At 71.8% G+C, this 53,698-nt stretch carries 60 protein-coding genes and 1 riboswitch (1 of these 61 only partly in view); of the genes, 32 read left to right on the top strand and 28 right to left on the bottom strand.

Features of this window, described 5'->3' with window-relative positions; all coding sequences use genetic code 11:
* Positions 1 to 857 precede the first annotated feature (857 nt).
* Together HNR73_RS19340 and HNR73_RS19345 are read right to left on the bottom strand one after the other, a co-directional pair.
* Positions 858 to 1,667, bottom strand: coding sequence for an ABC transporter permease (locus HNR73_RS19340; RefSeq protein ID WP_184788926.1), 810 nt, complete (start codon positions 1,665 to 1,667; stop codon positions 858 to 860).
* Positions 1,664 to 2,575: an ATP-binding cassette domain-containing protein gene (locus HNR73_RS19345; protein ID WP_184788927.1), complete on the bottom strand. Its 912-nt coding sequence runs from the start codon at positions 2,573 to 2,575 to the stop codon at positions 1,664 to 1,666. The genes HNR73_RS19340 and HNR73_RS19345 overlap by 4 nt, the downstream gene beginning before the upstream one ends.
* Before the next feature lie 132 nt (positions 2,576 to 2,707).
* Here HNR73_RS19345 and HNR73_RS19350 point away from each other — a divergent pair, with 132 nt between their 5' ends.
* The 3 genes from HNR73_RS19350 to HNR73_RS19360 are packed head-to-tail and all read left to right on the top strand — an operon-like array spanning position 2,708 to position 5,854.
* Complete coding sequence (locus HNR73_RS19350; RefSeq protein ID WP_184788928.1) at positions 2,708 to 3,853, top strand: sensor histidine kinase; 1,146 nt, start codon at positions 2,708 to 2,710, stop codon at positions 3,851 to 3,853.
* Positions 3,850 to 4,506, top strand: a complete 657-nt coding sequence (locus tag HNR73_RS19355) for a response regulator (RefSeq protein WP_184788929.1) — start codon at positions 3,850 to 3,852, stop codon at positions 4,504 to 4,506. Before HNR73_RS19350 ends, HNR73_RS19355 begins: the two co-directional genes overlap by 4 nt.
* A gap of 37 nt (positions 4,507 to 4,543) precedes the next feature.
* Positions 4,544 to 5,854, top strand: coding sequence for a caspase, EACC1-associated type (locus HNR73_RS19360; protein WP_184788930.1), 1,311 nt, complete (start codon positions 4,544 to 4,546; stop codon positions 5,852 to 5,854).
* On the opposite strand, the gene HNR73_RS19365 is transcribed toward HNR73_RS19360, so the two are convergent.
* Positions 5,785 to 6,489 (bottom strand): DUF2306 domain-containing protein, encoded by a 705-nt coding sequence (locus HNR73_RS19365; RefSeq protein WP_184788931.1) that lies wholly within the window; start codon positions 6,487 to 6,489, stop codon positions 5,785 to 5,787. The genes HNR73_RS19360 and HNR73_RS19365 overlap by 70 nt on opposite strands.
* A gap of 73 nt (positions 6,490 to 6,562) precedes the next feature.
* Between HNR73_RS19365 and HNR73_RS19370 the strand changes: the two genes are divergently transcribed.
* Positions 6,563 to 7,300, top strand: coding sequence for a TetR/AcrR family transcriptional regulator (locus tag HNR73_RS19370; RefSeq protein ID WP_184788932.1), 738 nt, complete (start codon positions 6,563 to 6,565; stop codon positions 7,298 to 7,300).
* On the opposite strand, the gene HNR73_RS19375 is transcribed toward HNR73_RS19370, so the two are convergent.
* The 5 genes from HNR73_RS19375 to HNR73_RS19395 form a co-directional block, all read right to left on the bottom strand.
* A complete protein-coding gene (locus HNR73_RS19375; protein ID WP_184788933.1) occupies positions 7,297 to 8,532 on the bottom strand; it encodes a YibE/F family protein in 1,236 nt (411 codons plus the stop codon). The genes HNR73_RS19370 and HNR73_RS19375 overlap by 4 nt on opposite strands.
* 55 nt (positions 8,533 to 8,587) lie before the next feature.
* Positions 8,588 to 10,063, bottom strand: coding sequence for a multicopper oxidase family protein (locus tag HNR73_RS19380; protein WP_184788934.1), 1,476 nt, complete (start codon positions 10,061 to 10,063; stop codon positions 8,588 to 8,590).
* Positions 10,064 to 10,165: 102 nt separating this feature from the next.
* Positions 10,166 to 11,140: a C40 family peptidase gene (locus tag HNR73_RS19385; protein ID WP_184788935.1), complete on the bottom strand. Its 975-nt coding sequence runs from the start codon at positions 11,138 to 11,140 to the stop codon at positions 10,166 to 10,168.
* A gap of 81 nt (positions 11,141 to 11,221) precedes the next feature.
* A complete protein-coding gene (locus tag HNR73_RS19390) occupies positions 11,222 to 11,740 on the bottom strand; it encodes a DinB family protein (protein ID WP_184788936.1) in 519 nt (172 codons plus the stop codon).
* Positions 11,737 to 12,369 carry a TetR/AcrR family transcriptional regulator gene (locus HNR73_RS19395; RefSeq protein ID WP_184788937.1) on the bottom strand — a complete coding sequence of 211 codons (633 nt, stop codon included), beginning with the start codon at positions 12,367 to 12,369 and terminating at the stop codon, positions 11,737 to 11,739. Before HNR73_RS19395 ends, HNR73_RS19390 begins: the two co-directional genes overlap by 4 nt.
* A gap of 60 nt (positions 12,370 to 12,429) precedes the next feature.
* Between HNR73_RS19395 and HNR73_RS19400 the strand changes: the two genes are divergently transcribed.
* The 5 genes from HNR73_RS19400 to HNR73_RS19420 are packed head-to-tail and all read left to right on the top strand — an operon-like array spanning position 12,430 to position 15,776.
* Positions 12,430 to 12,705: an antibiotic biosynthesis monooxygenase gene (locus HNR73_RS19400; protein WP_184788938.1), complete on the top strand. Its 276-nt coding sequence runs from the start codon at positions 12,430 to 12,432 to the stop codon at positions 12,703 to 12,705.
* A gap of 54 nt (positions 12,706 to 12,759) precedes the next feature.
* A complete protein-coding gene (locus HNR73_RS19405; protein WP_184788939.1) occupies positions 12,760 to 13,701 on the top strand; it encodes an ABC transporter ATP-binding protein in 942 nt (313 codons plus the stop codon).
* The gene (locus HNR73_RS19410) at positions 13,694 to 14,488 is read left to right on the top strand and encodes an ABC transporter permease (RefSeq protein WP_184788940.1); all 795 of its coding nucleotides are present in this window, start codon (positions 13,694 to 13,696) and stop codon (positions 14,486 to 14,488) included. The genes HNR73_RS19405 and HNR73_RS19410 overlap by 8 nt, the downstream gene beginning before the upstream one ends.
* 8 nt (positions 14,489 to 14,496) lie before the next feature.
* Positions 14,497 to 15,303: an ABC transporter permease gene (locus tag HNR73_RS19415; protein ID WP_184788941.1), complete on the top strand. Its 807-nt coding sequence runs from the start codon at positions 14,497 to 14,499 to the stop codon at positions 15,301 to 15,303.
* Positions 15,303 to 15,776, top strand: a complete 474-nt coding sequence (locus HNR73_RS19420) for an SAM-dependent methyltransferase (RefSeq protein WP_184788942.1) — start codon at positions 15,303 to 15,305, stop codon at positions 15,774 to 15,776. The genes HNR73_RS19415 and HNR73_RS19420 overlap by 1 nt, the downstream gene beginning before the upstream one ends.
* Here HNR73_RS19420 and HNR73_RS19425 read toward each other — a convergent pair.
* Positions 15,770 to 16,975, bottom strand: coding sequence for a glycosyltransferase (locus HNR73_RS19425; RefSeq protein WP_184788943.1), 1,206 nt, complete (start codon positions 16,973 to 16,975; stop codon positions 15,770 to 15,772). The two genes, HNR73_RS19420 and HNR73_RS19425, sit on opposite strands and share 7 nt — an antisense overlap.
* A 169-nt stretch (positions 16,976 to 17,144) precedes the next feature.
* Positions 17,145 to 17,513 (bottom strand): VOC family protein, encoded by a 369-nt coding sequence (locus HNR73_RS19430; protein ID WP_184788944.1) that lies wholly within the window; start codon positions 17,511 to 17,513, stop codon positions 17,145 to 17,147.
* Between the two features lie 63 nt (positions 17,514 to 17,576).
* On the opposite strand from HNR73_RS19430, the gene HNR73_RS19435 reads away from it, so the two are divergent.
* A complete protein-coding gene (locus HNR73_RS19435) occupies positions 17,577 to 18,032 on the top strand; it encodes a MarR family winged helix-turn-helix transcriptional regulator (RefSeq protein ID WP_184788945.1) in 456 nt (151 codons plus the stop codon).
* A 5-nt stretch (positions 18,033 to 18,037) separates the two neighbouring features.
* Here HNR73_RS19435 and HNR73_RS19440 read toward each other — a convergent pair whose 3' ends face one another.
* Positions 18,038 to 18,427, bottom strand: a complete 390-nt coding sequence (locus HNR73_RS19440; protein ID WP_184788946.1) for a DnaJ family domain-containing protein — start codon at positions 18,425 to 18,427, stop codon at positions 18,038 to 18,040.
* 120 nt (positions 18,428 to 18,547) lie between these two features.
* On the opposite strand from HNR73_RS19440, the gene HNR73_RS19445 reads away from it, so the two are divergent.
* Genes HNR73_RS19445 through HNR73_RS19455 form a run of 3 tightly spaced genes read left to right on the top strand, consistent with a single transcriptional unit; the run spans position 18,548 to position 21,149 of the window.
* The gene (locus tag HNR73_RS19445) at positions 18,548 to 19,534 is read left to right on the top strand and encodes an ABC transporter ATP-binding protein (RefSeq protein ID WP_184788947.1); all 987 of its coding nucleotides are present in this window, start codon (positions 18,548 to 18,550) and stop codon (positions 19,532 to 19,534) included.
* Positions 19,531 to 20,334, top strand: a complete 804-nt coding sequence (locus HNR73_RS19450) for an ABC transporter permease (protein WP_184788948.1) — start codon at positions 19,531 to 19,533, stop codon at positions 20,332 to 20,334. Before HNR73_RS19445 ends, HNR73_RS19450 begins: the two co-directional genes overlap by 4 nt.
* Positions 20,331 to 21,149 (top strand): ABC transporter permease, encoded by an 819-nt coding sequence (locus HNR73_RS19455; protein WP_184788949.1) that lies wholly within the window; start codon positions 20,331 to 20,333, stop codon positions 21,147 to 21,149. Before HNR73_RS19450 ends, HNR73_RS19455 begins: the two co-directional genes overlap by 4 nt.
* On the opposite strand, the gene HNR73_RS19460 is transcribed toward HNR73_RS19455, so the two are convergent.
* The 3 genes from HNR73_RS19460 to HNR73_RS19470 all read right to left on the bottom strand — a co-directional run bounded on the left by HNR73_RS19460 (position 21,146) and on the right by HNR73_RS19470 (position 23,739).
* On the bottom strand, positions 21,146 to 22,324 hold the full coding sequence (locus HNR73_RS19460) for an LOG family protein (protein WP_239122137.1): 1,179 nt from the start codon (positions 22,322 to 22,324) through the stop codon (positions 21,146 to 21,148). The genes HNR73_RS19455 and HNR73_RS19460 overlap by 4 nt on opposite strands.
* Positions 22,325 to 22,356: 32 nt before the next feature.
* On the bottom strand, positions 22,357 to 23,004 hold the full coding sequence (locus tag HNR73_RS19465; RefSeq protein WP_184788951.1) for an NADPH-dependent F420 reductase: 648 nt from the start codon (positions 23,002 to 23,004) through the stop codon (positions 22,357 to 22,359).
* 66 nt (positions 23,005 to 23,070) lie between these two features.
* Positions 23,071 to 23,739 (bottom strand): DUF998 domain-containing protein, encoded by a 669-nt coding sequence (locus tag HNR73_RS19470; RefSeq protein ID WP_184788952.1) that lies wholly within the window; start codon positions 23,737 to 23,739, stop codon positions 23,071 to 23,073.
* Positions 23,740 to 24,028: 289 nt separating this feature from the next.
* On the opposite strand from HNR73_RS19470, the gene HNR73_RS19475 reads away from it, so the two are divergent.
* Positions 24,029 to 25,210 carry a serine hydrolase domain-containing protein gene (locus HNR73_RS19475; RefSeq protein ID WP_184788953.1) on the top strand — a complete coding sequence of 394 codons (1,182 nt, stop codon included), beginning with the start codon at positions 24,029 to 24,031 and terminating at the stop codon, positions 25,208 to 25,210.
* Positions 25,211 to 25,277: 67 nt separating this feature from the next.
* On the opposite strand, the gene HNR73_RS19480 is transcribed toward HNR73_RS19475, so the two are convergent.
* Complete coding sequence (locus tag HNR73_RS19480) at positions 25,278 to 25,856, bottom strand: peptidoglycan-binding domain-containing protein (RefSeq protein WP_184788954.1); 579 nt, start codon at positions 25,854 to 25,856, stop codon at positions 25,278 to 25,280.
* A 148-nt stretch (positions 25,857 to 26,004) separates the two neighbouring features.
* Here HNR73_RS19480 and HNR73_RS39935 point away from each other — a divergent pair, with 148 nt between their 5' ends.
* Both HNR73_RS39935 and HNR73_RS39940 read left to right on the top strand, forming a co-directional pair.
* A complete protein-coding gene (locus HNR73_RS39935; protein WP_184788955.1) occupies positions 26,005 to 26,559 on the top strand; it encodes an alpha/beta hydrolase family protein in 555 nt (184 codons plus the stop codon).
* Positions 26,556 to 26,906, top strand: coding sequence for an alpha/beta hydrolase family protein (locus HNR73_RS39940; protein ID WP_184788956.1), 351 nt, complete (start codon positions 26,556 to 26,558; stop codon positions 26,904 to 26,906). The genes HNR73_RS39935 and HNR73_RS39940 overlap by 4 nt, the downstream gene beginning before the upstream one ends.
* A gap of 2 nt (positions 26,907 to 26,908) precedes the next feature.
* On the opposite strand, the gene HNR73_RS19495 is transcribed toward HNR73_RS39940, so the two are convergent.
* A complete protein-coding gene (locus HNR73_RS19495) occupies positions 26,909 to 28,276 on the bottom strand; it encodes an MFS transporter (RefSeq protein WP_203686248.1) in 1,368 nt (455 codons plus the stop codon).
* Positions 28,277 to 28,392: 116 nt separating this feature from the next.
* On the opposite strand from HNR73_RS19495, the gene HNR73_RS19500 reads away from it, so the two are divergent.
* The 5 genes from HNR73_RS19500 to HNR73_RS19520 all read left to right on the top strand — a co-directional run bounded on the left by HNR73_RS19500 (position 28,393) and on the right by HNR73_RS19520 (position 35,048).
* On the top strand, positions 28,393 to 29,217 hold the full coding sequence (locus HNR73_RS19500; protein ID WP_184788958.1) for a helix-turn-helix transcriptional regulator: 825 nt from the start codon (positions 28,393 to 28,395) through the stop codon (positions 29,215 to 29,217).
* A gap of 148 nt (positions 29,218 to 29,365) precedes the next feature.
* Positions 29,366 to 29,845, top strand: coding sequence for a F0F1 ATP synthase subunit B (gene atpF, locus HNR73_RS19505; RefSeq protein ID WP_184789208.1), 480 nt, complete (start codon positions 29,366 to 29,368; stop codon positions 29,843 to 29,845).
* Between the two features lie 119 nt (positions 29,846 to 29,964).
* On the top strand, positions 29,965 to 31,716 hold the full coding sequence (locus HNR73_RS19510) for a bifunctional metallophosphatase/5'-nucleotidase (RefSeq protein ID WP_184788959.1): 1,752 nt from the start codon (positions 29,965 to 29,967) through the stop codon (positions 31,714 to 31,716).
* Positions 31,717 to 31,767: 51 nt separating this feature from the next.
* Positions 31,768 to 34,263 carry an XRE family transcriptional regulator gene (locus tag HNR73_RS19515; RefSeq protein WP_184788960.1) on the top strand — a complete coding sequence of 832 codons (2,496 nt, stop codon included), beginning with the start codon at positions 31,768 to 31,770 and terminating at the stop codon, positions 34,261 to 34,263.
* A gap of 173 nt (positions 34,264 to 34,436) precedes the next feature.
* Complete coding sequence (locus HNR73_RS19520) at positions 34,437 to 35,048, top strand: CHAP domain-containing protein (RefSeq protein WP_184788961.1); 612 nt, start codon at positions 34,437 to 34,439, stop codon at positions 35,046 to 35,048.
* Between the two features lie 61 nt (positions 35,049 to 35,109).
* Here HNR73_RS19520 and eda read toward each other — a convergent pair whose 3' ends face one another.
* Positions 35,110 to 35,727, bottom strand: a complete 618-nt coding sequence (gene eda / locus HNR73_RS19525; RefSeq protein ID WP_221331019.1) for a bifunctional 4-hydroxy-2-oxoglutarate aldolase/2-dehydro-3-deoxy-phosphogluconate aldolase — start codon at positions 35,725 to 35,727, stop codon at positions 35,110 to 35,112.
* Positions 35,728 to 35,893: 166 nt separating this feature from the next.
* On the opposite strand from eda, the gene cspE reads away from it, so the two are divergent.
* The 3 genes from cspE to rocD all read left to right on the top strand — a co-directional run bounded on the left by cspE (position 35,894) and on the right by rocD (position 38,833).
* Positions 35,894 to 36,097 carry a transcription antiterminator/RNA stability regulator CspE gene (cspE, locus tag HNR73_RS19530; protein WP_184788963.1) on the top strand — a complete coding sequence of 68 codons (204 nt, stop codon included), beginning with the start codon at positions 35,894 to 35,896 and terminating at the stop codon, positions 36,095 to 36,097.
* A gap of 530 nt (positions 36,098 to 36,627) precedes the next feature.
* Positions 36,628 to 37,665, top strand: coding sequence for a tRNA (adenosine(37)-N6)-threonylcarbamoyltransferase complex transferase subunit TsaD (tsaD, locus tag HNR73_RS19535; RefSeq protein ID WP_184788964.1), 1,038 nt, complete (start codon positions 36,628 to 36,630; stop codon positions 37,663 to 37,665).
* Entirely contained in the window at positions 37,649 to 38,833 is a 1,185-nt protein-coding gene (gene rocD / locus HNR73_RS19540) for an ornithine--oxo-acid transaminase (protein WP_184788965.1), read from the top strand. The genes tsaD and rocD overlap by 17 nt, the downstream gene beginning before the upstream one ends.
* Here the strand turns inward: rocD and HNR73_RS19545 are convergent.
* The 3 genes from HNR73_RS19545 to HNR73_RS19555 form a co-directional block, all read right to left on the bottom strand.
* Positions 38,830 to 39,405, bottom strand: a complete 576-nt coding sequence (locus HNR73_RS19545) for a hypothetical protein (protein ID WP_184788966.1) — start codon at positions 39,403 to 39,405, stop codon at positions 38,830 to 38,832. The two genes, rocD and HNR73_RS19545, sit on opposite strands and share 4 nt — an antisense overlap.
* Before the next feature lie 10 nt (positions 39,406 to 39,415).
* Positions 39,416 to 40,282, bottom strand: a complete 867-nt coding sequence (locus HNR73_RS19550) for a hypothetical protein (RefSeq protein WP_184788967.1) — start codon at positions 40,280 to 40,282, stop codon at positions 39,416 to 39,418.
* 131 nt (positions 40,283 to 40,413) lie between these two features.
* Entirely contained in the window at positions 40,414 to 41,214 is an 801-nt protein-coding gene (locus HNR73_RS19555; RefSeq protein ID WP_184788968.1) for an NmrA family NAD(P)-binding protein, read from the bottom strand.
* Positions 41,215 to 41,366: 152 nt separating this feature from the next.
* Between HNR73_RS19555 and HNR73_RS19560 the strand changes: the two genes are divergently transcribed.
* Complete coding sequence (locus HNR73_RS19560) at positions 41,367 to 42,164, top strand: ArsR/SmtB family transcription factor (RefSeq protein WP_184788969.1); 798 nt, start codon at positions 41,367 to 41,369, stop codon at positions 42,162 to 42,164.
* Here HNR73_RS19560 and HNR73_RS19565 read toward each other — a convergent pair whose 3' ends face one another.
* The gene (locus HNR73_RS19565) at positions 42,165 to 42,629 is read right to left on the bottom strand and encodes a pentapeptide repeat-containing protein (protein WP_184788970.1); all 465 of its coding nucleotides are present in this window, start codon (positions 42,627 to 42,629) and stop codon (positions 42,165 to 42,167) included.
* 145 nt (positions 42,630 to 42,774) lie between these two features.
* Between HNR73_RS19565 and HNR73_RS19570 the strand changes: the two genes are divergently transcribed.
* Positions 42,775 to 43,332 (top strand): TetR/AcrR family transcriptional regulator, encoded by a 558-nt coding sequence (locus tag HNR73_RS19570; RefSeq protein ID WP_184788971.1) that lies wholly within the window; start codon positions 42,775 to 42,777, stop codon positions 43,330 to 43,332.
* Positions 43,332 to 44,003: an alpha/beta fold hydrolase gene (locus HNR73_RS19575; protein WP_184788972.1), complete on the top strand. Its 672-nt coding sequence runs from the start codon at positions 43,332 to 43,334 to the stop codon at positions 44,001 to 44,003. The genes HNR73_RS19570 and HNR73_RS19575 overlap by 1 nt, the downstream gene beginning before the upstream one ends.
* Here HNR73_RS19575 and HNR73_RS19580 read toward each other — a convergent pair.
* Entirely contained in the window at positions 44,000 to 45,559 is a 1,560-nt protein-coding gene (locus HNR73_RS19580) for a lipase family protein (RefSeq protein WP_184788973.1), read from the bottom strand. The genes HNR73_RS19575 and HNR73_RS19580 overlap by 4 nt on opposite strands.
* Positions 45,560 to 45,664: 105 nt before the next feature.
* Between HNR73_RS19580 and HNR73_RS19585 the strand changes: the two genes are divergently transcribed.
* Entirely contained in the window at positions 45,665 to 47,152 is a 1,488-nt protein-coding gene (locus tag HNR73_RS19585) for a hypothetical protein (RefSeq protein WP_184788974.1), read from the top strand.
* Here HNR73_RS19585 and HNR73_RS19590 read toward each other — a convergent pair whose 3' ends face one another.
* A complete protein-coding gene (locus tag HNR73_RS19590) occupies positions 47,153 to 47,344 on the bottom strand; it encodes a hypothetical protein (protein WP_184788975.1) in 192 nt (63 codons plus the stop codon).
* Positions 47,345 to 47,455: 111 nt separating this feature from the next.
* Between HNR73_RS19590 and HNR73_RS19595 the strand changes: the two genes are divergently transcribed.
* Both HNR73_RS19595 and HNR73_RS19600 read left to right on the top strand, forming a co-directional pair.
* A complete protein-coding gene (locus tag HNR73_RS19595) occupies positions 47,456 to 48,634 on the top strand; it encodes a sensor histidine kinase (RefSeq protein ID WP_184788976.1) in 1,179 nt (392 codons plus the stop codon).
* Positions 48,631 to 49,257: a response regulator gene (locus HNR73_RS19600; RefSeq protein WP_184788977.1), complete on the top strand. Its 627-nt coding sequence runs from the start codon at positions 48,631 to 48,633 to the stop codon at positions 49,255 to 49,257. Before HNR73_RS19595 ends, HNR73_RS19600 begins: the two co-directional genes overlap by 4 nt.
* On the opposite strand, the gene HNR73_RS19605 is transcribed toward HNR73_RS19600, so the two are convergent.
* The 3 genes from HNR73_RS19605 to HNR73_RS39110 all read right to left on the bottom strand — a co-directional run bounded on the left by HNR73_RS19605 (position 49,193) and on the right by HNR73_RS39110 (position 50,479).
* Entirely contained in the window at positions 49,193 to 49,564 is a 372-nt protein-coding gene (locus tag HNR73_RS19605; RefSeq protein ID WP_184788978.1) for a DMT family transporter, read from the bottom strand. The genes HNR73_RS19600 and HNR73_RS19605 overlap by 65 nt on opposite strands.
* 1 nt (position 49,565) lies before the next feature.
* The gene (locus HNR73_RS19610) at positions 49,566 to 49,880 is read right to left on the bottom strand and encodes a DMT family transporter (protein WP_184788979.1); all 315 of its coding nucleotides are present in this window, start codon (positions 49,878 to 49,880) and stop codon (positions 49,566 to 49,568) included.
* Between the two features lie 12 nt (positions 49,881 to 49,892).
* A riboswitch (guanidine-III (ykkC-III) riboswitch) is annotated at positions 49,893 to 49,956 on the bottom strand.
* 13 nt (positions 49,957 to 49,969) lie between these two features.
* Positions 49,970 to 50,479: a DUF1707 SHOCT-like domain-containing protein gene (locus tag HNR73_RS39110; protein ID WP_373316613.1), complete on the bottom strand. Its 510-nt coding sequence runs from the start codon at positions 50,477 to 50,479 to the stop codon at positions 49,970 to 49,972.
* Positions 50,480 to 50,569: 90 nt separating this feature from the next.
* Between HNR73_RS39110 and HNR73_RS19620 the strand changes: the two genes are divergently transcribed.
* A complete protein-coding gene (locus HNR73_RS19620; RefSeq protein ID WP_184788980.1) occupies positions 50,570 to 50,971 on the top strand; it encodes a DUF4234 domain-containing protein in 402 nt (133 codons plus the stop codon).
* A 5-nt stretch (positions 50,972 to 50,976) separates the two neighbouring features.
* Here HNR73_RS19620 and HNR73_RS19625 read toward each other — a convergent pair whose 3' ends face one another.
* Positions 50,977 to 51,963 (bottom strand): aldo/keto reductase, encoded by a 987-nt coding sequence (locus HNR73_RS19625; protein ID WP_184788981.1) that lies wholly within the window; start codon positions 51,961 to 51,963, stop codon positions 50,977 to 50,979.
* 73 nt (positions 51,964 to 52,036) lie between these two features.
* The gene (locus HNR73_RS19630; RefSeq protein WP_184788982.1) at positions 52,037 to 52,813 is read right to left on the bottom strand and encodes a hypothetical protein; all 777 of its coding nucleotides are present in this window, start codon (positions 52,811 to 52,813) and stop codon (positions 52,037 to 52,039) included.
* An 83-nt stretch (positions 52,814 to 52,896) separates the two neighbouring features.
* On the opposite strand from HNR73_RS19630, the gene HNR73_RS19635 reads away from it, so the two are divergent.
* A protein-coding gene (locus HNR73_RS19635; protein WP_184788983.1) for a TrmH family RNA methyltransferase crosses the window boundary here: on the top strand, positions 52,897 to 53,698 show its 5' portion. It continues 23 nt past the right edge of the window; only the first 802 of its 825 coding nucleotides appear in the window; its start codon is at positions 52,897 to 52,899; its stop codon lies beyond the right edge, outside the window.

The raw sequence follows: 53,698 nt of genomic DNA on the forward strand, positions 1-53,698 counted from the left end.
CGTTGTGCGAGGCGCGGAAGGCGTGCGAGTCGTGCGCGGCACGGGAGGCGCGGGAGTCGTCCGAGGGGTCCGAGTTGTCCGGGCCGTCCGTCGTGTGAGGCGCGGGAGGCGTCCGAGCCGTGTGAGGCGTAGGAGTCGTCCGGGCCGTCCGTTGTGCGAGGCGCGGAAGGCGTGCGAGTCGTGCGCGGCACGGGAGGCGCGGGAGTCGTCCGAGGGGTCCGAGTTGTCCGGGCCGTCCGTCGTGCGAGGTGCGGGAGCCATGCGAGCCGTGTGAGGCGCAGGAGTCGTCCGGGCCGTCCGTCGCGCGAGGCGCGGGAGCCGTGTAAGGCGTGCAAGTCGTGCGAGGTGCGGGAGCCGTGTGAGGCGTCCCGGCCGGGAGAGGTGCGGGAGGCGTCCGGGCCGTGCGAGGCGTGGGAGTCGGGCGAGGCGCGAGAGGCACGGGAGGCGCGGGAGCCGTGTCGTCCGGGCTGTGTGAGGTGCGGGAGGCGTGTGAGGCGTCCGAGCCGTGCAAGGCGCGGGAGCTGTGAGCCGTGCAGGCGGCCTTGCCACCCTCACCGTCCGGTCCTCGGAGGGGTGCGGCGTGGGCTCGCCCCGGGCCGGAGTCGCCGTGAGGCTGGAGCCCGCCGGGCTGGTGTGGCCCACGGCCTGCGGCCCGGCCCACGGCCCGGCCCACGGCCCGGCCCACGGCCCACGGCTCGCGGCCTGTCCACGGCTCGCGGGTACACGGCCCCGGCGGCCCCCCGGCCTGCGGTCCGGGCCACGGCCCGCAGCGGCCCACGGCCCACGGCCGCGTTGGCCGCCGACCGCTGGGCGCCCCACCCACACCCCCGCCCCCCGCCCCCACCTCCCCCCCCCTCTCACGGGTCTCGGCGTACCGCCACCGTCGCCAGGGCCACCGCGACCGTCGTCCACACCGCGTTGACCGTCCAGGCTCCGGGGAGGCCGAGGTACGGGGGCGGCACGTCCGTGGACAGGTCGGACAGTCGCATCCACGCTGTCATGGGGAAGGCGTTGTCCACGTGGATCAGCCAGCCCTGGCGGGAATTGATCAGGGCGGGGGCCAGCAGCAGTAGTCCGACGGCGGCCACGATCGAGGAGGCCACGTGTCTCAGCAGCGTCGCCAGGCCCATGCCGACCAGGGCGGCCAAGGGCGCGAGCAGGGCCGAGGCCGTGACGACGCGGAGGGCGCCCGGGTGAGTGATCGGGACGCCGACGTCGTGCCAGGAGAGGATCCACTGGCTGCCGAAGAAGGACACCGTCGCGACGATGGCGCCCCAGACGGTGAACAGGGCGGCCGTGACGAGGAGTTTCGCCGCCATGAGCGTGCGTCTGGCCGGGACGGCGGCGAAGGTCGTCCGGATCATCCCCGTCCCGTATTCGGAGGCGACGAGGACGGCGCCGATCGCCGAGACCGCCAGGAAGCTGACCATCATGGCGCCCTGGGAGAAGGCGGCGTCGATCGACCAGTGGGGGAAGAACCCGGCGCGCACGCTCTCGCCGTAGTCGAACCACTTGACGTGGTCGGTCAGGGCGGCGCCGATGTTCATGACGACGACGAGGAGGCCGCTCAGGCCGATCGCCCAGGCGACGGAACGCAGTGAGCGGATCCTGATCCACTCGGAGGCGAGCAGGTCGGTGAAGCGGCCCTCGGTCACGGTGGTGCTCATCGGCGGTCTCCTGCGAGGTATTCGACGCTGGCGGCGGTGAGTTCCATGAACGCGGCCTCCAGCGAGGCGCCGTGCCCCGACAGCTCCCGCAGGGGCACGCTGTACTCGAAGGCGAGCTCGCCGACGCGTTCCAGGCCCATGCCCGTCACGGTCAGCGTCTCCTCGCCCGAGGGCGTGACGACGGCGCCCGCCGCGGCCAGGACGCCGGCCAGGCGGGCGGCTTCGGGCGTGCGCACGACGACGCGGCGGCCCGCGCTGCGCGCGGAGAAGGCGGTGAGGCTCTCGTCGGCGATGAGGCGCCCGCGGCCGATGACGACGAGGTGCTCGGCGGTGTTCTCCATCTCGCTCATGAGGTGGCTGGACACGAAGACCGTGCGTCCCTCGGCCGCGAGTCTCCCGAAGAGCCCCCGCACCCACAGGACGCCTTCGGGGTCGAGGCCGTTGAAGGGTTCGTCGAAGAGCAGGACCGGCGGGTCGCCGAGGAGGGCCGTGGCGATCCCGAGCCGCTGTTTCATCCCCAGCGAGAAACCACCGATCCGGCGTTTCCCGACGGAGGAGAGCCCGACCTCGTCGAGCACTTCGCCGACCCGTGACCGTGGGATGCGGTTGCCGCGGGCCAGCGCCCACAGGTGCCCGACGGCGCTGAGGCCGCCGTGCACGTCGGCCGCGTCGAGGAGCGCGCCGACGTGCCGCAGCCCGCGTGGGAGTGAGCCGAAGACCCTGCCCGCGACGGTCACGGTGCCGGAGCTGGGCGCGTGCAGGCCGAGGACCATGCGCAGCGTCGTGGACTTCCCGGCGCCGTTGGGCCCGAGGAAACCCGTGACGCGGCCCGGCCGGACCGTGCAGGTGAGGCCGTCGACGGCGGTCGTGCCGCCGTAGCGTTTGGTGAGTGCGTCGAGTTCGATCACATGTACCACGATCCGGTTTCGGGAGGCCTGACGCATCGGTCCAGGGTTTAGAACATTTCGGGCGAAAACTAGACCTGGGGATTAGGTCCGTGGGCCAATGCGGGTCCGAAGATCCCGGCTTAGCCTGGCGGCATGGCCCTCGCCCCTCGTCCTCCGCTGCTCAAACGCCTCTCGCCGACCGCGCGCGGCCTGCTGCTGTGGACCTGCATGGCCGTGCTCCCGTTCGCGCTGGCGTTCCTGATCCTGTCGCTGCGCCCGAATCCCGACCTGGCCGACCTGACGCTGCGGATCTTCGTGGTCGTGCTGCCCGCCGGGCTGCTGCGCCGCTGGCCGCTCGTGGGCACGGTCGCGATGATCGCGGCCTTCTACCTCTGCGGTCCGAGCGACAGCTGGGATCCGACCTTCGTGCAGGTCATCGCCATGCAGGCGGCCGTCGGGTACGTCGCGGCGACGCGCCGGCCGCTGATCTCGCTGACCGCCGCCGGGCTGACCTTCGTGGGCCAGCTCGGTGCCGCGTTCCTCAACTACCTGCCCAACCCGCAGGTCGCGCAGGCCCCGGCGACGCTCTTCGTCGGCGTCCTCATCGCGGTGACGGCGTGGATCATCGGGAACTCCGTGCGCATGCGCCGCGAGTACGGGTTGGCCCTGCGCGAACGGGCGGTGACCGAGGAGCGCCTGCGCATCGCCCGCGAGCTGCACGACATGATCTCCCACAGCATCGGCATCATCGCCATCCAGGCCGGCGTCGGCGGCCGTGTCATCGAGACGCAGCCCGCCGAGGCCCGCAACTCCCTCGCCACGATCGAGGCGACGAGCCGGGAAACCCTCGCCCAGCTGCGCCGGACCCTCGGTTCGCTGCGCCGCTCGGCGGCCGCGCCCGCCGAGTTCGATCCCGCGCCGGGCCTCGCCGACCTGGAGCGCCTCGTCGCCTCGACCGCCGCGGCCGGGGTGCGCGCCGAGCTGCACCGGATCGGGCCGGTGCGGCCGGTCCCGGCCGACATCGACCTCTCGGCGTACCGGATCATCCAGGAGGCGCTGACGAACGTCGTCCGCCACGCGGGCACCGACACCTGCCGGGTGACCGTGGAGTACCGGGAGGGGGAGCTGCTCATCGAGATCACCGACGACGGTCGCGGCACCACCGCCGTGAGCCCCGGCGCGGGCTTCGGCATCGCGGGCATGCGCGAGCGCGTGAGCATGCTGTTCGGCGAGTTCAGCGCGGGCCCGCGCCCGGAAGGCGGCTTCGGTGTGACCGCGCGGCTGCTTCTCCCGTCATGATCGGGGTCCTGCTCGTCGACGACCAGCCGCTCATCCGGGCCGGTCTGCGCGTGCTGATCGCCGACACCTTCGACATCGAGGTCCTCGGCGAGGCCGGGTCGGGCGAGGAGGCCGTGCGGCTGGTGCCCGAGCTGCGGCCCGACGTCGTGGTGATGGACATCCGCATGCCCGGAATGGACGGGATCCAGGCGACGGCCGCGCTCACCGCCGCCGCCGAGCCGGTGCGCGTGCTGGTCCTGACGACCTTCGACGACGACGAGTACGTCTACGCGGCCCTGCGTGCGGGCGCGAGCGGTTTCCTGGTCAAGGACATGGCCCTCGACGACATCCTCGGCGCGGTCCGGGTAGTCGCGGCGGGCGACGCGCTCATCGCGCCGGGCGTGACGCGACGGCTCATCGCCGAGTTCGCGGCCCGCCCGGCCGCGCGCCGGAAGACGCGCGGCCGGGCCGTGGACGGTCTGACCGAGCGGGAGCGGGAGGTGCTCACGCTGGTCGGGCGGGGGCTGACGAACGCCGAGATCGCCGCGAGCCTGTACATCAGCATGGGGACGGCGAAGGCGCATGTGGCCCGCCTGTTCGCGAAGCTGGGCGCGCGCGACCGGGTTCAACTGGTGATCGTCGCCTACGAGGCGGGGCTGGCCGGGGAGGAGTGAGCTTGCCGAAGGCGGGCCGGTCGGCGAGAGTTGGGGTGTGGCGGTCGACGACGGCACCGGCGTTCCCGACCCGCGGGCCTCGCGGGTCGTCCTCGTGGGGGTCCCCGTCTATGGGGCCTTCGAGCATCTGCCCGCGGTGACCGCGGGTGTGGAGGCCCTGCGCGCGGCCTTCACCGACCGGCGGATCTGGGGGATCGGCCGGTCACGTTGCACGGTGACCCCGGAGGGCGCGGGCACCGGGCAGATCCTGACCGCCATCCGGGCCGCCGCGGCCCTGGCCACCGATACTTTGTTCATCTACTTCTCCGGTCACGGTCTCGTCGACCTCCACGACGGCGAGCTCTACCTGGCTTTACGCGACTCGCTGCCCAACGAGCCGGAGAGCGCGCTGCGTTACGAGTACCTGCGGCGGGCGGTGCTCGGTTCCCGGGCGCGGAACAAGGTCGTCGTCATCGACTCCTGCTATTCGGGCCTGGCGCTCCTGGGCGGGATGGGCGGGGGCGAGGAGATCGCCGACCGGACGAGCATCGACGGGACCTTCCTGCTGACGTCGTCGGCGGAGACGCGGATCTCGTTGTCGCCCGACGGGGAACCGTTCACGGCCTTCACCGGTGAGCTGGTGCGGGCGCTGACCGAGGGGGTGCCCGGTGCGGGCCGTCTGCTGACGATGGGCGCGCTGTACCGGCATCTCCACGCGAGTCTCAGCGGCCGTTCCCGGCCGGTTCCGCAGCAGCGCAGCCGCAACGCCGGTGCCGACCTGGTCATCGCGCGCAATCTCGCGGCCGGGGCCGACGTATCGGTGCCGGAGGTGCCCGAGGCACCCGGGCCGCGTGAACCGCAGGCGAAGGTGCCGCAGCGGCTGGGGCGTTTCGGGATCGCCTTGACGGCCTACGGCCACCGTCGCGGTGAGTCGGTGGCGCTGTTGCGGGAGGCGGCCGAGGCGGGTGACGCGGTCGCCATGAACCACCTGGGCCTGCACCTCGCCGACTCCGGCGATCTCGGTGGCGCCGAGGCGATGTACCGGCGTGCCGTCGCCGGTGGGGTCCGGGAGGCCCTGTTCAATCTGGGGCACGTCCTCGAACTGCTCGGTCGCGGCGGGGAGGCGGAGACCTTCTACCGGCTGGCGATCGCGGCGGGCGTGGCCGGGGCCATGAACAACCTGGGGCTGCTGCTGAAGGAGCGCGGCGAGATCGGTGAGGCCGAGGCCTGGTACCGCTGTGCGATCCAGCTCGGCGTCACCGATCCGGTCGTCCGGCGCAACCTCGACACGCTGCTGCGTCAGCGCGGGGATTCCACCCGGATCGCGGCCGCCGGTGTCGACGAGGACCCGCGCCCCCGCCTGCGGTGAATGATCCACTCGGCGACGAGCATGTTCACCAGCAGCGACAGCCACGCGCCCGCGCTGGCGATGTCGTGGATCATCGCGGTCGTGTTCCCCTGGTAGACGCGGGAGTCCTCCAGTGCGAACACGATCGCGAACAGCGGCCCGCCCCACACCCGTGACGCCAGGATGACCAGGGTCAGCGCGTAGTTGCGGATCATCCAGCGGCGGTGGTCGGCGTACCTGCGCGCGAGCGTGGCGCGCAGCCCGGCGACGCCCGTCGCGAGCCACAGCGCGGTCAGCGTGAGCAGCGCGGCCTGGTTCGAGACGCCCTGTTCGGAGGCGATCGTGACGGGTACGGCGAGTACGCCCGCCGGGAAGATCCCCAGGTAGAAGTAGGCGCGGCCGGTCCAGCGGTGCACGCGCGGGTGGCGCGCCCGGAGAACGGGCCAGAACTGGAGCAGCCCGGCGACGGTGGCGACGGTCCCGAAGGCCATGTGCGCGACGAGCAGGGCGTAGCGCAGCCGGTCGCCGTGCATGTCGGCGCGGCTGGTGTCGATGTCGGGCGGGATGTAGGCCCAGAGCATGAAGGTCAGCAGCGCCAGCGTCGCCAGGGACAGCGCGAGCAGCCACCGGGGACGGCGGCGGCGAGGGGTGGTCATGCGGACTCCTCCGAGTTAGCGTCCTAGGGATACTATCCTTAGGATACTAACCCGGGCCGTTACGATGCACCACATGACCGGTACGAACGTCCCGCCGGACCTGCGCCGGCTCTGGCGCGTCCCGGCCGCCACCGGGCTCGGCCGACCCGCCGAGCTCGACGTCGACCGCGTCCTCGGCGCCGCCCTCGACCTCGCCGACCGCCACGGCCTCCCCGGCGTCACCCTCCCCAAGGTCGCCGAGGCCCTCGGCGTCACCAAGATGGCCCTCTACCGCTACGTCGGCTCCAAGGACGAACTGCTCGTCCTCCTCGCCGACCACGCCATGCCGCCCCCGCCCGAGCCCACCGACGGCCCGTGGCGACCGGCCCTGCACGCCTGGGCCGAGGGAAACCGCGAGGTCTACCGCCTCCACCCGTGGCTCGCCCGCGTCCCCGTCGCCGGCCCACCCGGCGGCCCCAATGCCATCGCCTGGCTCGACGCCGCCCTCCGCGCCCTGCGCGACACCGCCCTCGACTGGGCCGAGAAGGTCGGCGTCGTCCTCCTCCTCGGCGGCTGGGTGCGGCAGGCCTCGACCCTCGACCACGGCTTCGCGACCGGCCGCGGCGACCGCGCCCAGGCCGAGGTCGAACGCGCATACGGACGCGCGCTCGCCGAACTCGTCGAACCCGGGCGCTTCCCCGAGGCCGCGCGGCTGTTCGCCTCACCGGCCTTCGAGGAACCCGCCGCGGAGGACCCGGACTTCCGCTTCGGCCTCGACGTCCTCCTCGACGGCGTCGCCGCCCGCATCGCCGCGGCGGAGGCGCGCGGCTAGGGCTCCCCGTACATCCCCAGCCACTCGCCTTTCGGCTCCTTCGGCCGCGCCGGCGTGCCGTCGGTCTCGGTCCGCCGTCGCGCGACCAGCGCCGCCAGCGCCGTCGTGATCGGCACGGCCGCGATCAGCCCGATCGTGCCGACCGCGCTGCGCACCAGCTCCTGCGCGACGGCCTGCCCGGTCAGCACCTCCCCGAGCGGCCGGTCGGCCGCCGCGACCAGCAGCAGCACCGGCAGGGACGCGCCCGCGTAGGCGAGGATGATCGTGTTGATCACCGACGCGATGTGCGCCCGCCCGACCCGCGTCGCCGCCGTGTACAGCCTGCGCGGCCCGTAACCGGGGTTGGCGCGGGCGAGCTCGCCGACGGTCACCGACTGCGTGACGGTCACGTCGTCGAGGACGCCGAGGGTGCCGATGAGGATGCTCGCCAGCAGCAGCCCGCGCATGTCGAAGCCGTAGGTGAGGGACACGTGGTTGGAGCTCTCGTCGGCGATGCCCGTCAGGTGCGCGGCGCCGGTCGCCAGGGCGGCGAGCAGGCCGGTCAGGACGAGGCTGACGAGGGTCCCGGCGACGGCGATGGTCGTGGTCATCGACACCCCGTGGGTGAGGTAGAGGACGACGAGCATGATCGCCGCCGCGCCCGTGATCGCCACCGGCAGCGGGGGTTTCCCGTCGAGGATCGCCGGGACGACGAAGAGCAGCAGCACCCCGAAGGTCACCGCGAGCCCGGCGAGCGCCGAGAGTCCGCGCCAGCGCCCGAAGGCGATGACGGCCAGCGCGAAGGCCGCGCCGAGGATCCACAGCCGCGTGCCGCGCTGGTGGTCACTGATCAGGTAGGTCGCGTCGTCGGGGAGGTGGCGCAGGACCAGGGCGTCGCCGACGTCGACCGTCGGGGCCCCGGCACCGGCGGGCAGCGCGGCCTCGACCTCTGTGCCCGTGCCGGGGCCTTCGGTGATCGCGATGGTCGCGGTACCGCAGCCACTCGGCCCGGGCCGGGCGCCGGGCGGTGCGTCGTCGGGCGTCTCCGGGCAGGGATCGGTGTCGACGGCGACGACCTCGCCGTAGGCCCACGCCACGTCGGCGGGCCGTTCGGTCTCGGGCCGTTCGCCCGGCCAGAGCCAGATCATCGCCGCGACGGTGGCCGCCGCGGCGAGCCCGAGGACGACGGCGGCGGCCCGCACGGTCCGTCGCGAGACCGGCGGCCCTTGGCCATGGTCGTGTCCGGCGCCCATCGCTTCCCCTCCCACGGTTGGCCGACCAGTCTGACCGGCCTCGCGGAGGCGCCCGCTACCGCAGGTAGGAGAACGTCGCCATCATCCCCGCCTCGCCGTGGTACAGGTTGTGGCAGTGGATCATCCACTGCCCGGGATTGACCGCGTCGACGTCGAGCGCGAATTCCTGTCCCGGCAGCACCAGCAGCGTGTCCTTGCGCAGCGGCCCGGCCTTCCCCGCGATCTGGAAGGTGTGCCCGTGCAGGTGCATCGGGTGGAACATGGTGGTGGCGTTCTTGACGACGAGCCGCGCCCGCTGTCCTTCGTGGACGGTCAGCGGGGGGACGTCGGGATGCTGTGCGCCGTTGATGGTCCAGCGGTAGGACGCCATGTCCCCGCCGAGCAGCACCTCGTGGGTCACGTCGGGCTCGCGTTCGGCGAGCCGATGCGAAGCCGGGGTCGTCAACTCGTCCACTGTGGTCGGACGGCCGATCAGCTCGGGCAGCCCCGCGGTCACGTCGGCCCTGCCCGGTGCCGTGCGCAGGATCGCCGCCGCGCGCTTCTCCTTGCCCTCGGCGACCGCGACGATCGGGAAGGCACCCTTCCCGGCCGTCAGTACGACGTCGTAGCGCTCGCCCATGCCGATGAGCAGCGCGTCGGTCGTGACGGGCTCGACGGGGTAGCCGTCGGTGGCCACGACGGTGAACTCGTGCCCGGCGACGGCGAAGCGGAAGGCGGTGTCGGCACCGGCGTTGATCAGGCGGAGCAGCACCTGCTGGCCGGGTTTCGCGTTGACGGTGAAGGGATCGGCGGTCGTGCGGCCGTTGATGACGAAGAGCGGGTGGTCGACGTCGCCGGCGTCGCCGCCGAGCAGGTCGCTTCCGAACATCGTCATGCCCTCGTGGCCGGCCATGTCCATGCCCTCTTTGAGGGTGGCCAGCTGGGTGTCGGGGTCGCGGCCGTCGATGTCGTCAAGCCAGTCGTCGAGGACCAGGACCGCCTCGACGTCGTGGTCGCCGGGATTCGCCGGATCCTCGACGATCAGCGGCGCGTACAGGCCGCGGTCGAGCTGCGCGCCGACGTGCGGGTGGAACCAGTGTGTTCCGGCGTCGGGAACGGTGAACTCGTAGTGGAACTCGCCGCCTGGCGGGACGGCGTCCTGGTTGAGGTGCGGCACCCCGTCCATGTCGTTGCGCAGGGCGAGGCCGTGCCAGTGGACGGTCGTCTCGGCGGGCAACTCGTTGACCAGCCGGACCTTCAGCACGTCCCCGGCCTTGACCCGGATCTCCGCGCCCGGCACGGTTCCGCCGTAGGACCAGGTGCGCACCTTCGTACCGCCGAGATCCACCGTGGACTCCCGCGCGACGAGTTCGACCTCGACGACCCGCGCCGACGGCGCCCGCCGCGCGGTCTCGGCGGCGGCGACGGCCGGGTCGGCCGGACCGACCGCCTCGCCTGCCGGGTCGGCCGGATCGGTTCCGCAGCCGGTGATCGCGGCTCCGGTGACGGTCAGGCCCGCTGCCAGGACTCCGCGCCGCTTCCAGCCGTTCATGGTCGCTCCTCGGTCGCTCGGTGACGTTCCGGCGACCGTAACAGATACCCCCTAAGGGTATCCAGGAAGTGTGACCTGAACCCCTAGGGGGTACCTGAACGGCTAGAAGCCGGGGATGCGTGCGGCGCCGTAGTAGTCGCTGGCCGCGCCGTCGAGGGTCTCGATGGCGACGTTGTTGTAGTTGATCGCGGCCTGCACGACGTAGCCGTCGCCGATGTACATCGCGACGTGGCTCAAGTCGTTGTAGAACACCAGGTCCCCGGGCTGAAGCTGGTCGCGCGGGATGTGCGGGAGCATGTTCCACTGCGCCTCGGCGTTGTGCGGCAGGTCGAGGCCGACCTGGCTCCACGCCCGTAGGGTCAGGCCGGAGCAGTCGAAGCCGTCGGGGCCCGAGGAGGCCCAGATGTAGGGCAGTCCGACCTGCTTGAGGGCGAAGTTGACAACCTTGCCCCGGTCGCCGGGGATGTAGGGCGGGACGAAGTCGTCGGGGTCGATGCCCCGGGAGTCGCGGTAGGCCTTCTCGCGCTGTTCCTGGAGGCGTTCGAGGTCGGTCTCGATCGTCTCCTTCTTCTCCCGCAGCTCCTCCTCGCGGCCCGACTGGTCGGCGTAGAGCGAGTCGAGGACCGACTTGCGCTCGTCCAGTTCGGCCTTGGCGGCGTTGAGCTCGTCGATGGCCGTGCTGTCGTCGACGGTCACCTGATCCAGCAGGGTGATCCGCTCGGCGAGATTGTCGGGTGTGCCGGTCGTCAAGACGGCCGTCATGCCCGACAGCGAGCCGCCCATGTACACATTGGACGCGATCTCGGCGACCCGCTCGTAGAGGACGGAGAGCTTCTCCTCGAAGGGCTTGAGCTCCTTCTCCAGCTTCGCGACCTGCTTCTTGGTGTCCTTGAACTCCTTGCTGATCTTGTTGTAGTCCTCGATCACCGCTTCGAGATCGTGGTACTCCCGCTCGATCTGCTCCTCGGCGTCCTCGACCGGGTCGGCCCGCACGGCCGTGGCCGGCAGCAGGACCGCGAGGACGGCGAGAACCGCGATACCCGCCCGCAGGAGCCGTCCGTGCCCAACGCTCGTCATCCGCATCGCCTTCGTGTCAGGGGAACCGTGCGCGCTCGACGGTACTACTAAGCTACGAAGGAGGATAGTAGATGGGTCGGATCACTCCCCGGTGACGCCGTCGATCAGCTCGCGGGCGACGTCGAGCTGGCCGACGTGACGGGCGTACTCCTGAAGCAGGTGGAACAGGATCCGGCCGAGCGTGGGGGCCTGCGCCTCGGTGGCGAAACGCCCGCCGACGCGGGCCCGCTCGCCGACCGGTGAACCGGCCGCGAGCGCCCGGGAGGCGGCGACCTCCACGCGGTACGCGGCGAGGATCTCGGCCGTCGGCCGGTCGGCGGGGATTCCCCACTCCCCATCGTCGCCGTCCGGCGGGTAGGCGAGCACGTCTTCGGCGGCGAAACCCCAGCGCATCCACCGGCGCTCGACCCAGCCGAGGTGCTGGACCAGCCCGAGCGGGGACCAGCCCAGGGGTGCGACGGGCGTGCGCAGACCCTCGTCGGACAGGCCGGAAAGCTTGCGGGACAGCGCTTCTCGGTACCAGTCGAGGTAGCCGAGAAGAAGCTCACCCGGATCGGCGACCTCGACGCCGGGCCCGTCGAGCGGTGCCGGCGACGTCATGCCACCACCAGCTCGGCCAGCAGGACCCGTGTCGTCCAGGCCGCCCACCTCTCGCCCGGCCAGCCGCGTTCGCCGGTGAAGACCAGGTACAGCTCCGGTCCGAGCACCCCGTACAGCACGTCGGCGGCCTCTTCGGCCGTCAGTCCCGGCCGTGCGCCGGGCTTGGCGACCAGCGCCTCGGCGGCCGCGAGCTGGACCGTGTAGCGCGGATCGACGCCCTGCGGCCAGGCCGCCGAGATCTCCGGATCGGTCGCGGCGGCGGCGTTGAGCACCTTCGTGATCGCCGCGACCCGCGCCAGGATCGTGGCCGTCGCCGCGACGTGCAGGCCGATCTGTTCGGCGGCGCTCGGCGCGGCCAGGGCCTCGCGGAACCAGGCCCGGTCCATCGTCGCGACGGGCTCGTCGTCGCCGGCGATCGCGACGTCGACGACCTCCTTCAGCAGCGCGCGCTTCGTCCCGAAGGTGAAGTAGATCGTCTGCACGGCGACGCCTGCCCGGTCGGCCACGTCCTGCAGGGCCGTGGCGCCGTATCCGTGCTCCACGAACAGGTCCCGCGCCGCCGCGAGCATCCTCCGCCGCGTCTCGCGGGCCTTGACCGCGCGTTTTCCCTCGCCCTTGCCGATCGTCATGGTCGTAGTCTATAACTAGAGTCCATCACTAGTGACTAACTCTAGTAAAGGAGATTCGGGATGCCGATCCTGACCATCACCCGCGTGACCGCCCGCCCCGGCGACGCCGACGAGCTCGTCACCCGCCACGACGCCCTCGTCCGAGCCACCGGGCCCGGACTCGCCGACGCGCGCATCGGCCGCCTCGACGAGACGACCTGGATCGCCGTCTGGCGCTGGGACTCGGCGGCCGACCTGGCCGCCGCGCGGCAGAACGCCGGACCCGAGGCCGCCGCGGCCTTCGCGCTGACGACCGTGCGGTCGGCCGAGGAGATCGAGCTGCACGAGGCGAAGTGACCCCGACGCCCCGGGCCGCACGGCCCGGGGCTCCATCCACAAAGGACGTGCACCGTGAACACCCCCGCCATCGAGATCACCGGACTCACCAAGACCTACCGCCCGGGCGGCGAGCCCGCCGTCGACGACCTGTCCCTCACCGTCGAACCCGGCACGGTCATCGGCTTCCTGGGACCCAATGGGGCCGGGAAGACCACCACCATCAAGATCGCCGCCGGACTGCTCAGCGCCACCGCAGGCACCGTCCGCCTCAACGGGCACGACGTCGCCGCCCGCAGATCGGCCGCGATGGCCCAGTTCGGGGCCGTCCTGGAAGGCTCCCGCAACGTCTACTGGACCCTCACCGCCTGGCAGAACCTCATCTACTTCGGGCGCCTCAAAGGGATGACCCGCGCGGCGGCCCGCTCCCGCGCCACCGCCCTGCTCACCGAGCTCGACCTGTGGGAACGCCGCGACGACACCGTCGGCGGCTTCTCACGAGGCATGCAGCAGAAGGTCGCCATCGCCGCCGCCCTCATCGCCGACCCCGCGATCGTCCTGCTCGACGAACCGACCCTCGGGCTCGACGTGGCCGCGACCAGGACCGTGAAGAACTGGATCGCCGAACTGTCAAACGATCGCGGCAAGACCGTCCTGCTCACCACGCACCAGCTCGACGTCGTCGAGGAGCTGTGCGACCGCGTCGCCGTCATCCGCGCCGGCCGGATCGCCACCGACCTGCCGACCGGGGAACTGCTGGCCGGGTTCCGCCTGCGCGACACCTACGAGGTCCACGTCGAAGGCCACCCCGACCTGCCCGTGCTCCCCGCCGGATTCACCGCCACCGCCGAGGCCGACACCACCGCGATCACCGGCCGCGTCGCCGATCCGCGCGAGGTCTACGACCTCATCGACCTGCTGCGGGCCAGGGGGCTCGTGCTCCGCTCGCTGACCCAGTCGCAGCCCGGCATCGAGGACGTGTTCCTCACGCTCGTGGGAGACGCCCGCCATGGCTGACACCCGCACGCTCGCCGTCATGGGCGCCGAAGTCCACAAAGGACTCCGGAGCCAGCTCGCGCATCCCCTCGGCCACGTCATCAGCCTCGCCGTCGGCATGTCGATGTACCTCGGGCTGCAATTCGTGATGGGCCAGGGAAGACTGCGCGAAGACCTCCTGCCGCCCACCCTCATCGCCATCGGCGCCTACTGGTTCCTCCAGTACTCCGCCATGGTCATGGTCGCCGACCTCGTCGAGGAGAAACGCGGCGGAACCTTCGCCCAGTCGCAGATGTCCGTCGCGCCCCCGTGGGCGCTCATGCTCGCGCGACTGGCGACCGCGTCCCTGTTCGGTCTCGTCGTGGCCGTCGCCGCCTCCGCCGTCCCCGCCGCCGTCGCGGGAATTCGCATCCCCTGGAACGCCGGCGCGGTCATCCCCCTGGCACTGCTGCTCCTCGACATCCTCGCCTTCATCTACCTACTGGCCGCGATCGCGGTGCGCTCGCCGATGGTCGGCGCGCTCCAGTCCCTCTTCACCGCACTGATCCTGCTGCTCAACGGCGCCTTCCTCCCGCTGTCCCTCTACCCCGGCTGGCTCGCCGGGATCGCCCGGCTGCTGCCGACGACGCTGGGGATCGAGGCCGTCGGCAAGGCCCTCTTCGACGGACTCACCCTCGCCGAACTGTGGACCTCGGGCGCCCTCCCGTGGCTCACCGCGCACACCGCCGTCCTCGCCGTCGGGGCCGCGCTCCTGTTCCGCCGCAACCACCGCGTGGCCGTCCGCGACGGCCACCTCGGCCAGTACTAGGAGGCGTGATGACGACGACGCACTACGCCGGTGCCTTCGGCAACGAGATCGGCAAAGGACTCCGGCAGCTGCTGTCCGGAGGTCGCGAGCTCGCGATCCAGATGCTCACCTTCCCGGTCTTCTACCTGCTGGTGGTCCTGTTCATGGGCCGCGGCAGGCTCCTGCCGGAACTGCTGCTGCCGACCCTGCTCGGCATGGTGGCCCTGACCTTCATCCACGAGCAGGTCAACCGCGTGTTCTGGAGCTACCAGGGCGACATCCAGTCCGGCGTGCTCGAACAGACCTACCTGACCCCGCTGCCCTCCGTCGTGGTCGTGCTCGGACGGCAGGTCGCGGCGGCCGTCTCGGCCCTCCCGACCGCCGCGGCCGTGCTGGCCGCCGGCTACCTCGCCGTCACCGTGAACGACGGCGGATTCCCCGTCACCGCGGGCGTTCTCGTGCCGCTCGCGGCGATCGCCGTCGGCACCGCCGGGCTGTCGCTGGTCATCTGCGGACTGACGCTCGTCTACCAGCGGATCGAGATCATCCCGCAGGTCTCGGTCGCCGTCTACGCCGTCGCGGGAGGCACCCTCGTGCCTCTGACGGCGATGCCGGACTGGACCGCGACCGCCGCCAGGCTCCTCGTCCCCATCGCGCCCGGCGTCGAGGCCATGCGCGACATGGTCATCGGGGGCGACCCGCTGACGGCGCTCGGTTCGGGCTGGGGCCTCGGATGGCTGCTGCTGCAACCGATCTTGATACTGGTCATCGGCGTCGTGCTCTTCGCGAGGCTCGAACGCGTCGCCAAGAAGCGCGGAACCCTGGGAAGGTACTGATGACGACCAACGACTCCTACCCCCTGCGAGCCCTCGGCCGCGTCGACGGCGGCCGGACCGAGTGGGTCGAGGACGACTGGGCCGACGTGGAAGCCGCCATCCGGCTCGACGCGACCATGTTCGAACCCGACACCACCACCGGCCTGGAACACTTCTCCCACCTGGAGGTCGTGTTCCTCTTCGACCGCGTCGACCCCGACAAGATCAACCTCAGGCCCCGCCCGGCCCGGGGGAACCCGGAATGGCCCCCGGTGGGGGTCTTCGCCCACCGGGAACCCTTCCGCCCCAACAGACTCGGCGTCTCACGCTGCCGTCTGCTCGCCGTCGACGGCCTCACCCTGCGGGTCGCCGGGCTCGACGCCCTCGACGGCACTCCCGTGCTGGACGTGAAGCCCTACCTCGCCGAGTTCGGCGCGCGCGGAACGGTGACGCAGCCCGGATGGGTCGACGACCTCATGGCCGAGTACTACTGACCTTCCAGCAGCAGCCGGGCGGCGAGTTCGGCTCCGTCCCCGCGGACCTCACGAGCGACCTCACCCGCCCGCGCCCCGACTCCCGGTTCGAGGACCGTGTGAAGCGCGGCGGTGAGGGACTCGGCGGTCGGGGCCGGTCCGTCATGCAGCACACCGGTCCCCAACGCGGTGACGCGCGCGCCCCAGTAGGGCTGGTCGGCCACCTGCGGGACGATTACCTGCGGGGTTCCCGCACGTGCCACCGTCGTCGTGGTCCCCGCACCGCCGTGGTGGACGACGGCGGCCACGCGCGGGAACAGGGCCTGCTGGTTCACCTCGCCGACGGCGAAGCTGTCGCCGCCGTCGTCGACCGGCACCAGTTCCGCCCAACCGCCCGACAGCACGACACGGCGTCCCACGGCCCGCGCCGACTCGACCGCGACGCGGGCGGGCTCGGTCGCCGCCCGCATCGGCATGCTGCCGAACCCGACGTAGACCGGCGGCTCGCCGGAATCCAGGAACGCCAGGAGATCGGCGGGCAGCGCCCGCTCGTCCGGCCGGATCCAGGCGCCGGTCTGCACCACCGCGAGCTCCGAGGGCAGCGGCCAGGGGCCGAGCACGGGATCCGCCGCCAGCCAGGGACTCGGACCGAAGACGTGGTCGCGGACGTTGTCGACGGCGGGCAGCCCCACCGACTCCCGGTGCGCGTTGATCGGGGCGCCGAGCATGCCGTGCAGGTACTCCGCGAGAAGCCGCCACAGGACGCGATTGTCGCGCTCGCCCTCGGGGAAGACGAGCCCCGGCCACCCGATCGGCGGGTTGTGCGGGGTCGGGAGGTAGCAGGGGGAGAACGTCGTCGACACGAACGGGACGCCGAGCTTCTCGGCCCCGGCCTGCGCCCCCGCCGCCGCGGGCAGGGAACCGGTGCCGAGCACCAGGTCGAGGTCTCCGGCCGAGACGACGGCCTCGTAGGCCATGGCCACCAGCCGGGGCGCCAGTTCGGGCAGACCCTTCGGTGCGTCGGGCAGTGACCCGGTCGCCAGCGCCTGGATCGGCCATCCGACGGGCACGTGCGGGACGGAGGCTTCGCCGAGGAGCCCGGCGAAGTCGGGTGGTGCGGCGAGAGATACCGACGCGCCATGAGCCTGAAGGCGAAGGGCGAGCGCGACGAGCGGCTCGACGTCGCCGCGAGATCCGTATGTGGAGAGCAGGATGCGCATGCGTGGTCCCCCTAGGCGCGAGTGCGAAAGTGCCCGACCGGCGATTTTGCCGTACCGCGAAGGCCGGGGCAGGGGGGCGGTGTGCATGTCGCGAGAGGGCGTGGTAGATAGATTAGGAGGGGAGGGGCGCGGTTTCGGCGCCCGTTTCTCCCCCTCCCACGACGATTCCTCAGGCGCGGTCGTGGAGCGTCACGTGGTAGCCGTCGGGGTCGGCGAAGGTGAACGTCCGGCCGAACGGTCCGTCGACGGGTGCCGAGACGATGGTGTGGCCGTCGGCGGCGAGCGCATCGTGGATCTCCTGGACGTTCGTGGCGTGGAGCCAGATCGCTACACCGATGCCGGGCCGGGCGGCGGCGTCGAGGTCGGTGCCGGGGACGATGTCGCGCAGCGCGAAGGCGATCGGGCTCGTCTCGAAGACCACGGCGTGGGGCGGGCCGGCCGGGGAGCGGACGAGGCCGAGATAGCGCTCGTAGAACGCCTGGGAGGCGCCGAGGTCGCGGGCCTGGAGGGAGATGAAGTCGGGGCCGGTGGCGGTCATGGTCGGGCTCCTTCGTGTCGTGTCAGCTTACTGACATGAACGAATCTATGTCAGACTGCTGACATGAAGCAAGACGGAGCCGGTGTTGACCTGGACACATCGCTGGGTTACCTGCTGAAAGAGGCGTCGAGCGCCCTTCGCACGGCCATGGAGGAGGTGCTGCGGCCGCTCGGGATGAGCGTGACGCACTACTCCTGCCTCGAACTGCTCGCGCAGCGGCCGGGCCTGTCGAACTCCGAGCTCGCGAGGGGCGCGTTCGTGACCCGGCAGACGATGAACGTGCTGTTGCAGGCCCTGGAGCGGGACGGATACGTGATCAGGCCCGCCGAGGCGCCCGTCGGGAAGGTTCTGCCCACGCGGCTCACGCCTCGCGGGCGGCGCAGCCTGGCAAAAGCGACCGTGGCTGTCCGCTCGGTCGAGTCACGGATGCTCGGAGGCATGTCCGAGGCCGAGCGCGCGGAGTCGTTTCGGGCGCTGCGGGGGATGATTCGGGCGTTGCGCGGTGAGGATCGGACCTGACCGCCTCAGGCGCCCTTTCTGCCCCTCCACCGCTCAAGGACCACATCCACCTTCACCGGCATCACGGTCACCGGCGGCCCCTCGACCGGTCCCCGTAGCGCCTTGAGGATCCGCGCGTTGAGCTCCTCCACGAGCTCCCGCGCCTCCGCCTCGGTCCCCGCCTCCTTGTCGAGGCGTCCGTCGAGGTCCTGCACTTCGCGCTTCAGCGCCAGTCCCGGCGGCAGTACGCCCGAGATTCCCTCGCGCGCCACCCAGTCGCGGACCCACCAGTCCTCGTGCAGATGCTGCCCCGCACCCGGCAGCGGTTTTCCCGCGCCCGGAAGGTTGTCGAAGTCGCCGCGCTCCTGGGCCTGGCGGATCGCGATGTCGGCCGCGGACTCGTACCTGTCGGTCATGTCGGGGCACCACCCATCTCACGCTCGGTGACCTTGAGCATAAAACGTCGCCGGGGCGGCACCGATCGCCTGTGCGCTAAATCATTTGCCGCTCCTCGCGGCCGGTGCTTCCCTGTCCGCATGCCCCTGATCGAGACCGCCGCCCTCGTCAAGGAGTTCAAGCGCGTGCGGCGAAAAGAAGGCGCCTTCGCGGGCGTCCGCACCCTTTTCAGCCGGGACTTCGAGACCACCCGGGCCGTCGACGACATCTCCTTCGCCGTCGAGCCCGGCGAGCTCGTCGGCTACCTCGGCCCCAACGGTGCCGGGAAGTCCACCACGATCAAGATGCTCACCGGCATCCTCACGCCCACGTCCGGCCATCTCGACGTCGCCGGGGTCACGCCGTGGAGGCAGCGGGAGCGCAATGCCCGCAACATCGGTGTCGTGTTCGGTCAGCGCAGCCAGTTGTGGTGGGATCTGCCGCTGATCGACTCCTTCCGCATGATCGGCCGGCTCTACGAGGTACCGAAGGACCGCTACCGCGCGAACCTCGACCGCTTTGTCGACATCCTCGGCATGGGGTCCTTCATGGACACTCCGGTGCGGCAGTTGTCGCTCGGGCAGCGGATGCGCGGGGATCTCGCGGCCGCGATGCTCTACGAGCCGAAGATCCTCTACCTCGACGAACCGACGGTCGGGCTCGACGTGATCGCCAAGGAGCGGATCCGGGAGTTCGTCGCCGAGCTCAACCGCGACACCGGCACGACCGTCCTGCTCACCACGCACGACATGGACGACGTGGAACGCCTGTGCCGCAGGCTGATCCTCATCGACCACGGCAAGGTCCTCTACGACGGACCGGTCGCGCCCCTGAAGGAGCACTACGCGCCTCACCGTGAGCTGGTGGTACAGCTCGCGGCGGAGACCGACGTCGTCGACATCGACGGGGCCGAGACGGTGAAGGCCGAGGGCGGCCGGGTCTGGTTGTCCTTCGACCCGCGCGAGACCCCTGCGGCGCGGTTGATCGCGGCGGTGTCGGCGAAGTACGAGATCACCGACCTGTCCATCACCGAACCCGACCTCGAAGGCGTGATCCGCCGGATGTACCTGGAACGGGAGTCGCGGTGACGCTCACCGGCTGGGCGAACGCGCGCTGGGCCTTCACGTCCAGTCGCGTCAGGACCGTCTACGCCTACCGCACCGACGTTCTCATCTGGCTCTTCGCGCCGGCCATGCAGGTCGTGCTGCAGGCCGCGCTGTGGCGCGCGATCTACGGTGAACGAGCCATTGTGGACGGTGTGCCGCTGGCGATGATGACCACGTACGTGTCCCTGGCGGCGATCCAGCACCTCATCGGCTGGGACGACACCACCGACTGGCTCATCGAGCGGGTCCGTGACGGCAAGATCGGCACCGACATGGCGCGGCCGGTCGGGCTGCTGAGCCAGCAGGTCTGCGGCCAGGTCGCGCAGCTCCTCGTCAAGGCGCCGATGGTGGTGCTGCTGCTCCCGGTCGTCGTGTTCGTCAGCGGTCTCGGCGCGCCCGCGCCGGGCGCGGTCGGTCCGTACGTCCTGTCGACCCTGCTCGGCTGGATGGTGAGCTGCTGCCTGACCCTGCTCGTCGCCTCGGTGGCGTTCTGGACGCTGGAGCTGAGCGGCATGGAGTTCCTGTACTTCGTGCTCAGCGGCTTCCTGTCCGGGACGCTCGTTCCGCTGTGGGTGATGCCCGACTGGATGCGCGTCATCCTGGAATGGCTGCCGTGGCAGTCGGTCGTGTACACCCCGGTGGCCATCTACATCGGACGGTTCGAGGGGGCTCGCGCGTGGGAGGCGATCGGGGTGCAGCTGCTGTGGCTGGTCCTGGTGGGCGGTCTGGTCCGGCTGGTGTGGCGGCGCGCCGTCCACCGCGTGGTGGTGCAGGGCGGATGACCGTGCGCGGATCCATCGCCTGGCAGCTGAAGGCGGCCGGCATCCTGTTCGGCGGCGCGCTGCGCGGCACGGCCCAGTACCGGGCCAACCTGTTCTTGACCATGGCCGCCGGAGCCCTGTTCCAGACCACCGGTTTCCTGGCGCTGTGGGTCATGCTCGCCCGCTTCGGCGACATCGCGGGCTGGACCATCACCGACGTCGCCCTGCTCTACGGCATCCGCCTCACCGCGCACGGAGTGTGGGCGGTGCCGTTCAACCAGCTCATGGACGTCGAGCACTTCGTGCGCGAAGGCACCTTCGACCGCTTCCTCGTCCGGCCGGTCAATCCCCTGGTGCAGCTCATGACCAGCCGCGTCCGCCTCAACACCCTCGGGGACCTGGTGGCGGGCCTGGTCATGCTCGGCGTTGCGATGTCGCATGTGGACGTCGACTGGACCTTCGGAAAGCTCGCCTTCCTGCTCGCCGCACTCCTCGGCGGCGCCATGGTCGAAGGCGGAATCCAGCTCGGCCTGTCCGCGATCGCCTTCCGGACACTGGGTTCGGCGCAGGTCCGCTTCACCGTCGACAGCGTCTTCAACCTCTACGGCAACTACCCCGGCTCGGTCTTCGGCCGCGCCGGGCAGTGGGCCCTGACGATCCTGCCGGTCGCGTTCGTCGCCTACCTGCCCACGGCGGTACTGCTCGGCCGGACCGGTGAGCTCGGCGTCCCGCGGATCCTCGCCTACCTGTCCCCGCTGGTCGGCGCGGCCGTCTTCGCGATCGCGTACGCCTTCTGGCGCCGCCAGATCCGGCACTACCAGGGCGCGGGCAGCTAACCCGCCACGTTCGCCTCGACGATCAGGGCGACCGCTTCGTCGGTGTCGTCGGTGACGTGCACGAGCCCCGACCGGTCGCCGTCCCGGCTGTCCCGCAACAGGGTCCGCAGCAGCTCGGGCGCGGGCAGCCCGGCCCAGTAGTCGACGCCGAGGAACACCATCGGGCCCGTCGGACCGTCGGAGTTGTAGAAGATCTTCGTGGCGGCCTGGAAGACCTCCTGGACCGTGCCCGCGCGGCCCGGCGCGAAGACGATGCCGCCGCGCGCGAGGCGCAGGATCGTGTCCTCACGGATGGCGTTGCTGAAGTACTTGGCGATCCGGGAGGCGAACAGGTTCGCCGGTTCGTGCCCGTACAGCCAGGTCGGGATGGACAGCCCGCCCTGTCGCGACCAGGCCGCGTTGACGATCCCGTTGTGGTCGTGGTCGCCGAGTTCCTTGCGGACCCGCAACGCCACGGCCGTGAACGGGTCGTGGTCGCGGAAGTCGGGGTGCTCGGCGAGCAGGTCGACGGCTCGCGCGAGTGCGGTCTCGGAGGTGTCGGCGGCGTAGGCGCCGAGGTTGGCGGCCTCCATCGCGCCGGGTCCGCCGCCGGTGACGACGAGGACGCCCGCGCGGGCGAGTTTGCGGCCGAGCCGGGTCACCTTGCGGTATTCGGGCGTTCCGCGCAGTTCGGCGTGGCCGCCCATGATCCCGGCGACGGGCCCGCCCTCGTGGTGGCTCCAGCCGCGCATGAGGTCGAGGAGCGCGTTGTCGATCCCGGAGTCGTGGAGGCGCTGCGCGAGGGCCTCGCGCGTCTCGGGCATCGCCTCGCCGCGTTCGACGTAGTGGCGGTAGACGCGGGTGTCGAACATGCCGGCGAAGCCGCCCTCGGCGAAGCCCGCGGCGAGTTCGGCCGCGGTGTAGAGGTGCCCGGGCTGCGTCGAGTAGGGCGTCTCACCGAAGGTCGGGATGATGTGCGCGCCACGGGTGATGAGGGTGGCGGCCGTCGCCTCGTCGGGGAAGCGGCAGCCGATGAACATCGCGTCGGCGACGTCGACGACGGCCAGGTCGGGGCAGTCCTGTCGCAGGTCGAGGCCTTGGACGGTCAGCCCGGAGAGGGTCCCGTCGGCGAGGTGGGCGTCGAGCTCCTCGCGGGACTCGACGTCGGTCGCGGAATGGTCGAAGCGCACGGTCACCAGGCAATAGTGCACCGCGGTGGCAAACGGCCTCAGTCGTGGGCCACGCCGAAGTTGAAGCGCCGGCCGGGCAGCGCGACGGTCAGGTCGCACCAGAGGACGAGCATCTGCTCGGGGCCGCGGGCGGTGGCGATGCCGCCGAGGTCGATGAGTTGTTCGGCGCGCCATCCCAGTACGGACAGGACTTCGGTGACGACGGCCTTGGCCTCGGGGTCGTCGCCGGAGAGGAAGAGGCAGTGCTCGCCGGGGACGCTCGCGGGGTCGGCCATGACGGCGTTGTTGGTGGTGTTGAGGGTCTTGACCAGGCGTGCCTCGGGGAACATCGCCTGGAGGTGGGCGCCGAGGCTGCCCTCCTCGGGGATGACGACGCGCGGCGGGAAGCCGCGGGAGAAGTCGAGGGGGTTGGTGACGTCGATGACGACCTTGCCGGCCAGGCGCGGGCGGCCGGCGGCTCCGAGGACGGCTGTGGCGTGCATGCCCGAGACCGCGACGATGACGATCTCGCCGAAGGCGGCGGCGTCGGCGAAGGAGCCCTGGGCGACGCCGTTGGTCTCGGCCCAGGCGGCGGCGTCGGTGTTGTCCCTGCTGCGGCTGCCGATGTGGACGTCGTGGCCGCGTCGGGCGAGCGCCGCGGCGAGGGTGCGGCCGACCTCGCCGGTGCCGAGTACTGCGAACCTCATGCGTCCATGGTGAGCCACGGCGAAGGCCCGGATCCGTCGGGGATCCGGGCCTTCGGGTGCGGTGGGTCAGGCGGCGCGGGCGCGCAGGACGGCGGGGGCGGTGGCGGGCCGGAGGCGGATGGACCGCGTCGCCAGGAGGATCAGCATGCCGAGCATCGCGGCGGCGAGGGTGCGCTCGGCGAGGCCGATGAGGACGCGGTCGCCGAGGTAGGTGGTCCAGGTGACGGCGACGGCGGAGGCGACGGCGACGGCGCTGAGTCCGGCGACGACGTGCCGCAGGTCGCGCCAGGCGGGGTGGCGGCGGAGGCCGGCGACCAGGGCGATCCCGGCGGCGACGAGGGCGCCGAAGGCGATGGTGGAGGCGTAGCGGTGGACGTATCCGGCGGTGCTCATGGTGGCGTGGCCGAGGGGGTCGGTCGGGATGATCGCGGTGACCATGAGCCCGGCGCTCCACAGTCCGAAGAGGACGGTGACGGTACGCGAGATCGGGGCTCCGGCGGCCTTCAGCGCGGCCAGCAGGGGGAGGGCGGCGGCTCCGGCGAGGAAGATCGCGGTCTCGACGGGGCCGGAGCGGTCGGCGGCGGCGTAGTCGGAGATGGTCGACCCGAAGGGGCTCAGCCCGGCGTCGGCGTCGAGGTGCCCGAAGAGGGTGGCCGCCACGGCGACGATGAGGCCGAGGAGGGCGATGACGCCCGCGGCGGGGCCGAACCGGTGGGTGAGGTGGCGGAGGTTCATGATGCGAGTCCTTCGGGGCGGGGCGGTTGATCGACTCCGCAAGATTGCGATCAACGACCCCCTCGCCACATCGGTGCGCAGAGGGGTCTTGTGACTGGTCCCGGGGACCGAGGGGGACTAGGGGACGTCTCGGGGTAAGACCCTTGCGCGGCCGGGGTTTTCCCTGTCCAGGGCTCTGGGGTAGTTCGGGAGAGTGAGCCCGGCGGGCCCGTCTCACCCCTGGGGACCACACCCCGAACCGCTCTGCCCGGCGATGCCGGAGGGTCCGCGCGGCAACAGCATTGGGGACATGAAGAAGACAACCCGCGCCGTGCTCACCGCCGCCTTCGCCGCGACCGTTCTGAGCGGACTGGCGGCGCCCGCGGCCGCCGAGCCGGTCGTCCTCCCGCCGGTGAACAAGACCGGTCTCGCCGCCGCCATCGCCGGACTGCCCGCCGACGGGACGACCGCCGCGCTCGTCCGCGTCACCGACGTCGATCCCGCGCAGGACTGGGCCGGCGCCTCCGGTGTCCGCGACCGCCGCTCGGGAGCGCCGGCCGAGGTCGACGCCCGCGTCCGCATCGGCAGTGTCAGCAAGGTCTTCAACACCGCGATCGTGCTCCAGCTCGTCGACGAGGGCCTGGTCGATCTGGACGAGTCCGTCCAGCACTACCTGCCCCGGCTCCTCCCGGCCGACTACCCGCCGATCACCGTCGGGCAGCTGCTGAACTTCACCAGCGGACTGCCGTCGATGTCGATCCCGGGCTCGGACGAGTTCGCGTGGCAGTACGAGCACCGCTTCGACCACTGGACGCCGGAGCGCTACGTCCGCGAATCCCTGCGCGGTAAAAAGATGCTGTTCGCGCCGGGCACCAAGCAGCAGTACGTCAACATCAACACCGTCCTGAGTGGACTGGTGATCGAGAGGGTCACCGGCTCGACCTGGGAGAAGCAGCTCCGCGAGCGGATCACGAAACCCTTGGGGCTCAAGGACACCTACGCGCCCGGGAACGCCACGGGGATCAAGGGCGAGCACCAGCGGGGCTACCAGCTCGTCGTCGCCGCCGACGGGACGAGGCGCTTCGTCGACGTGACCCGCTGGAACGTCTCCGACCGCTTCGCCTCCGGCGACATGATCTCCACGACGGCCGACCTGACGCGCTTCACGAAGGCCCTGTTCGCCGGTGAGGTCGTGCCGGATCCGGTGCTGGAGAACATGTTCACCGTCCCCGAGGTTCCCGTCTACGACGGCAACGACGACCCCGCCGACGACGAGGCCGCCACCCGCAGCATGGGACTGCAGCGCAATGTCCTGCCCGGTGGCATCGAGGTGTGGGGCAAGACCGGCGCCCGTCCCGGCTACCTCAACGGGATCGGCGCCCTGCGCGACGGCTCCCGGATCCTCGTCTACTCGCTCGGCGCGACCGACGCCAAGAGCGAGGACCAGCACCCGCTGATGATGCCGATCATCGGGGCGGCGATGGGGCTCTGACTCACGACGGAAGGCGCCGGGTGGCGGGGATGTGTAGTTCCCGCCACCCGGCTGTCGTGTTCACCCGTTAGAACGGGACACCTGAGCAGTTCGATGGTTTGGAACCGTAGTAGAAATAGGTCCCGCCCCACGCCCAGGTGTAGTAGGCGTTGGCCACGGAGGTGCCGTTGTTCGGCTCGATGAGCAGTTGGAAGCTCCTGCCCGCGTACCGGCCGTAGTACCGAACGAGCCATGCGCCGTCGTCGAAGATGACTTCCAGGCTCAGGTTGTCGTCGGCGCGGCCCCACGTCAGTGGTCCGGCACTGCCATCGACGGCGAGCCCTCCGGTGACGCTCTGCCAGTTTCGCGTCGCGGCCTGGGTGTTGGGACCGAACTCGCAGTCGATGTCGCTCTCGTCGTAGCGTGTGCCGTCGCGCTCGATGGCGCCGTCGGCCCACAGCACGGCTTGCCAGAGGCCGGTCGCGGCGCTGTACGCGCGGGTGTTCCGGTCCACCACGCCTTCGTCTTTCCAGTCATCGGACAGTGGCCCGGGCACGTTGGCCTTGACCATCCCCTCCGCCGGACTCGCTTCCGCAGGAGCCGCCACGGCCAGGGTGGCCATGATGACCACCGCCCCCGTCAAGGCCGCCTTGATGAGCGCTCGCATCCGTTTCTCCCCTCGTTTTCGGATGCCCCAAGCGTCGTGACGTGCGAGTCCGCCGCCAAGGTGTTTCGGCCGAGCCCGAAAGTGCGCGGCTCGACATGGAGACGTCACTATCCTTGACTCTGTGACGTCTCTCTGACATCATTGCGGCATGGACATGGAATTAGTGGTCAACGCCCAGGGCGCCGATCTCCCCGCGACGCTCACCCTGCCCGACGGGCCCGTCCGCGGCGGACTGATCGTCCTGCACGGCGCGAACTGCGGGCGGCGCGACTTTCACCTGTACCGCCACCTCGCCGACATCCTTCCGGCGCGCGGGATCGCGGTCCTGCGCTACGACCGCCGGCCGAGCGAGGGCCACAACGTCTCGTTTCATCTCCAGGCCGCCGACGCCCGCGCCGCCGCCGCGCTGTTGCGTCGCCAGATCGGCGAGGCCCCACTCGGACTGTGGGGCTTCAGCCAAGGCGGCGGCTCGGTCGCTCCCCTTGCCGCCGCCACCCACCCCGGTGAGTTCGACTTCCTCGTCAACGTCTCCGGCGCCGGCCTCAGTCCGGCGCGCAGATGCGTCATGGACTCGCCGAACTCCTGCGCCGCGAGGGCTTCGGCGCCCACGTCGAGGAACTCACCGACGTCGTCGATCTCCTCTACGGCCACGTCCGCGGTCAGGTCGGCGAGTCCACCGCGCAGGCCGCGATCGACGCGGTGAAAGGCGAACCCTGGTGGCCGCTGACCGGCCTGCCCGAGTCCACGGCGCAGGCGCCGAGCGCCGCGACCTGGCCGGACCTGGACTTCGACCCCGCGCCCCACTATGAGCGGCTCACGATCCCGATCCTGTGCTTCTTCGGCGAGACCGACATGTGGACGCCGGTCGACGACACAGTCCGGATGTGGCGCGAGGCAGTCGATCGCGGAGGGCACGAGCCGCCGACGGTCGTGCGCCTCGACGGCTGCGGCCACGAACCGGCCCTCCACGAGGGAGGGCCGGTCCATCCGCGCTACGAGGAGGCGCTGCTCGACTGGCTCGACGCCCGGGCGGCCGCGCCGGCGAGCTGAGGTCAGCGTCGCAGGAAGGCCACCCCCACCGTGCCGCCCACGGCCGTGACGATCCCGGCCACCGCGAACGCCGCCGGGAGCCCGGCCCCCGCGGCGATCGCGGCGAGGACGGCGACGCCGATCGCGCCGACGTTCTGCGGGAGCTGCGCGAGACTGCCGAGCACGCCCTGCTCGTCGTCGTGGGCACCGGCGGTCATGGTCGTGATGAACGCGACGACGGCCAGGACGTGGCCGAAGCCCATCGCGCCGGAGGTCACCAGGAGCATCGCGAGGTTCCCGCCCTCCGGGAGACCGGCCATCGCGCCGGTCCCGATCGCCTGCACGGCAAGGCCCACGGCGATGACGGCAACCGCGCCGAAGCGGCCGATGAGGCGGGCGGCGAGCAGGCCGCCGACGAGGGCCGCGACGCCTTCGGCGAGGAATCCGAGACCGGTCTGGAGTGCGGTGTAGCCGAGCCCGTCCTGCATGTAGAGGCTGAGCAGGAGCGTCGCGCCGCCGCACATTCCGAAGGTCACGAAGCCGACGAGGCCCGACCAGGCGACGTTACGGCGCCGCAGCAGGCCGAGCGGGATCAACGGTGACCGGTGGCGCGACTCGGCGACGGCGAAGCCGGCCAGCAGCAGCACCGCCGCGACCAGACTGCCTACAGTGGACGGCGCCGTCCAGCCGTTCTCGCCGCCGGTGGAGATCCCGTACACGAGCGCGAACAGTCCCGCGCTGGACAGCAGCGCGCCGGGCACGTCGAGGGCGGCCGCCGAACGCCCGCCGTCGCGGGGAAGCAGGGTCAGGGCACCGAGCAGGATCGCCGCGCCCATCACCGCCAGGAGCGCCATCGTCCAGCGCCAGTCGAAGCCGCTGGTGATGACGCCGCCGCCGATGGTGCCGACGACGAAACCGAGCGAGAGCAGGGCGCCGTTGACGCCGAGTGCGCGCGTCCGTCGTGGCCCTTCGGGGAACACCGAGGTGAGCAGCGCCAAGGCCGTCGGGCCGATCATCGCCGCCGCAACGCCCTGCCCGACCCGCGCGCCGATCAGCATGCCCGGCGACAGCGCCGACCCGGCCACCACGGACATCACGGTGAACAAGGAGACACCGAGGACGAACAGGCGCCGGCGGCCCACCAGGTCCGAGACCCGGCCGAACAGGGGGATCAGGCTCGCCGTCGGGAGCAGGCAGGCCGTCGCGACCCACTGGAGCCGCCCGGCGCCCTCGAAACCGAGGTCCCGCCCGATCGCGGGAAGCGCGACGGTCACCACGGAATAGTCGAGCCCGACCATGAACGTGGCCCCGCACAAGGTGATGAGGGTGAGCCAGCCGCGCGCGCCGAGCCGCGCCACGACGGCTTTCGGGCGCGAAGTCAAAGTTGTCACAGAAAGCGCCTTTCGGAGGGTTTCGCTTGCCATGACGACCACTCTGCGACCGCCGTGATCAACGAGCCAGTGCTCTGTCGTGGGTACATCCCGCAGGTGCAGGCAGACTGGTCCGCATGACCGAGATCGGCGACTTCCTCCAGTCGCGTCGCGCGCGGATCCGGCCCGCCGAGGTCGGGCTGCCCGAAGGCGTCCGGCGGCGACGCGTCCCGGGCCTGCGCAGGGAAGAACTCGCACAGCTCGCCGGCGTGAGCATGGGCTACTACACGCGGCTTGAGCAGGGCGCGGCCGACGGCGCCTCCGACTCCGTCCTCGACGCCATCGCGCGCGTGCTGCGGCTCGACCCGACCGAGACCGCGCACCTGCGTCGCCTGGCGCGCCCCGGTCCCCGCCGCCCGGCACCACCGGAGGTGCTGCGCCCGAGCGTGGCGAACATGGTCGCCGCGATCCGCGACGTGCCCGTCCTCGTCCTCGGCCGCCGCTTCGACGTCCTCGCCTGGAATCGCCTGTGCCGGCGGGTGATCGCCCCGAACGTCGCCTTCGACGCCACGCCCTTCAACGTGATCCGGATGATCTTCCGCGACTCGGCCGCCCGCGAGATCTACGCCGACTGGGAGTCCAAGGCCCGCGACAACGTCGCCTTCCTGCGCGTCTCGGCCGCGAAGTACCCCGGCGACACCGAACTGGCCGCCCTCGTCGGCGAACTGCGCACCGAGGTGCCCGAGTTCGCCGCCATGTGGGACGAGCAGCCCATCGAGCTGTGCGCCACCGCGACCCGCGTCTACCGCGTGCCCGGCGTCGGCGAGCTGGAGTTCACCTCCGAGATGCTGGCCCTCCCCGACGACGAGGGCCAGCACCTGGCGATCTACCACCCCGCGGCGGGTTCGGCGACCGAGGAGATCCTGCGCGCGCTCGCCGCCGAGACCGCGGGGGTGGTCTGAGCCGTCGCGAGGGACGGCGTGCGGCGGCCCGACTGTCTACAGTGGGCGGTGACCGTGCCGCCACGATGCGCGGTCGTCGAGACGGGAGCGGCGTGTGCTTTTCGCCATCGAGGACCCCAAGAAGGTCATCAAGCCCCTGCCCGCCGAAATGATCGCCGGGCTCGTCCTGTTCGCGCTGCTGTGCTTCGTGCTCATGAAGTACGTCTTCCCGCGCATGGAGGCGACCTTCGAGGCCCGCACCGACGCCATCGAAGGCGGCCTCGAACGCGCCGCCCGGGCGCAGGAGGAGGCCGCGGCACTGCTGGCGGAGTACCGCGCGCAGCTCGCCGGTGCCCGCCGTGACGCCGCCGCCATCCGTGAGGAGGCCCGCGCCGAAGCGCACGCCCGCCGCGCCGAGATCCTCGCCGAGACCGAACGGGAACGCGACGCGATCATCGCCGCCGGACGAGACGCCATGGCCGCCGACCGCCGCGCCGTCCTCGCCGAACTCCGGCCGGGGCTCGGCGCGATCGCCGTCGAACTGGCCGGCCGCATCGTCGGCGAATCCCTGGCCGAGGAGGCCCGCGAGCGCGGGACCGTCGAGCGCTTCCTCGGCGAGCTCGACGACCCGGCCCCGGCGGCCACGTAGCGTTTCGCGGGAGTCTGGCGCAAACCCGCCGTCCTCGCCGCCCGGAGCCCATCGGCCGGGCCGGGCGTCCCCATACGATCCGTGCCAAGTGTGCTTTCACCGGACCTGGGGGGACTGGCGTGAAGCTTCCTGGAATCACCGCCGCGTCGACCGCGGCGGCGCTCGCCTTCACCGTGCTGGCACCGGTTCCGGCGCAGGCCGCGCCGAAACCGGTGATCCAGCTCCTGGCGCTCAACGACCTGCACGGCAACCTCGACGCCGTGCCCGGAGCCGCCGGGCAGGTCGTGACCACCGACGACGCCGGGCAGCCGGCGAACGTCCAGGCCGGTGGCCTCGCGCGCATGGCGACCCTCCTGAAGCGGGCCCGCGAGGGGCAGAACCGCAGCCTCACCGTCGCCGCCGGGGACATGATCGGTGGTAGTCCCCTGGTCTCGGCGGCCTACCACGACGAACCGGCCGTCGACGTCCTCGGCGAGATGGGCCTCGCGGTCAGCTCGGTCGGCAACCACGAGTTCGACGAGGGCCGCGACGAGCTCCAGCGCATGGTCCGCGGTGGCTGCCACCCGGTCGACGGCTGTGCGGTGGACGGCGAGGAGTACGCCGGTACGCCGTTCCCCTACCTGGCCGCCAATGTCGTCGACACCGCCAGCGGTGAACCGATCCTGCCGCCGTACTGGATCAAGGACTACGACGGTGTCGAGGTCGGCTTCATCGGGCTGGTCACGCGCGATGTCCCCTCGGTGGTCGTGCAGAGTGGAATCGCCGGGCTGGAGTTCCGCGACGAGGTCGCCACGATCGACAGGTACGCCAAGGAGCTGTCCCGCAAGGGCGTCAAGGCGATCGTCACGCTCATCCACGAAGGCGGGGAGAAGACCTCGCCCGCCTACGACTTCGACTGCGACGCGCAGGGCCCCGGGACGGGCGTGGTCGGGCCCATCAAGGCCATCGCCGAGCGGGCCAGTTCCGCCGTCGACCTGATCGTCACCGGCCACTCGCACGAGGCCTACGTGTGCTCGATCCCCGACCCGAAGGGCAAACCGCGCCTGATCACGCAGGCCGCGTCCTTCGGCCGGACCTTCACCGACATCCGTTTCCAGATCAACCCCGACACCGGCGACGTCGTCCGCAAGTCGGTGACCGCCGCCAACCGGATCGTCGCGCTCGACACCCCGGAGGACCCGGCGATCAAGTCCCTTGTGGACACCTGGCACGCGCGTTCGGCCGAGATCGCCGACGCCCCCGTCGGTTACATCTCCGGTGACATCCCCGGACGCGGCTCGAAGGATCCGGAGAAGCCGCTCGGCGACCTCATCAGTGACACCCAGGCCGAGGCGACCGGCGCCCAGATCGCCTTCCTCAACCCCGGCGGAATGCGCGCCGATTTGGTCTACGAGGCGGGCGGCCGCGAAGGCGACGGCGTGGTCACCTACGGCGAGAGCTTCCAGGTCCAGCCCTTCGGCAACATCCTGGTCACCATGGACCTCACCGGCGCGCAGGTGCTCCAGGTCCTGCGCGAGCAGTACTCCGGCGCCAACGCCGAGTTCCCCCGGCTGCTCCAGCTTTCGGGCTCACTCGAATACTCCGTCGACGAGTCGAGAAAGGACAGTGAACGGATCCTGGCCGAAACCGTGCGAATCGACGGTGCCGCGCTCGATCCGTCGGCCGTCTACCGGGTCGCCGCCAACACCTTCCTGGCCGACGGCGGCAACGACTTCCCGACCTTCAAAGAGGGCACCGACCGGGTCAACAACGGCGTCGACCTCGACGCCTTCGTCTCCTACCTCAAGGCGCACAGCTCCGCGAAGAAGCCGTTCGCCCCACCGAAAGCCGACCGGGTCACCTTCCTCGGGCAACCGCAAAGACTCTTGTGACCTACGCCGCACCGCACGCATAATTGGCCTTCTCTGCCCTGAAGGAGGCCCATGCCCGGCGCTGACGAGCTGGATCCCCGACGTGCGCGGACATCCGCGGAGTTCGTCGAGATGTTGCGGGCGCTGAAGATCGACGCCGGGCTCAGCTATCGCGAGATCGAACAGCGCGCCCGCGTCGCCGGGGACTGGCTGCCGGCGTCGACGCTGGCGACGGTGTTCGGCCGCACGACGGTCCCGCGCGCCGAGGTCGTCGCCGCGTTCGTGCAGACCTGCGGCGGGGACCCCGACACGGTGAGCCGCTGGGTCGACGCGTCCCGCCGCCTGTCGGGTGAACTGTCCGTGCCACCACCGCCTTCGGTGTTCCCCGACGCCCCGGCCGAGGCCGCGCCGCCCGTCACGGTCGTGCCGCGCCAGCTGCCCGGCGACATCGGGACCTTCGTCGGCCGCGCCAAGACCTTCGAGACTCTCGACTCCCTCCTCAGCGCCGGGGAGGGCACCGACCCGGCCGGGCCGCTGCCGATCGTCGCGCTCGTCGGACCCGGCGGCATCGGCAAGACCGCCCTCGCCGTGCGCTGGGCGCACGCGATCGGCGGCCGCTTCCCCGACGGGCAGCTCTTCGCCGACCTCAAGGGCTTCTCCGACACCGCGCCCATCCCGCCATCCCTCATCCTGCACCGGTTCCTGCGCGCCCTCGGCGCCACGGCCGAGGACATCCCGACCGATATCGACGAGCGCGTCGCCCTCTTCCGCTCGCTGCTGGCCGGGCGGCGCACCCTGATCGTCCTCGACAACGCCCGCGACGCCGCCCAGGTCCGCCCGCTCCTGCCCGGCGCCGCGACCTGCCTCGTCGTGGTCACCAGCCGCGTCGAACTGCGCGGCCTCGCCGTCTCCCACGACCTGCACGGCGTCATGGTCGACGGACTCAGCCTCGACGAGGGCGTCCAGCTCCTCGTCAGACTCCTCGGCCCCCAGCGGGTCCGCGCCGAGGCGGGCGCCGCCGTCGACCTCGTCGAACTGTGCCGGACCCTGCCGCTGGCGCTGCGCCTGGCCGCCGCGCAGCTCGCCGTGGACGAACGCCAGTCGATCGCGCGTTTCGCGCTGCGCGTCCGCGAGGCCGGAAGACTGTCCACATTGGCCGTTCCCGACGACCCGGACACCGCGCTGCGCACCACTTTCGACCTCTCCTACGGTTCCCTGCGCCCCGAGGCCCAGCGGCTCCTGCGGCTCACCGGCAGCCACCCCGGCCCCGACATGAGCCTGGCGTCGCTGGCCGCGCTGTCGGGCCGCGACGAGACCGCGACCCGCACGCACATGGAGGAACTCGCCACCCTGCACCTCGTCGGCCGCGCCGGAGCCGACCGCTGGGAGTTCCACGACCTCGTCCGCGAATACGTCACCGGTCACCTCGGCGCAACCGGTACGGGGGAGCAGAAAGCGCGACTGCGCGGGCTGCTCGACTGGTACACGACCATGGTCCGCGCCGCCAACGAACACGTCCTGCGTGGTGAGATCTCGGCCGGCGGCGGGAAGGTCTCCTTCCCCACCTACACCGAGGCACTCGCCTGGCTCGACGAGGAGGCCGCCGGGATCACCGCCGCCATCATCGCCGCCGAACGGGCCGAGCTGTCGAGCTACGTGTTCGGCCTGGCCAGCCTCATGTGGCGCTACTACCTCGTGCGCGGCCAGTACGAGCAGCTCAACGCCACCGGCGATCTCGCCCTCGACATGGCCAACCGGCTCGGTGACATCGAGGAGCAGACGCTGTTCTCGCTGATCCTGGGCAACGCGCACGCCGCCCGCTGCGAACCGCATCGCGCGATCGAGTACTACGAGCGGGCCCTCACCCTCGCCCGCCGCCTCGGCGACCGCAAGCGCGAGGCCCGGGCCTTGTGCAACTGCGCCGACGCGCTGCTCGACGCCGGGCGCTACGCCGAGGCCCGCCGGCGCCTCGAAGAGGGCATGCCGATCCTCGCCGAACTCGGCGACGACGTCCCCCTCGCCGGTGCCTACACCGATCTCGGGAAGATCGAGATGCACGAGGGCGACAACGACAAGGCCTGCGAGTACTTCATCCGGGCACAGGAGGCCTTCGAGCTCAAAGGGCACCGCCACGGCGTCGCCGTCTCGCTGTTCTTCCTCGGCGCGGCCCAGCTGGAGAAGGGCGAGGTCGTGGCCGCGTCGCTGCGGCTGGAGCAGGCGCTGACGGTGTCCGAGGAGGCCGGGTACACCTTCGGCGTCGCGCTGGCGCACAGCCGCCTGGCGCTGGCGTCGGCGATGATCGGGTCCTTCGATGCCGTGCGGGAGCACCATTCCAGGGCCGTCGAGGTCGCCCGCGGTCTGCACAGCCCGGTGCTGCTGGCCGAGATCTTCGTCGACGCGGGCCGCTGCGGAATGCTCTCCGGCGAGCCGGAACGGGCCGCCGACTATTTCCGCAACGCCCTCAGCCACGCCGAGCGTTCCTCGGACGCGGGCCTGACCCGCCGTTCCAGGGACGGCGTACGGGCCGCCGAGCGCGCCCTGGGCTCGATGCGGCCCATCGGACGTTAAACGGCCTACGGCGGACGGCGCGGTGGGCTCAGCGGCCGTGTGAGAGGGCCGTAGCGGGACGCGTCGGTGTTCGAGGTCGTTCGGATGCACGGATTCGAACGGCCGAACGCTCCCTTTGATCTCCATCGCCTGTTTCAGTGGGCGACGGAAACCCCGAATCAAGGAGTGTTCTCGTGCGGAGACCGATCAAACTCGACCTGCTGGGGCTCGCCACCGCGTTCGCGGTGATCGCCGCGGTTCTCCTCGGCGGCGCGGGGCAGGCCCCGGCCGCGTCGCCGGGCGCCGCGACGGCAGTCACGACGGCGGCGGCGAAGACGCCGATGCAGAAGACCGCGGACTGCAAGAAGAAGGACATCGGCACACGGGCGATGATCGCCTGCGTCGCCAAGGCGCACCTCGGCGTCAAGGAGGACGGGTCGAAGTCCGTCAAGGCCTGGAACTGCCAGCGCTACTTCCGCGACTTCGGTTCGAGCCTCAACTGCGACGACGACGTCAACGGCCAGTGGTGCGCGGCCTTCACCCGCTGGGTGTGGAAGAACGCGGGCGTGCCGAGGAGCAAGATCCCGGCGTCGTTCGGCGTCTCGGGCTGGAAGAACGCCCTCGACCGGGTGTCGACGCCGAAGGTCGGTGACGTCGCCGTCGCCAAGAGCGGTTCGCACATCATGATCGTGACGGCCGTCAGCGGTTCGAAGATCACCACGGTCGACGGCAACGGCGGGCGCGACAACGTCCGGACGAAGAATCACACCAAAGGCGGTTATTACTACTACCGCATGGGTACGTAGCGCTGGTACGACCCCTCCAGGGGAGCGGGCGGGCTCGATTCCCCCCTCGGTCCGCCCGCTCTCACCACTCCGCCGCCTTGGCCGCCAGGGCGGCGATTCCCTGCCAGTCGCCCTTGTCGATCAGGGCGGGCGGGGTCAGCCAGCTCCCGCCGACGCAGGCCACATTGGACAGTGCGAGGAACTCGTGGGCCGTGTCGGGCGTGATGCCGCCGGTCGGGCAGAAGGTCAACCGCGGCAGGGGACCCTGCCAGGCCCGCAGCTGGGCCGCGCCGCCCGAGGTCTGCGCGGGGAAGAACTTGAGCTCGGTGAGGCCGCGCGCCATCATCGCCATCGCCTCCGTGACGGTCGCCACACCCGGAAGGACCGGGACGCGTTCGGCGAGCATCGCGTCGACGAGCGCCGGGGGTGATCCCGGCGACACCAGGAAGCGGGCGCCGGCGCGCACGGCGTCGCGGGCCTGCGCCGGCGACACGACCGTGCCCGCACCCACGAGTATCTCCGGCACCGCCGTGGCGACCCGCTCGATCGCGTCGAGCGCGACAGGCGTGCGCAGGGTCAGTTCGAGCGTGGAGACGCCACCGGCGAGAAGCGCCTTCGCGACCGGCACGGCGTCGTCGACCCGCTCGATGACGACGACGGGGAGGACGCGGCCAAGGCGGAGAAGCTGAATCGGCTGCACGGCGGTCATCCTTTCAGGCATCATCCAGGCGTGGGAAGACCCGTCTGACCTGGGGTTGGTCGCACCTTTCCGAGGGCCACGTGTGATGATCGTGTCACCCGGGTATTTCCGCGCCTGACAAAAGGTAGAGTGACCAGGGAATACCCTCAAGTTAGGAAGGCCGATCATGGCCCAAGGCACAGTTAAGTGGTTCAACGCGGACAAGGGCTTTGGCTTCATTGCCCCGGACGACGGTGGCGCTGACCTCTTCGTTCACTTCTCCGCGATCCAGTCGAGCGGCTACCGCTCGCTGGACGAGGGCCAGAAGGTCGAGTTCGAGGTTACTCAGGGTCAGAAGGGCCCGCAGGCGGACAACGTCCGGCCTGTCTGATCTACAGAGTGACCAATGTGCCGAAGGCCCGATTTTTACGGATCGGGCCTTCGGCCTTTTTGGTGTCCGGAAGTGAACACCGGGGGCGGGTTCAGGGCCTGGGCTCAGGCTCGGGCTTGAGGTGGGCGCGGGCGGCGTGAGCCGCGGCCCGTGGACCAGCGAAAACGCGTGTTGGTGACATCCCGGCCGACGGAGGCCGGGCTCGCCGGATCCGCGGGATTTCGGCGACGATCGACCCGCGAGCGCCCATCGGGGCATAAACGGGCCTTTACGGTCTGGCGAGCGGCGTGTGGCCGACGACCCACCGCCGAAGCGCGTGTCGCGTGACGATTCCGCGAATGGAGACCGCCGCCGGGCTCGGCGCCCCGGGGCCGGCGGGCGAGAGCGAGCCATCTCACACGACCCTGATCGCGGCGACCGTCGGCGGCCGCCCTCGTCGCGTGACCCTCACTATTGCAACCAACTTGCAATAAGCCATACTCCCCGCATGACCACCGCCGCGACCCCCATCCCCGCCGAAAACCGCTGACATGCCCCTCGTCCTCGGCATCGAGTCCTCGTGCGACGAGACCGGCGTCGGCCTCGTGCGCGACGGGGTCCTGCTCGGGGACGCCCTGGCGTCCAGTGTGGACGAACACGCGCGCTTCGGCGGCGTCGTCCCCGAGATCGCCGCGCGGGCGCATCTGGAGGCCCTCGTCCCCATGATGAAGCGCGCGGTGTCGGCCGCCGGGGTGTCCTTGTCCGATGTGGACGCCGTCGCGGTGACGGCCGGTCCCGGCCTGGCGTCGGCACTGAACGTCGGGCTGGCGGCCGGAAAGGCGTACGCGACCTCCCTCGGCGTCCCGCTCTACGGCGTGCACCACCTGGCGGGCCACGCCGCCGCCGACGTTCTCGGCCACGGGCCGCTCCCGTCGCCGTGCGTCGTCCTCATCGTCTCGGGCGGGCACACCTCGCTCCTGCTCGTCGAAGACCTCGTGCGGCGGCCGATCCGGCACATCGGCGACACCGCCGACGACGCCGCCGGCGAGGCCTTCGACAAGGTCGCGCGGCTCCTCGGGCTGCCCTACCCCGGCGGGCCGGCGATCGGGCGGATCGCCGAGCAGGGCGATCCGGCCGCGATCGCGTTCCCGCGCGCGAAGGTCGGCGACTTCGGCTTCTCCTTCTCCGGCCTCAAGACCGCCGTCGCGCGCTGGGTCGAACGCCACGACGGCCCCGTGCCCGTCGCCGACGTCGCCGCGTCCTTCCAGGAAGCGGTCGCCGACGTCCTGACCGCGCGGGCCGTCGCCGCGTGCCGCGCGCACGGCGTCACCACGCTCGTCGTCGTCGGCGGGGTCGCCGCCAACGGGAGACTGCGCGACCTCGCGGCGAAACGCTGCCGCGAGGCGGGAATCGAGCTGCGGATCCCACCACCACGGCTGTGTACTGACAACGGCGCGATGATCGCCGCCGTCGGCGACCTGCTCGTCGCCGCCGGCGCCGAGCCGTCGCGGCCGGACCTGTCGGCCGACCCGTCGGCCGTCCTGACCCACGCCCAGCTAGGGGGACCGATCCTTGTCGATCACGCTTGAGGAACGCCACGGCGCGCACAACTACCACCCCCTGCCGGTCGTCCTCTCCCACGGCGAGGGCGCCTGGGTCACCGACGTCGACGGCCGCCGCTACCTCGACCTGCTCGCCGGGTACTCCGCGCTGAACTTCGGTCACCGCCACCCGCGGCTCGTCGAGGCCGCGAAACGGCAGCTCGACCGGCTCACGCTGACCAGCCGGGCCTTCCACTCCGACCAGCTCGGCGAGTTCTGCGCCGAGCTCGCCGCACTGTCCGAAAAGGACGCCGTGCTGCCGATGAACACCGGTGCCGAGGCGGTCGAGACGGGCGTGAAACTGGCCCGCCGCTGGGGATACCGCGTCAAGGGCGTGGCGGCCGACCGCGCGCGGATCATCGTCTTCGCGAACAACTTCCACGGCCGCACGACGACCATCGTCGGCTTCTCCACCGACCCGGTCGCGCGTGATGGTTACGGCCCGTTCACGCCCGGCTTCGACGTCGTCGGTTACGGCGACCTCGACGCCCTGCGCGCGGCCCTCACCCCCGAGACGGTCGCGGTCCTGCTCGAACCCGTGCAGGGCGAGGCGGGCGTGATCGTGCCGCCCGGGGGTTGGCTGCGCGGGGTGCGGGAGCTGTGCGACGAGCACGGGATTCTCATGGTCGCCGACGAGATTCAGTCCGGTCTGGCCCGCACCGGCCGCACCTTCGCCTGCGATCACGAGGACGTCGTGCCCGACGTCTACCTGCTCGGGAAGGCGCTCGGCGGTGGGATCCTGCCGCTGTCGGCGGTCGTCGCCGACCGCGCGGTGATGGACGTGTTCACGCCCGGCAGCCACGGCTCGACCTTCGGCGGGAACCCCCTCGCGGCGGCCGTCGGGCGGGAGGTCGTGGCGATGCTCGCGACCGGCGACTGGCAGGAGCGGGCGACGGCCCTCGGCGCGCATCTCGATGCGGCCCTGCACGCGCTGGAAAGCCCGCACGTCAAGGAGATCCGCACGCGCGGGCCGTGGGCGGGCGTGACGCTGACCGCCGACGCCCCCGACGCGCGGCTCGTCTGCGAACGGCTCGCCGCCGACGGTGTGCTCTGCAAGGAGGCGCACGGCGACACGCTGCGGCTCGCGCCGCCGCTGGTCGCGACGCCCGAGGAGCTGTCGGTGGCCGTCGAGGCCCTGGGGCGGGCGCTGGGTTAGCCCCCGTAGCGCGCCCAGTACCGCTCGACGGCCGCGTCGACCTCGCCGAAGGGGAAGTTCTCCCCGTGCGCGGCGGCGAAGGCCGTCAGGAACTCCAGCACCGCGCTTCCCTCGGCGGCGGTGAGTCCGTCGAAGCGTTCGTGGAACACCGCCGTCGGCGTCCCCGAGTCGAACCATTCGAGCTGCTGGCGCCGCAGCGCGTCGGCGATCTGCGGGTCGCGCAGTTCGGCCGGGGGCAGCCGTTCGAAGGCGTCCAGGGAGGCGACGACGTCCTCCCGCGAGGGTTCGGTCAGCGCGCTGAGGAGTTCGGCGGCGAAGACGCTCACCTCGCGGTAGCGGTGCAGCGCCAGGTCCATCAGCGCCGGCAGGTAGTAGCGCAGGGCCTCCGGCGACAGCGCCCACAGGTTGCCCTCGAAGACGCCCTTGACGTCGTCGGTGGTGACGTCGCCGACGGCACGGCCGGCGAGCCCGTCACCGAGGAGCCGGGCGGTGCCGCCGCCTTCGGGCTGCGCGAGCGCCGAGGGGCGCGGGCGGGCCGCGAAGGCGGTGTAGAGCCTGTTCCGCAAGGTCATGACCCCATCCTCACGCGCCCGACGGCGTCGCCGAGGACGCCGCGTCGCGGAGCACGCCGACCAGCACCGCCAGGGCGGCGAGTCCGGCCATGACGGCGGCCGCTTCGGCGGCGGCAGCGGCGGCCGCCGCGACGGCCGCGGCGATGACCTCGATGAGCGCGGCGATCGCGACGGCCAGCGCGACGATCGCGGCGATCACGGCCGCGATGGCGGCGGCCTCGATGACCGCCCGCGCGGAGGCGACGACGACCTCCATGGCCGCGATGAGCCCCTGCGAGCAGTTGGAGTTCTGGAAGAAGCGGTAGCAGCGGTTCATCATGTTGATCTTGTCCTGGACCTGCTGCCGGTGCCCGGTGTCGCCGCCTTTGAAGCAGGTCGTGTCGAGGGCGACGCGGGCGCCGATCTCGGCGGTGATGGCGGCGATCTTGGTGGCCAGGAAGAGGCAGCTGTCGCCGGGCGCGCAGGCGCCCATCATGCTCGTGACGGCCTTCGCCGACTCCACCGACAGACGCAGCGCCGCGTACTGGAGCAGGTCGCAGTCGCCGGGTGGGACCATCCCGTCGCCGGGCCAGCGCTGGAGCGCGACCATGCGCTGTACGTCCTTGCCGGCCCATTCGGGGTGCTTGGCGTTGTAGTCGGCGCGTTCCTCGTTCGAGCAGTCGCAGGCGACCGGCCCGCAGCGCTGCACGTTCGCCGGTGCGGTGAATCGCAGCGCCGGCGGGCGGTGGGGCGCGCGGGTGCGCGACTGGGCGAGGTGGGCGGCGACGGCGGCGTTCCCGGCCGAGCGTTGCAGCGCCAGCACCCCCGGACCGGGACGTGCCCGCGTGGGCGTCGCGGTGTCGGGGGATAGCTGCTCGGCGGGCACGCGTGTGTGCATGGTCGGCCCCCTCGGAAGGTTGGGACAAGTCTCCCGGGAGGCGGCGAGGGGCGGCAAGACACACGGCTTTTGTCTGCCCCTTCAGGCACGTCCCGGGCGCGCGTCCAGCCGCGCGCACCCGGGACGGCGGCCTAGAAGCGCCCGGCGTTCTCCGCGGCCCACGCGGCGAAGGTCCGGGGCGGGCGGCCGAGCACCTTCGCGATGGTGTCGTTGGGTGTGTAGGCGCTGGCCGGCGGCGACTCGTGCCAGCCGACGACGTACTCGGCGTCGGCCTGGGACACGCCCCGGGCGAGCAGTTTGCCGAGCGCGTCCTGCCTGCTGGTCTCCACGTAGCGCAGTTCGCGGCCGAGGGCGTCCGACAGGATCGCGACCCGCTCCGGTGCGGTCAGGGGCTCGGGGCCGTTGATCGAGTAGGCGCGCTCGTCGTGGCCGTCCTCGGTGAGCGCCACGGCCGCGATCTCACCGATGTCGCCCTCGTGCGCGACGGCGCTGCGGACCGCCGGGAAGGGGGCGCGGACCACGCCTTCGGCGATGTCGTCGCGCCAGTCGAGGGCGTTGGCCATGAACTCCTCGGGCTCCAGCCGTGTCCACCGCACGCCCGACCGCGCCACCGCCTCCTCGGCCGGGCCGACGTATCCGCCCCAGAGGATCGTGATGCGCTCGACGCCCGCCGCCACGGCCCGCTTCACCAGCGCGGGTCCGGAGTCGGCGACGCCCTCGGTGACCGTGATGTGCAGGCCGGTGACGCCGTCGAAGGCGGCGTCGAGTGTCGACGGGGCGTTGTGGTCGCCGCCGACGACCTCCGCGCCCGCCGGGACCTTCGCCGTCGCGGGGTCGCGGGTGAGCGCCCGGACTGTCCGCCCACGGCGGAGCAGCTCGGCGACGACGTGCCGTCCGGTGTTGCCCGTGGCCCCGGTGACCAGGATCGTCATGGTGGATCTCCTCTCGTCCGGGCCGAAGCTATGGGCCCAACCGCGGTTGAGGTCAAGGAGCGGTGATCGTCGCCACCTTCCTTGACAGGCAACCGTACGGCTGCCTATGGTCGACAGGCAACCACAAGGTTGCCTGTCATCGGAAGCCGGAGATGGACGCGGTATTCAAAGCACTCGCCGACCCGACCCGCCGGGCGCTGCTCGACGGACTCCATCGGCGCGACGGCCAGACGCTGCGCGAACTCTGCGCTGAACTGGACATGACCAGGCAGGCCGTCACCAAGCACCTCGCCGTGCTGGAGGGCGCCGGCCTCGTCGCCACCGTTCGCAAGGGCCGCGAGAAGCACCACCACCTCAACGCCGCCCCCATCGACGACATCGCCGAACGCTGGATCAGCAGCTACGTCCGAGGGCGCGTCACCGCCCTCGCCAATCTCAAACACGCGTTGGAGGGCATCACCATGGGCGCCACGGAATTCGTCTACGTCACCTACATCAAGACCACGCCGGAGAAGCTGTACCGCGCGCTGACCGAGCCGGAGTTCATCGCCCAGTACTTCGAGGGCACCGGACCCACCTCGGACTGGCGGCCGGGTTCGCCCATCACCTGGTCGACGGAGGCGGACGGGGAGTCCCACGACTGGGGCCAGCGCGTGCTGGAGGCCGAACCGGGCAAGCGCCTGTCGTACACCTGGCACAACTACGAGCCGGAGATGGCGAAGTACTTCCCCGACTGGACCGGCGCGCGCCTCGCCGAACTGCGCGCCGAGCCGGTCTCGAAGGTCACCTTCGACATCGAGCCCGCGGGCGACGGGGTGAAGCTGACGGTCGTCCACGACGGATTCGCGCCGGACGCCGAGATGCTCAAGGGCATCTCGCAGGGCTGGCCGGGGATTCTGTCGAACCTCAAGACGGTCCTCGAAACCGGCGACGCGGCCAGTTTCGGCTGATCACTCCGCGGCGGCCTCGCCGTCGCACGGCCAGTCGTCGGGCAGTGAGGCCCCCTTCACCTGCGCGCCTTCGCACAGGACGCCGGAGACGGTGGCGCCGCTCAGGTCGGCGTAGCGCAGGTCGGCCTCACGAAGGTCGGCGGCGGTGAGGTCGGCGTCGCGGATGTCGGCGGCGAACAGGAGGGCACCGGCGAAGGTCGTGTCGAAGGCGCCGCTGCCCGACAGGCTGGCCCAGCTCAGGTCGGCCTCGCGCAGGTCCAGTTTCGACAGGCTGATGCCGGACAGGTCGCAGAACTTGAGGTCCTCGCCCTGATGGTCGTCGGTCGCCTCCAGGGTGCAGACGCGCTGGCCGGCGACCTGTCCGTCGGGCGGCGGGGGACGGTTGTGGGCTTGCGCGGGCGGTGCCATCACCAGCGCCGCCACGGTCCCGAACGTCAGCCATCCGCCGACGAGCACACCGGTCATGGGCTCACCTTATGTCATGATCTCAATATTTTCGAAACACAATCTATAGATTTGATAAGCATTGATCTCTTGTGGGCGTTTCTTCAGCGATATTGGACGGTGTCCATTAATGGACACCGTCCAATACAAGGTCTAGGCTGGGGGCGTGACCGACCGCCGGAGCCGCAAGAAGCTCGCCACCCGCCGCGCCATCCAAGACGCCGCGCTGCGGCTGGCCGCGGCGCACGGCGTCGCCGCGGTGACCGTGGAGGCGATCAGCACCGCCGCCGACATCGCACGCAGCACCTTCTTCACCCACTTCGCGTCCAAGGAGGACGCGCTCACCCCCGACTCGCCCTGGCGGCCCGGGGAGCTCGCCGAACTCCTCGCCGCCCGCCCGCCGGGCGAGAACGCCCTGGCCGCCGTCGGTGCGGTGCTCGCCGACGCGGCCGTGCGGATCGACGCCGAGGTGTCGGGCCTGTGGCCGGAGTTCTTCGCGCGCAATCCGGACTTCGTCCCACACCGGGTCGCCGACCGCACCGACGAACTCGTCGAGGCCGCGACCGCCCGCGCCGGGAACCGCGACCGCGCCGAACTCGCCGTCGCCGTGGCCCTCGGCGTCTTCTGGACGCTGCGCCGGCAGTGCGCGCGCGACGCCGAACCCCTCGAACCCCGCCTGCGCGGCGCCTTCGCCGCGCTCACACTGTCCGATGTGGAGGAATAATGGCCGACATCGCGCTCGTGCACGGGAGCTTCCACGGCGCCTGGTGCTGGGAGCGGGTGACACCACTGCTGACCGCCGCCGGGCACCGCGTCCACACACCCGACCTGGACGGGGGCCGCAAGAGCGCCGCCGACGTACTGTCCGAACTGGACGGACCGGCGATCCTCGTCGGGCACAGCTCCGGCGGCATGCTGATCTCGGCACTCGCCCGCCTCGCGCCGGAGTCGGCGACCGCCCTGGTCTACCTCAGCGGATTCCTGCTGGCGCCCGGCCGCACCCCGCACGACCTGGGTGGCGGGCGCGGGTCGCTGTTCGACCGAGCCCTCGTCGTCGACCGCGAGGCCGGGACCATGGCGATCCGGCCGGAACTGGCCGGAGAACTCTTCTACCACGACTGCGACCCCGCCGACGCCGCCCGGGCCACGGCCCGGCTCACGCCGGAAGCGCTGCGGCGTGGTGCGAGCGGGCCCGCCGAGGAGTCCGAAGTGGACAGCACGCGGTTCTACGTCGAGTGTCTCGACGACCGCGCCCTCGACCCGGCGAAGCAGCGCCGGATGTACACCGAGACGCCCGTCGAGGCGGTGTACTCCCTGGACAGCGGGCACTCGCCGTTCCTGTCGCGGCCCACCGAGCTGGCGGGCGTCCTCGACGCGATCGCCCGCTCGCGTTAGAAGCGCCCGAACAGCCAGGCCGCCGGGGCGTCCTCGCCCCGGCACACATCGCGTGCCGCCGCGACGATCTCGGCGGTGCTCACGCGGCCGTCGTGGTCGGCGTCGAGCCTCCCGGCGACCGCGGCCGACTCCTCCGGCGACAGCCGGCAGGCGGTGAGCAGCGCGCCGAGTTCGTCGCGGTCGAGAACGCCGTCGCCGTCGGTGTCGACGAGCCCGACGACGGCCTCCGCGAGTGGCGCGACCGCCTCGGCGAAGCCGTCGCCCTCGGCCTCACGGGCGATCCACGCGGTGTACTCGGCCTTCGACACGGCCGCGTCGCCGTCGCCGTCGGCGTTGCGGCGGACCGCGTTCCACAGCCGCCGGTAGCCCTGCCGGACGGCCAGCCCGGCCGGTGAACCCGGCGCCTGCCCGAGGGCCTGGGCGAGCCGCAGGCCGAAGGACTCGTAGTCGTCGCGACGGAGTGCACCGTCGCCCGAGCGGTCCATCAGGTCGAAGCCGGTGCCCGGGACCGGCGCGGCGGCCACGGCCGCGAGGTGCTCCCCCGCCCAGGTCAGCGCGTCGGGACGGCCGCCGTCGAGCATGCCCGCGTGGTCGTGGCCGTCGTACTCGCGGTGCTGGACGGCCGTTCCGGTGCCGTGCAGAGCGGTGACGAAGTCGGCGGCGGTCGCGTAGGGAATGACCTCGTCGCCGCGGCTGGCCGAGACGAGCACCGGCCGGTCGAGGAAGCTCACCGGGACGCCCGCGGCCGCCATGGTGCGGGCGAGCGCGGGACGGGAGGCGATGCCGGTGGTGCCGGCCTCGTCGTTGGTGACGCCCCGGACGGCCCGGAACATGTCGAGGAGGGTCGCGTCGGCGGCCCGGGTCACGAGGCGGCGGCCGGTCGCGGTGAGTCCGGCCTCGGCGGTCCAGCCGGGATGACTGACCTCCATTCCGGCCAGGATGAGCGGCATCAGCGGGGACAGCGGGCCGTTGCCGTCGGTGGTGACCATGGCGACGAGCTTGTCGATCGACACGGCGGGGGCGAGCGCGACGGTCCCTTTGAAGTCGAGTTCGGGGGCGTAGCCGGTGGCGATGTGCGCGCAGAACAGGGCCGCGTGCCCGCCTTGGGAGAAGCCGACGGCGAGCCAGTCGCGGGCGAGCGGGTGCCCGAGCTGGTGGGCGGCGCGGACGGCGTCGATGATGTCGTCGGCGACGGCTTCGCCGTTGAGGTAGGGGTGCGGGCCGGGGGTGGCGAGGCCTTCGTAGTCGGTGGCGGCGACGGCGTACCCGCCGGCGAGCCAGGCGGAGACGTGCGCGCGTTCCAGGCGGGGCAGGCCGGTGCGGGAGGGCGCGGCGGCGTCGGACAGGCCGGTCGTGCCGTGCGCGAAGCCGATGACGGGCCAGCCGCCGTCGGGTGCGGGCCCGGCCGGGACGAAGACCGATCCGGTGACGAGGCGGCCGGTGCCGTCGTAGCCGATGCCCTGGTAGGCGACGCGGTGGGCGGCCCCCGTCGCGTCCGGCCACAGTGCGCGGGGCAGTGGGCGTTCCTGAAGGACCGTGCCGGGACGGCGGCGCATGTGGACTCCCCATGGTCGGGCGAAAAGCACCGAAAGCATATGGAATCGACGATCGTGATGATCTAAGGCCTCGCGCCCATCCGTCCACAATGGTTGAATCCTGCGGTGTTCATGATGCAGTTCCTGCGTGAGTTCGGTTCCTGGCACTGGGACGGGGAGTACGACGACCCGGAGGCGACCGAGGCGTTCGAGGCCACCGGCAGCGCCGAGACGCCTGAGGAGTTCCGCCGGCTGCACCTGATCCTGCTGCGCAGCACCGATCCGGCCGCGCGGGGCACGGCCCTGGACTTCTTCGACCGGGCGTTGGCCACGGGCCGTTTCGGTGAGGACAACCCCTTCGAGCCGCATCTCGACGAGGTCCTCTTCAACGCGCGGGAGCTGTTGCGGATGCCGCCGGTGGCCGGTCGGCGACTCCCGAACGCCAACCACGCGTCGGCCTTCTCGGTCCTGCGGAACTACGCCGAGGCCGGCGACGCGCCCGCGATCGCCGACTACCTGGAGCGTGCGCCGCTCGACGGGAACCTCGACGAGGCGCTGTCGGCCGCCGGTCGCGCTCTGGCCGACGCCGACGAGCCCGACCCGCGGCTCATCGCCCTCGTCACGGCCGTCGTGGAGAATCCCGAAGCCGGCCGGCACGACCGTGAGGCCGCGGTGCGGGCGCTGGGAGACGTCGACGACCCGGCCGTGACCGCGTTGTTCGTCGCCGTGGCCACCGGCGACGGTGAGCAGCGGCTGCGGCAGGACGCGGCCTGGCGGCTGGTCTTGGAGAAGCGCTTCTACGAACACCGGGAGCTGCTCACCCGCCTCGACGCCACCTGGCCCGCCGACGAGCGGACCTGGGCCGCCTCGGAGATCCGGGACGCCCTCATGCCCGGCCCGCACAGCGTCCACTGGACCGACCCGGAACCGGTGCTCGGCGCCGAGATGGCCGCCGCGCTCACCGAGATGCGTTCGCCCACGAGTGAAGCGGCGCACCTGGCGGCCTTCCGGGCGATGCTCCACAGTGGAGTGCCCGCCGCCACCGGGATCGCCCTCGACCACGTCCACATGGACGACGGCCTCGACCGCTTCGGCATCGAGACCGCCGACCTCGCCGAGGAGGCCCTCGCCGTCGCGCGTGAATCCCTCGCGGTGCGAGGTGAGGAAGGGCTGCACGCTTCGGCGCTGCGCGTCGTCGAGTGGCTTGCCGAACCCGAGGACGCCGGGATCGTCGCCCGTTTCCTGAACGACCGCGGCATCGGCGCGCGCGTCCGCGAGCGCGCGACCCGCGCGGCGTCGGACATCCTCGAAGAGAACATCGAGACCGCCCCCGAGCTCGTCGAGGCCCTGGACGGGCTGATCTTCGACAAGACGGTGGACATCGACGCACGGCGGCTGGCGGTCATCGCGCTGTTCGACGTGCCGGACCCGGCCGTGACCGCGCTGCTGGAGCGCGCGGCGGCCGCGCCGGAGGTGGAGATCCAGGTGGAGGCGGCGATCGGGCTGTCCCACCCCCACCTGATCGAACGCCACCGCGACCTGCTGGAGGCGCTCACCGCGTCGTGGCCGAAAGGCGACGACGAGCCGGACCGCTCATGGCTCGTCCGGTCCTGATCACTCCTTTCCGGGCTGGTCGCGGCGGTTGGCGAACAGTCCCCACATCGCCCACGCCAGGCCGATGACCATCGCGCCGATGATGGCGGCGGCGCTCATCCCGGGCACGTCGAAGACCGCCATGGCGGCGATCACCACGCCGTAGACCATGGACAGAGCAACCAGGTATCTCGCACTCAGCTTCGACTTCATGACCCGAGCATCCGGCCGTCCGAGCACTGTGGACAGTCCCCGGTGGACGGACCCCGGCATCCGACGACAGTCGGATGGACACCGCCCGCCGCGCCCGAAATACTGAAGGGCATGGCACCCGCCGCCGACACCGCCGAGCGGCACGCCTGGCACCGCGGCATCGGCGGCTGGCACCTCGTCTACGCCTCGATGGCGGTCCTCGCCGCCCTCCTCATCGCCTTCGACCCCGACGCCCGGCCACTCGAACGCCTCGGCCGGCTGGCGCTGCTCGCCACCCTCACCTGCTGGTACGTCCTCACCGGAGCCCGCGCCCTCGGCACCGAGCAGAACGGTCTCGGCCTGCGCTACATCTGCGCCGCCGTCCCCCTCACCGTCGCGCTCTACGCCTGGACGCCCGTCGGCGCCCTGATGTTCTTCCTGCTCTACCCGCACATCTGGGCACTGCTCCCGACCCGCCGCGCCGTCCTCGCCAGCGCCGTCGTCGCGGCCGGAACCGGCATCGCCGTCGTTGCCGACATCGGCCCCAGAGGCCTGCTCATGTCCGTCGGCGTCGGCGCCGCCTCACTGGCCATGGCCTGGCTCCTCGGCGCCTGGATCAGCCGCATCGTGCACGAGAGCGAGCGGCGCGCCCGGCTCGTCGCCGAACTCGCCGCCACCCGCGCCCAGCTCGCCGAGGCGAGCCGGGAGACCGGCGTCCTCGCCGAACGCCAGCGCCTCTCCCGCGACATCCACGACACCGTCGCCCAGGGCCTCGCCGCCATCACCCTGCTCCTCGACCTCGACGCGGAAGAGATCCGCGCCGACCCCGACGCCGCCCACCACCGCGTCGCCCGCGCCCGCGAGACCGCCGCCGGGAACCTCGCCGAGGCCCGCGCCCTCGTCGCCGCGCTCTGCCCACCGCAACTGCGCGACGCCACCCTCCCCGACGCCGTCGGCGCCCTCCTCGACCGCGCCCGCCGCGACCTCGGCGTCCCCGCCGGCCTGTCCGTCACCGGCGAACCCCGCCCCCTGCCCGTCCCCGGCGAGACCGCCGTCCTGCGCGCCGCCCAGGAGGCGCTCATGAACATCGCCCGCCACGCCCGGCCCACCACCGTCGACGTCGCCCTCGCCTATCGGCCCGACGGCATCGTCCTCACCGTCAGCGACGACGGCGGGGGCTTCGACACCGCCACCGCCGCCGGATACGGCCTGCGCGGCATGCGCGAACGCTTCGCCGCGCTCGGCGGCGGCCTCGCCGTCGAATCCCGGCCCGGCACCGGCACGACCGTCCGCGGGGAGCTGCCGCTGTGAGCCTCACCGTCGTCATCGCCGACGACCACCCCATCGTCCGCGAAGGCCTCCGCACCGTCCTGACCGCCGCCGGAGACGTCGACGTCCTCGGCGAGGCCGCCGACGGCGCCGAAGCCGTCCGGCTCGCCGAACGCCTGCGCCCCGACGTCGTCCTGATGGACCTGCGCATGCCCGTCCTCGACGGCGTCGCCGCCACCGCACGCGTCGTCGCCGAAGCCTGGGCCGCCGTCCTCGTCCTCACCACCTACGACACCGACGGCGACATCGCCCGCGCGCTCGCCGCCGGGGCCACCGGCTACCTGCTCAAGGACACGCCCCGGCGCGAACTCGCCGAGGCCGTGCGGGCGGCCGCGCGCGGTGAGACGGTACTGGCCGCGCCCGTCGCCGCGAAGCTCGCGGCTGGTGCCCGGGTCGGCAGGCGCGCGCTGTCGGCCCGCGAGCTGGAGGTGCTGCGCGCGGTCGCGCGCGGCCTGTCGAACCCCGAGATCGGCCGCGAGCTCTACATCGGCGAGGCGACCGTGAAAAGCCACCTGACGCACGTGTTCACCAAGCTCGGCGTCACCGACCGGACGGCGGCGGTGACGACGGCGATCGCCCGCGGGATCCTGCCGGCCCCGGCTTGAGCAGCTTCAGGCCCGCCACCGAGCCGACGATCCCGGCGATGAAGACGAGCTTCCACACCGAGACGGCCTCGGCGCCCGTCGCCATCGCGTACCCGACCGTCAAGGCCGCGCCGAGGCCCGTCCACACCGCGTAGGCGGTGCCGACGGGGATGGTCTTGAGCGCCCAGCCGAGCCCGGCCATGCTCACCACGAGCGCGGCGGCGAACACGACGGTCGGCACCGGGACGGTGAGGCCGTCGGAGCGGCCGAGGGCGGTCGCCCACACGGCCTCGAACAGCGCGCTGAGAACGAGGACCGGCCACGCCATGTCAGCTCACCGCCTTGAGGCCGACGACCGAACCGACGAGCAGGACCAGGAGGAGGGAACGACCCCAGGTCGCCCGCTCCTCGCCTTTGACGACGCCCCACAGGACGGTCAGGCTGGCACCGCACCCGACCCAGACCGCGTAGGCGGTCCCGGCGGGCAGATCACGCATCGTGTAGGCGAGACCCGCCATGCTCGCGACGAGCGCGACGGCGAAAAGGACGGTGGGGCGTTTGCGGCGAAGGCCGCCCGAGGCCGACAGGGCCGCGGCCCACACCGCCTCCAGAACGCCGGAGAGAACGAGGATCGACCAGGACACGACGAGACCCTTTCCGAGTCAGTCTTGTCCGATGCGGGTACTGCTCCCTCGTCCGCGAGCCCTTCCCGGGCTCCACGGCCAGGGTAGCGCTAGTCCTCGCGGTCGCCGAACATCGAACCGATCGTGCGCGCGAGCATGAGCAGGCCGATGCCCGCGATCGGCCACAGCGGCCAGAAACCGTGACCCGCGACGCCCTCGGCGAAGCCCTCCTCGCGGATGTCGGACAGGCGCGAGAGGAACCAGATGCCGGTCAGGAACACCGAGAGGCCCAGCCATCCGCCCCAGCCGGAACGGATCCCGCGCTTGCGGCGGCTGCGCCGGTCGCGGCGGCGGTCGTGCCGGTCCCGGTCGCGTCCCCAGTCCCAGCGGACCTCCTTCGCCGACTCCACCGGCGCCACCCGCGACTTCTCCTCGCCCGCCGGGGCGGGCAGGTCGGCGATGAGCGCGTCGAGGTCGGCGTAGGTCTGCGCCTTGAAGGCGCGGTCGAGCCGCTCGTCGTACTCACCGAGGGTCAGGCGGCCCTCGTCGGTGGCCAGCCGAAGCCGGTCGGCGACGCGCTGACGATCGCCGTCGGAGGCGCGGATCTGGTCTTCGCTCACGGAAGTCACCTCGCTCGCTGTGCAGGATGGCACCATACGCCTTCGGCGCATCCGGCCACGCGAGCCCTCGTCGCGGACGACAATGCCGACATGACGGGTGCGACGGGGAAGACCCGCAACGTGTTCCTGGTGTGGTTCGTGTGGCCGCTGATCACGCTGGGCATCTACCACTTCGTGTGGTGGTACAAGATCAACCGCGAGGCCCGCGACTTCGACGCCCGCATCCACGTGACGCCAGGCGTGTCGCTGCTGGCGGTGCTCATCGGGTGGATCATCATCGTGCCGCCCTTCGTGTCGGTGTTCAACACGGGCAGGCGCATCGGGCGGATGCAGCGGGCGGCCGGGATCGAGGCCAGCTGCAACCCGTGGATCGGGTTCCTGCTGACCTTCGTGTTCAGCCTGCACTCGCTGTACTACCAGATGGAACTCAACAAGATCTGGGCGAAGTACGGCGACCCGGCCGAGGGGACCACGGTTTCCCTGGCGGCCTAGGCCCGTCAGATGCCGACCATCCTCAGGCCTTCCTCGTCGTAGCGGTCCCCGGCGACGCCGAACCGGTCGACGATGCCGGTCAGGTCGGCGACGTCGTCGGCGGACAGGGCGACCCCGGTCGCGGCGGCGTTCTCGTCGACGCGCGCCCGCCGGCGCGTGCCCGGGATCGGGACGATCGACGGGTGCCGCGCCAGGAGCCAGGCCAGCGCGACCTGCGCGGGCGTGGCGCCGCGCTCGCCGGCGAGGGCGCGGACGTGGTCGATGAGGGCCTGGTTCGCGGCGAGGTTCTCCGGGGCGAAGCGCGGGATCCGGGCCCGGATCTCGCCCGGCCGGAAAGTCGCGTCGGGGGCGACGGTCCCGCTGAAGAAGCCCTTGCCGAGGGGACTGAAAGGCACGAAGCCGATGCCGAGTTCGACACAGGTGGGCAGGATCTCGGGTTCGGGATCGCGGGTCCACAGCGAGTACTCGCTCTGCACCGCCGTCACCGGGAAGACCGCGTGGGCGCGGCGGATCGTGCCCGCACCGGCCTCGGACAGCCCGAAGTGGCGGACCTTGCCCGCGGCGACGAGCTCGGCGACCGTCCCGGCGACGTCCTCGATGGGCACGTCGGGGTCGACCCGGTGCTGGTAGAACAGGTCGATGACGTCCACGCCCAGCCTGGCCAGGCACTGGTCGGCGACGCGGCGGACGGTCTCCGGGCGCGAGTCGGTGCCCCGCCTGACCCCGTCGACGATGTCCCAGCCGAACTTCGTGGCGAGGACGACCCGGTCCCGCAGGGGCGCGATGGCCTCGCCGACGAGTTCCTCGTTGACGAAGGGCCCGTAGACCTCGGCGGTGTCGATGAACGTGACACCCCGCTCGATCGCGTAACGCAGGACACCGATCATGTCGTCGCGGTCGCCCGGGTTCGGGCCGAAACTCTGCGACATGCCCATGGCGCCCAGGCCGATGGCGGAAACCTCTAGTCCCTGTCCGAGAGTGCGCGTGTGCATGGTCTGCTCCTCTGCCCGATCCAGGCCAGTCTGCCGGGGGCGGGCGGCCGGTGCCAGGCACTGGCGGGGACCCCTACTCCGCGGGCTCCCGCCACCGGTTCGCGTCGGCCTCGAACGCCGCCCCCGCCGCCAGATCCACGAGCACGTCCCCGCGCGCGACCTCGCACGTCACGACCACGCCGCTCCCCACGACCGGCACGCGATCCGCCCGCGTCACCATGTTCGCGCCAACCACGCCCAGCCCGCACGCGATCTCCACCCGGAACTCCGGCGCGCCCTGATGCCACGTTCGCTCGAACTCCACCGACACCAGCACCCCGCGCATCCGCCGCCCGTACCGCCGCAGGTGCCGGATCGCCGCCTGCCGCCCGCGCACATAGGCCAGTCCCCGGCGCGCCCCCACCGCCGCGAACGGCGCCCGCAGCAGGCACATCCCCCCGAACACCCCCGGAAGCAGCACCCAGCCCGCCCCGACCCCGTAGGCGGCCACCAGCCCGGCACAGGCCGCCGTCGCGCCCACGCCCACCCCGGCCCACGCCGACACCCCCGCCACGCGGATCGCCGCGTCGTACTGCCCGAACCTCCGCTCCACCCACCCCGCCACGTTCGCCGAACACACCGCCGCCGCGATCAACAGCGCCACCCCGACGACCACGTGCCACCCGGCGAACTCCACCGTCGAGAAGGCCAGGAAACCACCGGCCCCGACCACCCCGCACCACAACGCCCCCGCCGCCACCGACAACCCGACGACCCCGCCCGGCAGACGCGCGGGCGGCCCCGTCCCCAGCTCGACGACCATGTCCCCGGCGCGCTCGCTCACCGAGAACTCGGGCAGACCATCCGCCACACCCCACCTCCCATCAGGTCCCCACCCTGCGGGAGTTCCGCGCGCTACCGATCCCAGGTTCACCCGTCCCGTACGATCCGCCCATGCCGACCGACCCGCGCGACGCTCCCATCACCAGCGTCACCAATCCGCGCGTCAAGGCGCTCGTCGCCCTCCGCGGCCGCCGCCGGGCACGACAGGAACAGGGCGTCACCCTCGTCGAGGGCTACGAGGAACTCGACCTCGCCCTCACCGCCGGCGTCGCCCCCACCGAGCTCTACCTCTGCCCCGAACTGTCCGCGGGCGACCCGCGCGACGTCGCCGTCCGCGCCGAACAGGCCGGCGCACAGGTCCACCGCCTCGGCCGCCTCGCCTTCGAAAAGGCCGCCTACCGCGAGGGCCCCGACGGGTGGCTCGCCGTCGTCCCCGACATCGAGACCGCGCTCGCCGACCTGCCGGAGGACCCGAATCCCCTGGTCGTGGTGTGCGGGAGCGTCGAGAAGCCGGGAAACCTCGGCTCGATCCTCCGCACGGCCGACGCCGCCGGCGTCACCGCCGTGATCTCCGTCGACCCGGTGACCGACTGGGGAAACCCCAACGTCGTCCGCGCCAGCAAGGGTGCGGTCTTCTCCGTCCCCGTCGCCTCCTGCGACACCGCCGCGTTCCTCGCCTGGGCGCGCGAGCGGGGGCTCACCGTCGTCGCCACGACTCCCGACACCGACGAGTACGTCGCCGGTCTCGATTTGAGCGGCCCGACGGCCGTCCTCGTCGGCTCGGAGAAGCACGGCCTGTCCGGCGAACTGCTCGCCGCCGCCGACATCCGCGCCAAACTCCCCATGTTCGGCCGCGTCGACTCGCTCAACGTGGCCGTGACCGCCGCCGTGGTGACTTACGAATGCGTGCGGC

Source organism: Phytomonospora endophytica, assembly GCF_014202425.1.
GTDB classification, from domain to species: Bacteria; Actinomycetota; Actinomycetes; order Mycobacteriales; family Micromonosporaceae; genus Phytomonospora; species Phytomonospora endophytica.

What these genes read in the sequence shown, in the direction of transcription:
- HNR73_RS19340 (WP_184788926.1), bottom strand. Translation starts at nt 1,667, where the DNA reads ATGAGCACCACCGTGACCGAGGGCCGCTTCACCGACCTGCTCGCCTCC.
- HNR73_RS19350 (WP_184788928.1), top strand. Translation starts at nt 2,708, where the DNA reads ATGGCCCTCGCCCCTCGTCCTCCGCTGCTCAAACGCCTCTCGCCGACC.
- HNR73_RS19355 (WP_184788929.1), top strand. Translation starts at nt 3,850, where the DNA reads ATGATCGGGGTCCTGCTCGTCGACGACCAGCCGCTCATCCGGGCCGGT.
- HNR73_RS19365 (WP_184788931.1), bottom strand. Translation starts at nt 6,489, where the DNA reads ATGACCACCCCTCGCCGCCGCCGTCCCCGGTGGCTGCTCGCGCTGTCC.
- HNR73_RS19370 (WP_184788932.1), top strand. Translation starts at nt 6,563, where the DNA reads ATGACCGGTACGAACGTCCCGCCGGACCTGCGCCGGCTCTGGCGCGTC.
- HNR73_RS19375 (WP_184788933.1), bottom strand. Translation starts at nt 8,532, where the DNA reads ATGGGCGCCGGACACGACCATGGCCAAGGGCCGCCGGTCTCGCGACGG.
- HNR73_RS19380 (WP_184788934.1), bottom strand. Translation starts at nt 10,063, where the DNA reads ATGAACGGCTGGAAGCGGCGCGGAGTCCTGGCAGCGGGCCTGACCGTC.
- HNR73_RS19385 (WP_184788935.1), bottom strand. Translation starts at nt 11,140, where the DNA reads ATGACGAGCGTTGGGCACGGACGGCTCCTGCGGGCGGGTATCGCGGTT.
- HNR73_RS19390 (WP_184788936.1), bottom strand. Translation starts at nt 11,740, where the DNA reads ATGACGTCGCCGGCACCGCTCGACGGGCCCGGCGTCGAGGTCGCCGAT.
- HNR73_RS19395 (WP_184788937.1), bottom strand. Translation starts at nt 12,369, where the DNA reads ATGACGATCGGCAAGGGCGAGGGAAAACGCGCGGTCAAGGCCCGCGAG.
- HNR73_RS19400 (WP_184788938.1), top strand. Translation starts at nt 12,430, where the DNA reads ATGCCGATCCTGACCATCACCCGCGTGACCGCCCGCCCCGGCGACGCC.
- HNR73_RS19410 (WP_184788940.1), top strand. Translation starts at nt 13,694, where the DNA reads ATGGCTGACACCCGCACGCTCGCCGTCATGGGCGCCGAAGTCCACAAA.
- HNR73_RS19415 (WP_184788941.1), top strand. Translation starts at nt 14,497, where the DNA reads ATGACGACGACGCACTACGCCGGTGCCTTCGGCAACGAGATCGGCAAA.
- HNR73_RS19420 (WP_184788942.1), top strand. Translation starts at nt 15,303, where the DNA reads ATGACGACCAACGACTCCTACCCCCTGCGAGCCCTCGGCCGCGTCGAC.
- HNR73_RS19425 (WP_184788943.1), bottom strand. Translation starts at nt 16,975, where the DNA reads ATGCGCATCCTGCTCTCCACATACGGATCTCGCGGCGACGTCGAGCCG.
- HNR73_RS19430 (WP_184788944.1), bottom strand. Translation starts at nt 17,513, where the DNA reads ATGACCGCCACCGGCCCCGACTTCATCTCCCTCCAGGCCCGCGACCTC.
- HNR73_RS19435 (WP_184788945.1), top strand. Translation starts at nt 17,577, where the DNA reads ATGAAGCAAGACGGAGCCGGTGTTGACCTGGACACATCGCTGGGTTAC.
- HNR73_RS19440 (WP_184788946.1), bottom strand. Translation starts at nt 18,427, where the DNA reads ATGACCGACAGGTACGAGTCCGCGGCCGACATCGCGATCCGCCAGGCC.
- HNR73_RS19445 (WP_184788947.1), top strand. Translation starts at nt 18,548, where the DNA reads ATGCCCCTGATCGAGACCGCCGCCCTCGTCAAGGAGTTCAAGCGCGTG.
- HNR73_RS19455 (WP_184788949.1), top strand. Translation starts at nt 20,331, where the DNA reads ATGACCGTGCGCGGATCCATCGCCTGGCAGCTGAAGGCGGCCGGCATC.
- HNR73_RS19465 (WP_184788951.1), bottom strand. Translation starts at nt 23,004, where the DNA reads ATGAGGTTCGCAGTACTCGGCACCGGCGAGGTCGGCCGCACCCTCGCC.
- HNR73_RS19470 (WP_184788952.1), bottom strand. Translation starts at nt 23,739, where the DNA reads ATGAACCTCCGCCACCTCACCCACCGGTTCGGCCCCGCCGCGGGCGTC.
- HNR73_RS19475 (WP_184788953.1), top strand. Translation starts at nt 24,029, where the DNA reads ATGAAGAAGACAACCCGCGCCGTGCTCACCGCCGCCTTCGCCGCGACC.
- HNR73_RS19480 (WP_184788954.1), bottom strand. Translation starts at nt 25,856, where the DNA reads ATGCGAGCGCTCATCAAGGCGGCCTTGACGGGGGCGGTGGTCATCATG.
- HNR73_RS39935 (WP_184788955.1), top strand. Translation starts at nt 26,005, where the DNA reads ATGGACATGGAATTAGTGGTCAACGCCCAGGGCGCCGATCTCCCCGCG.
- HNR73_RS19500 (WP_184788958.1), top strand. Translation starts at nt 28,393, where the DNA reads ATGACCGAGATCGGCGACTTCCTCCAGTCGCGTCGCGCGCGGATCCGG.
- atpF (WP_184789208.1), top strand. Translation starts at nt 29,366, where the DNA reads ATGATCGCCGGGCTCGTCCTGTTCGCGCTGCTGTGCTTCGTGCTCATG.
- HNR73_RS19515 (WP_184788960.1), top strand. Translation starts at nt 31,768, where the DNA reads ATGCCCGGCGCTGACGAGCTGGATCCCCGACGTGCGCGGACATCCGCG.
- cspE (WP_184788963.1), top strand. Translation starts at nt 35,894, where the DNA reads ATGGCCCAAGGCACAGTTAAGTGGTTCAACGCGGACAAGGGCTTTGGC.
- tsaD (WP_184788964.1), top strand. Translation starts at nt 36,628, where the DNA reads ATGCCCCTCGTCCTCGGCATCGAGTCCTCGTGCGACGAGACCGGCGTC.
- HNR73_RS19545 (WP_184788966.1), bottom strand. Translation starts at nt 39,405, where the DNA reads ATGACCTTGCGGAACAGGCTCTACACCGCCTTCGCGGCCCGCCCGCGC.
- HNR73_RS19550 (WP_184788967.1), bottom strand. Translation starts at nt 40,282, where the DNA reads ATGCACACACGCGTGCCCGCCGAGCAGCTATCCCCCGACACCGCGACG.
- HNR73_RS19555 (WP_184788968.1), bottom strand. Translation starts at nt 41,214, where the DNA reads ATGACGATCCTGGTCACCGGGGCCACGGGCAACACCGGACGGCACGTC.
- HNR73_RS19560 (WP_184788969.1), top strand. Translation starts at nt 41,367, where the DNA reads ATGGACGCGGTATTCAAAGCACTCGCCGACCCGACCCGCCGGGCGCTG.
- HNR73_RS19565 (WP_184788970.1), bottom strand. Translation starts at nt 42,629, where the DNA reads ATGACCGGTGTGCTCGTCGGCGGATGGCTGACGTTCGGGACCGTGGCG.
- HNR73_RS19575 (WP_184788972.1), top strand. Translation starts at nt 43,332, where the DNA reads ATGGCCGACATCGCGCTCGTGCACGGGAGCTTCCACGGCGCCTGGTGC.
- HNR73_RS19580 (WP_184788973.1), bottom strand. Translation starts at nt 45,559, where the DNA reads ATGCGCCGCCGTCCCGGCACGGTCCTTCAGGAACGCCCACTGCCCCGC.
- HNR73_RS19590 (WP_184788975.1), bottom strand. Translation starts at nt 47,344, where the DNA reads ATGAAGTCGAAGCTGAGTGCGAGATACCTGGTTGCTCTGTCCATGGTC.
- HNR73_RS19595 (WP_184788976.1), top strand. Translation starts at nt 47,456, where the DNA reads ATGGCACCCGCCGCCGACACCGCCGAGCGGCACGCCTGGCACCGCGGC.
- HNR73_RS19605 (WP_184788978.1), bottom strand. Translation starts at nt 49,564, where the DNA reads ATGGCGTGGCCGGTCCTCGTTCTCAGCGCGCTGTTCGAGGCCGTGTGG.
- HNR73_RS19620 (WP_184788980.1), top strand. Translation starts at nt 50,570, where the DNA reads ATGACGGGTGCGACGGGGAAGACCCGCAACGTGTTCCTGGTGTGGTTC.
- HNR73_RS19625 (WP_184788981.1), bottom strand. Translation starts at nt 51,963, where the DNA reads ATGCACACGCGCACTCTCGGACAGGGACTAGAGGTTTCCGCCATCGGC.